General features: G+C 65.0%; 54 protein-coding genes, 4 tRNA genes and 1 pseudogene. 35 read left to right on the forward strand and 24 right to left on the reverse strand.

Annotated elements, in window-relative coordinates:
* Positions 1 to 242 precede the first annotated feature (242 nt).
* The 4 genes and pseudogenes from EET03_RS23495 to EET03_RS23510 form a co-directional block, all read left to right on the forward strand.
* A pseudogene (locus EET03_RS23495) lies at positions 243 to 1,061 on the forward strand (hypothetical protein); the annotation flags it as partial.
* Position 1,062: 1 nt separating this feature from the next.
* Positions 1,063 to 4,413 (forward strand): Swt1 family HEPN domain-containing protein, encoded by a 3,351-nt coding sequence (locus tag EET03_RS23500; protein ID WP_075542788.1) that lies wholly within the window; start codon positions 1,063 to 1,065, stop codon positions 4,411 to 4,413.
* A gap of 283 nt (positions 4,414 to 4,696) precedes the next feature.
* The gene (locus EET03_RS23505; RefSeq protein ID WP_244232504.1) at positions 4,697 to 5,278 is read left to right on the forward strand and encodes a nucleotidyltransferase domain-containing protein; all 582 of its coding nucleotides are present in this window, start codon (positions 4,697 to 4,699) and stop codon (positions 5,276 to 5,278) included.
* Positions 5,275 to 5,895: a metallophosphoesterase gene (locus EET03_RS23510; protein ID WP_075542790.1), complete on the forward strand. Its 621-nt coding sequence runs from the start codon at positions 5,275 to 5,277 to the stop codon at positions 5,893 to 5,895. Before EET03_RS23505 ends, EET03_RS23510 begins: the two co-directional genes overlap by 4 nt.
* 14 nt (positions 5,896 to 5,909) lie before the next feature.
* Here the strand turns inward: EET03_RS23510 and EET03_RS23515 are convergent, their stop codons facing one another.
* Both EET03_RS23515 and EET03_RS23520 read right to left on the reverse strand, forming a co-directional pair.
* Complete coding sequence (locus EET03_RS23515) at positions 5,910 to 7,340, reverse strand: tetratricopeptide repeat protein (protein ID WP_099193767.1); 1,431 nt, start codon at positions 7,338 to 7,340, stop codon at positions 5,910 to 5,912.
* A 98-nt stretch (positions 7,341 to 7,438) separates the two neighbouring features.
* The gene (locus EET03_RS23520) at positions 7,439 to 7,867 is read right to left on the reverse strand and encodes an NUDIX hydrolase (protein WP_075542792.1); all 429 of its coding nucleotides are present in this window, start codon (positions 7,865 to 7,867) and stop codon (positions 7,439 to 7,441) included.
* Positions 7,868 to 7,961: 94 nt separating this feature from the next.
* On the opposite strand from EET03_RS23520, the gene EET03_RS23525 reads away from it, so the two are divergent.
* From EET03_RS23525 to EET03_RS23550, 6 genes are all read left to right on the forward strand, one after another.
* Entirely contained in the window at positions 7,962 to 8,741 is a 780-nt protein-coding gene (locus EET03_RS23525; protein WP_075542793.1) for a GntR family transcriptional regulator, read from the forward strand.
* A 102-nt stretch (positions 8,742 to 8,843) separates the two neighbouring features.
* Positions 8,844 to 9,266, forward strand: a complete 423-nt coding sequence (locus EET03_RS23530) for a plasmid replication, integration and excision activator (protein WP_075542794.1) — start codon at positions 8,844 to 8,846, stop codon at positions 9,264 to 9,266.
* Positions 9,263 to 10,591, forward strand: coding sequence for an FtsK/SpoIIIE domain-containing protein (locus tag EET03_RS23535; RefSeq protein WP_075542795.1), 1,329 nt, complete (start codon positions 9,263 to 9,265; stop codon positions 10,589 to 10,591). Before EET03_RS23530 ends, EET03_RS23535 begins: the two co-directional genes overlap by 4 nt.
* The gene (locus EET03_RS23540; protein WP_082274653.1) at positions 10,584 to 10,940 is read left to right on the forward strand and encodes a hypothetical protein; all 357 of its coding nucleotides are present in this window, start codon (positions 10,584 to 10,586) and stop codon (positions 10,938 to 10,940) included. Before EET03_RS23535 ends, EET03_RS23540 begins: the two co-directional genes overlap by 8 nt.
* A 4-nt stretch (positions 10,941 to 10,944) precedes the next feature.
* Positions 10,945 to 11,181, forward strand: coding sequence for a helix-turn-helix transcriptional regulator (locus EET03_RS23545; protein WP_075542796.1), 237 nt, complete (start codon positions 10,945 to 10,947; stop codon positions 11,179 to 11,181).
* Positions 11,181 to 12,350: a site-specific integrase gene (locus EET03_RS23550; protein WP_075542797.1), complete on the forward strand. Its 1,170-nt coding sequence runs from the start codon at positions 11,181 to 11,183 to the stop codon at positions 12,348 to 12,350. The genes EET03_RS23545 and EET03_RS23550 overlap by 1 nt, the downstream gene beginning before the upstream one ends.
* A 23-nt stretch (positions 12,351 to 12,373) precedes the next feature.
* Here the strand turns inward: EET03_RS23550 and EET03_RS23555 are convergent.
* The 3 genes from EET03_RS23555 to EET03_RS23565 all read right to left on the reverse strand — a co-directional run bounded on the left by EET03_RS23555 (position 12,374) and on the right by EET03_RS23565 (position 12,665).
* Positions 12,374 to 12,450: transfer RNA gene (locus EET03_RS23555), tRNA-Phe, on the reverse strand.
* Between the two features lie 29 nt (positions 12,451 to 12,479).
* Positions 12,480 to 12,553: transfer RNA gene (locus EET03_RS23560), tRNA-Asp, on the reverse strand.
* A gap of 38 nt (positions 12,554 to 12,591) precedes the next feature.
* Positions 12,592 to 12,665: transfer RNA gene (locus EET03_RS23565), tRNA-Glu, on the reverse strand.
* Positions 12,666 to 12,788: 123 nt separating this feature from the next.
* Between EET03_RS23565 and EET03_RS23570 the strand changes: the two genes are divergently transcribed.
* Both EET03_RS23570 and EET03_RS23575 read left to right on the forward strand, forming a co-directional pair.
* A tRNA-Lys gene (locus EET03_RS23570) sits at positions 12,789 to 12,861 on the forward strand.
* A gap of 207 nt (positions 12,862 to 13,068) precedes the next feature.
* Positions 13,069 to 13,884, forward strand: coding sequence for a TIGR04255 family protein (locus EET03_RS23575; protein ID WP_075542798.1), 816 nt, complete (start codon positions 13,069 to 13,071; stop codon positions 13,882 to 13,884).
* 25 nt (positions 13,885 to 13,909) lie between these two features.
* On the opposite strand, the gene EET03_RS23580 is transcribed toward EET03_RS23575, so the two are convergent.
* Positions 13,910 to 14,815 (reverse strand): class I SAM-dependent methyltransferase, encoded by a 906-nt coding sequence (locus EET03_RS23580; protein WP_075542799.1) that lies wholly within the window; start codon positions 14,813 to 14,815, stop codon positions 13,910 to 13,912.
* Between the two features lie 89 nt (positions 14,816 to 14,904).
* Between EET03_RS23580 and EET03_RS23585 the strand changes: the two genes are divergently transcribed.
* The 3 genes from EET03_RS23585 (at position 14,905) to EET03_RS23595 (ending at position 16,124) form a co-directional block, all read left to right on the forward strand.
* On the forward strand, positions 14,905 to 15,405 hold the full coding sequence (locus EET03_RS23585) for a nucleoside deaminase (RefSeq protein WP_208649123.1): 501 nt from the start codon (positions 14,905 to 14,907) through the stop codon (positions 15,403 to 15,405).
* A gap of 67 nt (positions 15,406 to 15,472) precedes the next feature.
* Entirely contained in the window at positions 15,473 to 15,853 is a 381-nt protein-coding gene (locus EET03_RS23590; RefSeq protein ID WP_075542800.1) for an ArsR/SmtB family transcription factor, read from the forward strand.
* A 49-nt stretch (positions 15,854 to 15,902) separates the two neighbouring features.
* The gene (locus EET03_RS23595; RefSeq protein ID WP_075542829.1) at positions 15,903 to 16,124 is read left to right on the forward strand and encodes a zinc transporter Slc39a7; all 222 of its coding nucleotides are present in this window, start codon (positions 15,903 to 15,905) and stop codon (positions 16,122 to 16,124) included.
* 9 nt (positions 16,125 to 16,133) lie between these two features.
* Here the strand turns inward: EET03_RS23595 and EET03_RS23600 are convergent, their stop codons facing one another.
* Positions 16,134 to 17,183, reverse strand: coding sequence for an oxygenase MpaB family protein (locus EET03_RS23600; protein ID WP_075542801.1), 1,050 nt, complete (start codon positions 17,181 to 17,183; stop codon positions 16,134 to 16,136).
* 75 nt (positions 17,184 to 17,258) lie between these two features.
* Here EET03_RS23600 and EET03_RS23605 point away from each other — a divergent pair, with 75 nt between their 5' ends.
* The 5 genes from EET03_RS23605 to phoU all read left to right on the forward strand — a co-directional run bounded on the left by EET03_RS23605 (position 17,259) and on the right by phoU (position 23,192).
* Entirely contained in the window at positions 17,259 to 17,900 is a 642-nt protein-coding gene (locus EET03_RS23605; protein ID WP_075542802.1) for a TetR/AcrR family transcriptional regulator, read from the forward strand.
* 107 nt (positions 17,901 to 18,007) lie between these two features.
* On the forward strand, positions 18,008 to 19,024 hold the full coding sequence (locus EET03_RS23610) for an acyl-ACP desaturase (protein WP_075542803.1): 1,017 nt from the start codon (positions 18,008 to 18,010) through the stop codon (positions 19,022 to 19,024).
* Between the two features lie 7 nt (positions 19,025 to 19,031).
* Positions 19,032 to 20,165, forward strand: coding sequence for a tRNA dihydrouridine synthase DusB (gene dusB, locus EET03_RS23615; protein WP_075542804.1), 1,134 nt, complete (start codon positions 19,032 to 19,034; stop codon positions 20,163 to 20,165).
* Positions 20,166 to 20,316: 151 nt separating this feature from the next.
* Positions 20,317 to 22,479 carry an LCP family protein gene (locus EET03_RS23625; RefSeq protein WP_082274654.1) on the forward strand — a complete coding sequence of 721 codons (2,163 nt, stop codon included), beginning with the start codon at positions 20,317 to 20,319 and terminating at the stop codon, positions 22,477 to 22,479.
* Positions 22,480 to 22,523: 44 nt separating this feature from the next.
* Positions 22,524 to 23,192, forward strand: a complete 669-nt coding sequence (gene phoU / locus EET03_RS23630; RefSeq protein WP_023367957.1) for a phosphate signaling complex protein PhoU — start codon at positions 22,524 to 22,526, stop codon at positions 23,190 to 23,192.
* Positions 23,193 to 23,202: 10 nt separating this feature from the next.
* On the opposite strand, the gene pstB is transcribed toward phoU, so the two are convergent.
* The 6 genes from pstB to EET03_RS23660 all read right to left on the reverse strand — a co-directional run bounded on the left by pstB (position 23,203) and on the right by EET03_RS23660 (position 28,957).
* Positions 23,203 to 23,979 (reverse strand): phosphate ABC transporter ATP-binding protein PstB, encoded by a 777-nt coding sequence (gene pstB / locus EET03_RS23635; protein WP_063473278.1) that lies wholly within the window; start codon positions 23,977 to 23,979, stop codon positions 23,203 to 23,205.
* 13 nt (positions 23,980 to 23,992) lie between these two features.
* A complete protein-coding gene (pstA, locus tag EET03_RS23640; protein WP_075542805.1) occupies positions 23,993 to 24,907 on the reverse strand; it encodes a phosphate ABC transporter permease PstA in 915 nt (304 codons plus the stop codon).
* On the reverse strand, positions 24,904 to 25,929 hold the full coding sequence (gene pstC / locus EET03_RS23645; RefSeq protein WP_075542806.1) for a phosphate ABC transporter permease subunit PstC: 1,026 nt from the start codon (positions 25,927 to 25,929) through the stop codon (positions 24,904 to 24,906). Before pstC ends, pstA begins: the two co-directional genes overlap by 4 nt.
* Before the next feature lie 73 nt (positions 25,930 to 26,002).
* Positions 26,003 to 27,127: a phosphate ABC transporter substrate-binding protein PstS gene (gene pstS, locus EET03_RS23650; RefSeq protein ID WP_075542807.1), complete on the reverse strand. Its 1,125-nt coding sequence runs from the start codon at positions 27,125 to 27,127 to the stop codon at positions 26,003 to 26,005.
* Positions 27,128 to 27,245: 118 nt separating this feature from the next.
* The gene (gene mshD, locus EET03_RS23655; RefSeq protein ID WP_075542808.1) at positions 27,246 to 28,190 is read right to left on the reverse strand and encodes a mycothiol synthase; all 945 of its coding nucleotides are present in this window, start codon (positions 28,188 to 28,190) and stop codon (positions 27,246 to 27,248) included.
* The gene (locus EET03_RS23660; RefSeq protein WP_075542809.1) at positions 28,187 to 28,957 is read right to left on the reverse strand and encodes a winged helix-turn-helix transcriptional regulator; all 771 of its coding nucleotides are present in this window, start codon (positions 28,955 to 28,957) and stop codon (positions 28,187 to 28,189) included. The genes mshD and EET03_RS23660 overlap by 4 nt, the downstream gene beginning before the upstream one ends.
* A gap of 666 nt (positions 28,958 to 29,623) precedes the next feature.
* On the opposite strand from EET03_RS23660, the gene lmeA reads away from it, so the two are divergent.
* The 8 genes from lmeA to EET03_RS23695 all read left to right on the forward strand — a co-directional run bounded on the left by lmeA (position 29,624) and on the right by EET03_RS23695 (position 37,324).
* Positions 29,624 to 30,424: a mannan chain length control protein LmeA gene (gene lmeA / locus EET03_RS23665; protein WP_063473282.1), complete on the forward strand. Its 801-nt coding sequence runs from the start codon at positions 29,624 to 29,626 to the stop codon at positions 30,422 to 30,424.
* A 97-nt stretch (positions 30,425 to 30,521) separates the two neighbouring features.
* Entirely contained in the window at positions 30,522 to 30,620 is a 99-nt protein-coding gene (locus tag EET03_RS33125; RefSeq protein WP_425271556.1) for a putative leader peptide, read from the forward strand.
* Positions 30,621 to 30,718: 98 nt separating this feature from the next.
* Positions 30,719 to 31,186 (forward strand): DUF4395 domain-containing protein, encoded by a 468-nt coding sequence (locus EET03_RS23670; protein WP_063473283.1) that lies wholly within the window; start codon positions 30,719 to 30,721, stop codon positions 31,184 to 31,186.
* Between the two features lie 38 nt (positions 31,187 to 31,224).
* Positions 31,225 to 32,067 (forward strand): sulfurtransferase, encoded by an 843-nt coding sequence (locus EET03_RS23675; RefSeq protein WP_075542831.1) that lies wholly within the window; start codon positions 31,225 to 31,227, stop codon positions 32,065 to 32,067.
* 1 nt (position 32,068) lies between these two features.
* Entirely contained in the window at positions 32,069 to 32,371 is a 303-nt protein-coding gene (locus EET03_RS23680) for a DUF1416 domain-containing protein (RefSeq protein WP_023367979.1), read from the forward strand.
* Between the two features lie 131 nt (positions 32,372 to 32,502).
* Positions 32,503 to 33,180, forward strand: coding sequence for a heme-binding beta-barrel domain-containing protein (locus EET03_RS23685; RefSeq protein WP_075542811.1), 678 nt, complete (start codon positions 32,503 to 32,505; stop codon positions 33,178 to 33,180).
* Between the two features lie 120 nt (positions 33,181 to 33,300).
* Positions 33,301 to 35,703, forward strand: a complete 2,403-nt coding sequence (locus EET03_RS23690) for a hypothetical protein (protein ID WP_075542812.1) — start codon at positions 33,301 to 33,303, stop codon at positions 35,701 to 35,703.
* Positions 35,704 to 35,812: 109 nt separating this feature from the next.
* Positions 35,813 to 37,324 (forward strand): sensor domain-containing protein, encoded by a 1,512-nt coding sequence (locus tag EET03_RS23695; RefSeq protein WP_099193768.1) that lies wholly within the window; start codon positions 35,813 to 35,815, stop codon positions 37,322 to 37,324.
* A 242-nt stretch (positions 37,325 to 37,566) separates the two neighbouring features.
* Here EET03_RS23695 and EET03_RS23700 read toward each other — a convergent pair whose 3' ends face one another.
* Complete coding sequence (locus EET03_RS23700; protein ID WP_075542814.1) at positions 37,567 to 38,481, reverse strand: aminodeoxychorismate lyase; 915 nt, start codon at positions 38,479 to 38,481, stop codon at positions 37,567 to 37,569.
* Positions 38,482 to 38,705: 224 nt separating this feature from the next.
* Between EET03_RS23700 and ygfZ the strand changes: the two genes are divergently transcribed.
* Together ygfZ and EET03_RS23715 are read left to right on the forward strand one after the other, a co-directional pair.
* The gene (gene ygfZ / locus EET03_RS23710) at positions 38,706 to 39,797 is read left to right on the forward strand and encodes a CAF17-like 4Fe-4S cluster assembly/insertion protein YgfZ (RefSeq protein ID WP_075542815.1); all 1,092 of its coding nucleotides are present in this window, start codon (positions 38,706 to 38,708) and stop codon (positions 39,795 to 39,797) included.
* Between the two features lie 157 nt (positions 39,798 to 39,954).
* A complete protein-coding gene (locus tag EET03_RS23715; protein ID WP_075542816.1) occupies positions 39,955 to 40,137 on the forward strand; it encodes a DUF3073 domain-containing protein in 183 nt (60 codons plus the stop codon).
* A gap of 475 nt (positions 40,138 to 40,612) precedes the next feature.
* Here the strand turns inward: EET03_RS23715 and purM are convergent, their stop codons facing one another.
* The 3 genes from purM to EET03_RS23730 form a co-directional block, all read right to left on the reverse strand.
* Positions 40,613 to 41,716, reverse strand: a complete 1,104-nt coding sequence (purM, locus tag EET03_RS23720) for a phosphoribosylformylglycinamidine cyclo-ligase (RefSeq protein WP_075542817.1) — start codon at positions 41,714 to 41,716, stop codon at positions 40,613 to 40,615.
* Positions 41,717 to 41,812: 96 nt separating this feature from the next.
* Complete coding sequence (gene purF / locus EET03_RS23725) at positions 41,813 to 43,342, reverse strand: amidophosphoribosyltransferase (RefSeq protein WP_208649124.1); 1,530 nt, start codon at positions 43,340 to 43,342, stop codon at positions 41,813 to 41,815.
* A 142-nt stretch (positions 43,343 to 43,484) separates the two neighbouring features.
* On the reverse strand, positions 43,485 to 43,877 hold the full coding sequence (locus EET03_RS23730) for a sterol carrier family protein (RefSeq protein WP_075542819.1): 393 nt from the start codon (positions 43,875 to 43,877) through the stop codon (positions 43,485 to 43,487).
* Between the two features lie 19 nt (positions 43,878 to 43,896).
* Here EET03_RS23730 and EET03_RS23735 point away from each other — a divergent pair, with 19 nt between their 5' ends.
* From EET03_RS23735 to EET03_RS23745, 3 genes are all read left to right on the forward strand, one after another.
* Complete coding sequence (locus tag EET03_RS23735) at positions 43,897 to 45,099, forward strand: MCE family protein (RefSeq protein ID WP_075542820.1); 1,203 nt, start codon at positions 43,897 to 43,899, stop codon at positions 45,097 to 45,099.
* Positions 45,100 to 45,123: 24 nt separating this feature from the next.
* Positions 45,124 to 46,386 carry a haloacid dehalogenase-like hydrolase gene (locus EET03_RS23740; protein ID WP_244232506.1) on the forward strand — a complete coding sequence of 421 codons (1,263 nt, stop codon included), beginning with the start codon at positions 45,124 to 45,126 and terminating at the stop codon, positions 46,384 to 46,386.
* Between the two features lie 209 nt (positions 46,387 to 46,595).
* On the forward strand, positions 46,596 to 48,194 hold the full coding sequence (locus tag EET03_RS23745) for a stealth family protein (protein WP_075542821.1): 1,599 nt from the start codon (positions 46,596 to 46,598) through the stop codon (positions 48,192 to 48,194).
* On the opposite strand, the gene cpdA is transcribed toward EET03_RS23745, so the two are convergent.
* From cpdA to EET03_RS23770, 5 genes are all read right to left on the reverse strand, one after another.
* Entirely contained in the window at positions 48,139 to 49,095 is a 957-nt protein-coding gene (gene cpdA, locus EET03_RS23750) for a 3',5'-cyclic adenosine monophosphate phosphodiesterase CpdA (protein ID WP_075542822.1), read from the reverse strand. The two genes, EET03_RS23745 and cpdA, sit on opposite strands and share 56 nt — an antisense overlap.
* Positions 49,096 to 49,145: 50 nt before the next feature.
* Positions 49,146 to 49,805, reverse strand: a complete 660-nt coding sequence (locus tag EET03_RS23755) for an Rv0804 family intramembrane glutamic endopeptidase (protein WP_122508835.1) — start codon at positions 49,803 to 49,805, stop codon at positions 49,146 to 49,148.
* The gene (purL, locus tag EET03_RS23760; protein ID WP_099194266.1) at positions 49,793 to 52,069 is read right to left on the reverse strand and encodes a phosphoribosylformylglycinamidine synthase subunit PurL; all 2,277 of its coding nucleotides are present in this window, start codon (positions 52,067 to 52,069) and stop codon (positions 49,793 to 49,795) included. The genes EET03_RS23755 and purL overlap by 13 nt, the downstream gene beginning before the upstream one ends.
* A gap of 125 nt (positions 52,070 to 52,194) precedes the next feature.
* A complete protein-coding gene (locus tag EET03_RS23765) occupies positions 52,195 to 52,542 on the reverse strand; it encodes a VOC family protein (RefSeq protein WP_075542824.1) in 348 nt (115 codons plus the stop codon).
* Positions 52,543 to 52,553: 11 nt separating this feature from the next.
* The gene (locus EET03_RS23770) at positions 52,554 to 53,840 is read right to left on the reverse strand and encodes a M18 family aminopeptidase (protein ID WP_167470691.1); all 1,287 of its coding nucleotides are present in this window, start codon (positions 53,838 to 53,840) and stop codon (positions 52,554 to 52,556) included.
* Between the two features lie 10 nt (positions 53,841 to 53,850).
* Here EET03_RS23770 and EET03_RS23775 point away from each other — a divergent pair, with 10 nt between their 5' ends.
* Both EET03_RS23775 and EET03_RS23780 read left to right on the forward strand, forming a co-directional pair.
* Positions 53,851 to 54,912 (forward strand): Dyp-type peroxidase, encoded by a 1,062-nt coding sequence (locus tag EET03_RS23775; protein ID WP_208649126.1) that lies wholly within the window; start codon positions 53,851 to 53,853, stop codon positions 54,910 to 54,912.
* Positions 54,909 to 55,718, forward strand: a complete 810-nt coding sequence (locus tag EET03_RS23780) for a family 1 encapsulin nanocompartment shell protein (RefSeq protein WP_075542826.1) — start codon at positions 54,909 to 54,911, stop codon at positions 55,716 to 55,718. Before EET03_RS23775 ends, EET03_RS23780 begins: the two co-directional genes overlap by 4 nt.
* Before the next feature lie 4 nt (positions 55,719 to 55,722).
* Here EET03_RS23780 and EET03_RS23785 read toward each other — a convergent pair whose 3' ends face one another.
* Positions 55,723 to 56,619, reverse strand: a complete 897-nt coding sequence (locus EET03_RS23785) for an enoyl-CoA hydratase/isomerase family protein (protein ID WP_075542834.1) — start codon at positions 56,617 to 56,619, stop codon at positions 55,723 to 55,725.
* A 66-nt stretch (positions 56,620 to 56,685) separates the two neighbouring features.
* Positions 56,686 to 57,183: a nuclear transport factor 2 family protein gene (locus EET03_RS23790; RefSeq protein ID WP_075542827.1), complete on the reverse strand. Its 498-nt coding sequence runs from the start codon at positions 57,181 to 57,183 to the stop codon at positions 56,686 to 56,688.

The raw sequence follows: 57,183 nt of genomic DNA on the forward strand, positions 1-57,183 counted from the left end.
GAACACACGATGACGGGCGCTATCGGTCGCCGAGAGCACCGCCGAGGTCTTGCCGACATCGACGGCAACGACGATCGTGGACAACGTGACTGGGGCAAGATGCACAGACATAACAACACCTCCGGGGACGTGTCAGGAAACCCGCGTGCGCCAACACACGGACCTCAAAAAGGAATCACTTACAGATCCCTTCCTGACACCTCCGGAGGCGTTTGTGAAGGACCACCCCGATCTATATCAGCGGTACCAATGCACTAGCTTCTTCTATCGTTTTGTCTCTCCGCCCGCGGGATGCAGATGCAGGCACAACCGACAGGCGGGGTTTCATCGGTGTCCTTGAGTCGGAGTTACCTGACGCGCTTCGCAAGCTCGAACAGGGACAGATCGCACCCGTCGACCTTCCGCAGGCAGCAATTGGCCCGGGAATGGGCGTGTTCAGTCGATTCGCTGCTGTGCTTGAGCCAGACGGCACAACTATGACGGTGCGTTCGGCACTTGCCCGAATCAACGAAATCCTCGACCTGGTACTCAACGAGCAGGAGGGCGACTTCGACTCGACATCTCGCTTCGCGATCGCCTGGTACCGTCAACATGGCTACAGCACAGGAAAATTCGGCGATGCCGACAACCTCGCGCGTGCTCGCAACACAAGTGTCGACGCCATGGATCGTGACGGGATCCTGATGTCGCGCGCAGGGAACGTCGCGTTGATCAAGCCGGCAGACCTCGACGTGGAGTACGACGTCGTCGCCGATCGGCACACGAGCAGCTGGGAAGGCCTGCATCACCTGATCCAAATCCTTCAGCAGGATGGCATCGCGGCCGCCGGCGAGTTCCTGCGGTCGGCTCTGAGCCGTGAGGACCGTGCAATCGAGGCCGACCTCGTCAAGGAGCTTGCGCATCTGCTTTTCCGTATCGCCGAGGGCAATGGGTGGACCAAGGACGCGTTGAGTTTCAACAACCTGGTTACCAGCTGGCCTGAAATACTTGGCGCTGCGCGTTCTGAAACGAACACAACTACGTCCCAGACCTCATTCGATTTCGAGGAAGACGCCGACTGACATGGCACTCAGCAACCGTGAACGCATCGACAGAATGTTCGTCGCGATGGCACCAGCCCTTGATGACTTCATTGCATCGATTGTCGGCCAAGGGAATCCATCGCTGGGAGCGGAATGGACGAAACTCGTCCAGGGCAAGGACCTCAAGAACGGCGTCCCCTCGACCAAAACCTACGAGCCGTTGGACCCGCAGGTTCAATTCCGGATGCTCACCGAGGCCAACATCACGGGCGGCTATCGCAAGGGGTGGTACCCATTCGATGAGGCGCTGGGTAAAGCGGGCAAGTCGTATGCGATCGAGCTGCGGGAAGTGCGGAACACCTGGGCACACCACGGCAGCACGTTCTCCGACGACGATGCCTACCGTGCCCTGGACACCGGGGAGCGGTTGCTAAACCTCATCGGCGCCGCGAGTGTGGCCGACGAAATCCGCAGCATTCGGCTGAACCTGCGACGGGTCACCGCCGACAAGGACGACAAGAAAGTCCTCAAAGCCGCCGTCAACAACCCAGAATCCTCCGGCCTCAAGCCGTGGCGTGAAGTCCTGCCTCCCCACGACGACGTCGCAACCGGCAACTTCGCCGCATCCGAGTTCGCCGCCGACCTGTACAAGGTGGCGTTCGGCGGCGAGCAGGACGCCGACTACGCCGACCCCGTCGAGTTCTTCAAACGCACGTATTTGACCGAGGGTCTGATCGACTTGATCGGCCGCGCCGTGCGGCGGCTCTCCGGTGACGACAACGCGCCGCCGGTCATCAACCTGCAGACTAACTTCGGTGGCGGCAAGACTCACTCGATGCTGGCGCTGTGGCATATCGGATGTGGGCTTCCCGTCGGCAAATTTCCTCAGGAGACTCAGGACCTGCTGACCGCCAACGGCTATACCGGCACGAAGGTGAATCGGGTGGCGATCGTCGGAAACCACCTCAGCCCGTCCGGCGTGGTCAAGGACGACGGCACCCGGGTTAACACGATCTGGGGTGAGCTGGCATGGCAGTTAGGTGGCGCGGAGGCGTTCGCGTTGGTCGCGAAGGCGGATGCCGACCGCACCCATCCTGGCACGGCGCTGCACGATCTGTTGGCCACGTACGCGCCGGCGGTTATTCTGATCGACGAGTGGGTGGCCTACGCCCGCTCCCTGGTCGGTCGTGATGATTTGGCTGGCGGCACCTTTGACGATCAGTTCACCTTCGCGCAGTCGCTGACTGAGGCGGCGAAGGGCACGTCGGGTGTGCTGCTGGTGATCTCAATTCCCGCTTCGTCGACCGGCGTCGACGGCGACAAGATCGTCGCCGGCAACGCCGAGGAGGTCGGTGGTGCGAACGGCTTGGAAGCACTGAAGCGGCTGCAGAATGTTGTGCGCCGCGTGGCTGACCAGTGGCGTCCGGCATCATCGGCCGAGGCGTATCAGATTGTGCGGCAGCGTCTTTTCAAGCAGCCCGATGCGGCGGCGCTCGCGGCCATCGGCGCGACCGCGCGAGCGTACGTCGAGATGTACCGCAAGTACAGTGACGATTTCCCCCGCGACTCACGAGATCCCGGGTACGAGGAGAGGATCAAGCGGACCTATCCGATCCATCCCGAGCTGTTCGACCGGCTCTACGAGGAGTGGTCATCACTGGAACGCTTCCAGCGCACGCGTGGCGTGCTGCGCCTGATGAGCACGGTCATCCATGCCCTGTGGACGGGCGAAGACGCATCACCGCTGATCATGCCCGGTTCCATCCCGCTGGCTACCGCGAATGTGAATGCCGAACTGACGCAGTATTTGCAGGATTCGTGGAAGGCGATCATCGACGCCGATGTCGACGGCCCGAATTCCGAGCCCGCCCGCATCGACACCGCTAAACCTCTGTTCGGTCAGCGATCGCTGACGAAACGCCTAGCCCGCACTGTATTTTTCGGAGCGGCGCCGACCATCGGCTCTGCTCACAAAGGCCTGGAAACCCAGCGAGTTTTCTTGGGCACGGCCGTTCCAGGCGACGTGCCGGGGAATTTCCACTCGGCGCTAACCCAGCTCGCAGATCGGGCGACCTACTTTTACTCAGGTTCAGGCAAGTACTGGTATGACCTGCAGGCCAATATCACTCGCACGGCGAAAGACCAGGCCGAACGGCTGCACAAGGAAGACGTGTGGGCCGAGATCGTCCGACGTTTGCAGAGTCAGGCCAAGAGCCGCGGCGATTTCGCCGGCGTGCACGTGTGCCCGGAATCCAACGCCGACATCCCTGACGCCGACGAAGCACGCCTCGTCATTCTGCACCCGAAGGTGGCTCACAAGCGGGGAGCCGACTCGGCGGCAAAGGAATTCGCCAAGCAGGCCACCGAGCATCGGGGAACCGCCAACCGGACCAACCGCAACATGCTGGCCTACCTTGCCGCCGACGAGGCACGCCTCGACGAACTCGACTCCGCGGTGCGTGAGTACCTGGGCTGGACGCATGTCTTGGGCAACGAGGCGGATCTCGATCTTACGCAAAACCAGAAAAATCAGGCGACCCAACGTCAGACTCAGGCCGATGGAACTGTGAATTCCCGTCTGCTGCAGACGTTCACGTGGGCTCTGGTACCCACTCAGCCCGATCCGGCCGTCCCGTTCGTGATCCGCGAGACCAAGGTCGAGGGGCAGTCTCCGGCCCTCGCCGAGCGGGTTTCGCGTCGGCTCGGCAGCGACGGTGACCTGTCAATCCGGCAAGCTGCGGCGACCATCCGCCTCGCGATCAGCAAGGTGCCCCAGATCTGGAAGGACGGGCACGTCTCCCTCGGAGCGCTATGGCGACTGTACAGCCAGTACCCGTACATGCCGCGGCTGCGCGACCGGCGGGTGCTCGACGAGGGCATCGTCGATATGCCGCTGATCTGGCAGGCCGATGCGTTCGCCCTGGCGACAGGTTTCGACGAGGCGGCTGGGCGCTACATCGGACTCTGGACGCCCGACGATAAGGGTGCCGCGCCGGCGGCGACTGACTCGCTCCTACTCGTGCGACCCGATGTCGCCGCAAAGCAGCGCGAAACCGAGGTACCTTCCCCGCCTGCACCCAGCACGGGTGGCGCAAGTACGCCGGCTGTCGGCCCGGACGTGACCTCGAAGCTACCAGTCGACGTCGCGTTCCCTCCGCCGAAGACCCGCTTCTACGGAGTCAAGACGCTCAGCGCCGACAAGATCGCTCTGGACTTCAAGAACGTCGCCGAAGAGGTCATCGCCCATCTCCGAGACACTGGCACCCAACTCGTCGTGAAGATCGAAATCGAAGCAACCGACACGGGCGGTTTCGACGAAGGCAAGATCCGCACCGTGTCCGAGAACGCTCAGACGCTGAAGTTCGACCAATCAGGCTTCGAGGAAACATGAGCTTCACAGAACCCCACCAACTGCAAGGGACTTGCCCGCGCCTTCGCGGCCACAGCTTGAAGACGCAATGAGGAGGAACGTTCTGGACCGGGCATCCGTGCTCAGCGCGCTCGCGAACCTCGGCGTCCCCGAAGAAATTGCAGCAGATTTTCCTCCCCTTCCTGGGGATGTGTCGGCGCTGCTTATATACGGAAGTCGCGCTCGGGGTGATGCTGTCACTGATTCCGACCTCGACGTCCTCGCACTGGTTCAGCACTCGTTCCCGAGCACGTATTCAGGAGTCGTGAATGTCAGCTTTTACACGCGAGACCAGTTGAAAACGGGAATAGGAACCTTGTTTGGCGCCCACCTGCAGCGGGACGCCAAGGTTTTCTGGGACCCCGAAGGCGATCTGACCGAAATTCTGAACTCGCTCGGCAATGTCGATACGGAAAGACTTTTCAATCGCGTGAAGGCGATGTCTCCAGTATTCGGTTCTCCTGAATCGGACCTCCCCAAGTACCTCGCCGGCCTCCTACGCGAAGCGCGTTACCTTCTCAGAAGCAGCTTGTATGCCCAGGCCATCGCCGTCGATGAACCTTGCTTTTCAGTCAGGGAACTTGCCATTCGGCATTCCGATCCAGCGCTGGTCGACCTGCTTGCTTCCCGCCATTCCGGAAGTCCACTCCGCGAGGATTATGACGAATGCTTGAAGCGGCTCGAATCAATATTGGGGCGGCTGCCAGAAAACCCACATGGCTCCCTGGAGGCGCTGATAGTGAATGAGTGGGAAAATAGAGGAGACCTCCTTTCCATTGCTTTTATGGCTCTTGGCATCGTCGGCAGTGGTGGCGACTACGCCGAGCTGGAGAAAATCCTGCTATGACGCTTGTGGAGACTGCTTTCGTTGGCGACATTCATGGGAATTTAGCTGCATTGACCGGGCTGCTCGCGCTTCTTGATCGGATCGGCAATATCGATCGAATTGTTTTCTTGGGTGATTACATAAACAAAGGCCAAGACTCAGGGGCGGTGATTCAAACTTTGCTTGAGGCATCGAGGAAAGGGGGAGTAACGTCACTTTGCGGCAACCATGAGACTGAAATGTTGTCGGCCCTAGAGACAGGCGATCTCGCCAGTTTCTTGAAGATGGGAGGCGCCAGCACGATTCGCTCTTATGTCAGACGTCGAGTAAGCCCTGACGTGATCGGCGACTTCCGCGCGTCCGTTCCTGCTGAGCACATCGAGTTTCTCCGAAGCATGCCTAAGATATACGAGACCCACGAAGTAATTGCATCTCATCAGCCCGCATCCGCTGACGAGACACGTTTTCGGATTTCCGCGCACATTCCTATTGGAGACCTACCTGCGATTGGCGCGAATTTCGCCAATATTGATACCGGTTGCGGTCCGTCGACGGGGCGCCTGACAGCGCTCATCTGGCCGTCGCTCACCTACAATCAGGTTGATTCCCTCGGGCACCCAATTGAATCCGATTTCTAGGGCGTCACACGCACTCACTCCCGCAGCCTTTCGAGTAGCCAACGCGCCCGGTCTTGCCCGAACTTATTGCCCATGGCCTCGTTCAATGCCAAAGCCTGTTCGGCGTCCGCGATAGCTTGTGGCACGTCGCCCGATGCCCGAAGGCACTGAGCAGACACGAGCAGGGAGATCGCCTCCCCACGAGTGTTTCCAATCTGTCGATTGATTGAAATCGCCCGAGCCGTATTCTCGAGCGCATCAGCCGCCAACCCAAGCCGCAGGAGCACCTGGGCACGCAAGGTTTCCGCATTAGCCAGGAGAGCGCTGGGAGGGAACTTGCCCAACCCCGATAGGGCTTCTTCTGCGAACTTGCGGGCGGCACCCAGGTCATCCATCGCAACTTGCAGACGCGCGAGATTCACCAGAGACTGGCAGATGCCGACCTCATCCCCCACTTCCCTGCGCTTGTCGAGCGCGAGTTCGAAACTGCGGCGTGCACTGTCCATTTCACCGACCTGTTGATGAGCCAGTCCAAGTTCGTCAAGTATTCGGCACCTCACAACCGTAGCGAACGGGTCATCTTGCTTGAGGAGAGTGAGTGCCTGCTGCAGCCGACCGATGGCATCTCTATCGGAGCCCTTGCGGCGCAGTAACCCCGCCAGCGCGGCGAACGCCTCGGCCGCGGACGGCGTATGTAAGGTGCCCGGTTCTTTGCCGAAGTAGTCGATCGCTGACTGGATTACGCTTTGAGCTGTATCGAGGTCGCCGCTGTGTTCCAGAAATTTGGCATAGGCCAGCTGCTCGGGTGGGCCGCCGAGGACTGCCGCTTCCTTCAGATTCTTGCCGCCATTCTCCGGCAGCCCAAGCTCCACGAGCTTCTCTCCATCCCGACGAAGCGTCGCTGCACGGATAAGGTCCTTTCCGGAGGAAGGGAGCAAATTTATGTGGCGCGCAATCTTTGGTCCAGCTATCGACGCCCACGCCTCCAACCGCTGCGTTAGCTTTGTTTTTAGGTCCCGAATATCCGACACCGGCTCGTACATAATCGAGTGCTGATTGGACATTTGATCACGCAATTTGGTTATCTCCGAAGCTGGCGACGCGTCTTGCAAGAATGCCACCCAGACGTCGCGCATGGGTCGATCTTCTTGACCCAACTGCAGGAGGGCTGTGAAGAGCTCCTCCTCGGTGCCCGACGTGTAGCCCCAGGGGCTTCCCGGCTCACTACCCCACGATTTCTTGAAGAGAGCGACCAAATAGTGGCATTCGCCAATAAGTTCGTTGATCGCCTCTTGCGGCCGTCGCGCCGTTCCTCTGACGCTTTCCCAACCAACCATCTCGAAGCGGGTAGCGTCGCTCCCCTGCCTTGCGTTGTGTTCCCTGATGATTGTGTCGACGACCGTACGCTCGCCCGCCAAGTCGCCCGGCGTTGCAACGAATACACGAAGAGGATTACCGTCGGCCATGGCGGCACCTTACTCGACAGCAAGGGTTCTAACTTCGGCGGAACGACACGCCGCGGAGGGCGTCGTTTGCGGTGTACAGCTCCCGGCAGATTTGGCTGTTAGCCGGATACGAGATTGACACCATCATGTGCCCGAGAATGGACGCCCTCGTCGAGAGCGTCCGCAACGCGGACCGCGAATGCAGGGCTCATCGCCGACTGAACCTGTTCCGTAGTCATCCAGAGAACTTCGCAAGCTTCAGCCGTCGGGTGGGCGGCGCCACCGGCGGGACGGCATCGGTAAACCAGGGCGACGATTCCGTGCGTCAGGTTCTTGTAAACACCAGTAAGCCGCTCGACCGTGACCGCAAGGCCGGTCTCTTCCAGCACCTCGCGCTGAACACCGCTCTCGAATGATTCATCGAGCTCGAGGATGCCGCCGGGGGCCTCCCAATGGCCGTTGTCGTTACGCTTGATGACCAGCACGCGATCGTCGTCGCGGACTACGATGCCGGCGACGCTGACGGAGTGTTTCGGTGTGGTTGCCATGCGAGACTCCATCCTCTTGGCTGGATGCCAGTAGTGACATGGGCGTGTCGTTTCCCTAGACTAGTCGTCTAGACATGTAAAGGAAGGCTCGCAGGTGCTGCAACTTGACCAGATCGACCGGGCGGATGACAAGCCACCGTATCGGCAGATCGCCATCATGTTGCGCGAAGCTATCAGCTCGGGCCAGCTATCCGCCGGGGAACGGCTGCCGTCAGAAGCAGCGCTAATCGAGCACTTCGGGGTCGCCCGGATGACCGTCCGCCAAGCCGTACAAGAGCTGCGCTCAGAGGGGCTGGTGATCTCCGAGCACGGCCGCGGAGTGTTCGTTCGCCCGGCACCCCCGATTCGGCGGCTGGCATCCGATCGGTTCGCACGGAGACATCGCGCCAGAGGCAAAGCGGCCTTCACCGTGGAGGCGGAGAAGTCTGGTTACACGCCGCACGTCGACAACATCACTGTCACGCGCGAAAAGCCGAACCCCGTTGTTGCCGAGCACCTTCGTTTGACGCCGGACGACGACGTTGTCGTCCGATCGCGCCGTTACCTTGCCGATGGCAAGCCGATCGAGACCGCGATCTCGTACATCCCTGCCTCATTCGCCCAGGACACCAAGATCGAACAGCCCGACACCGGACCTGGCGGCATATATGCGCGCCTCGAGGAAGCCGGCCACACACTCGCCCGATTCACCGAGGAAGTCGGCGCACGGATGCCCACCCCCGAAGAGCGCCGCACCCTTCAACTCGCGGCGGGAGTACCCGTCCTGACGGTGGTCCGGACGGCCTACGACACCAACGACGTGGCCGTCGAGGTGTGCGACACGGTGAAGGTCGCATCCGCCTACCTGCTCGAATACGACTTCTCAGCGCGCTGATCCGTCACGAAGTGCCCAAAAGGGCGCTGAATGCTTGATTTCACTCCTCTAGACGACTAGGTTAGATAGTCATCTAGTTCAATCCATCGAAAGGGTTCAGCGATGTCCATCCCCAAATGGCTCCAGATCGGGCATGACCAGGTGTTCGCACTCGGCGCGTTTCTCGTGTCGGAGGTGACGCCGATGATCGACTTCGACAAGTCCTCAGGCGACAACCGCGTACAAGCGACCGACCGCGACACCGGTTCACCAATGTGGCAGGTCGAAGTGCTCGACGGCGACCCAGCCGCGCCGAAGCGCAGCCGCACGGTGACGGTCAAGTTCGCCGCACAAACGCAACCTGTTGCGCCCACCAATTCCAGCGGAACACCGTTCACACCTGTGGTTTTCGAAGGTTTGATGGCTCTGCCATACATCGAACGGTCGGGCGATTTCTCACGGATCGCGTGGTCGTTCCGAGCCTCGGGCATGACAGCACCGGGCAAGCCGTCCGCGGCATCGAGCACAGGGCGGGCATCGGCATGAATCCCGACCCATACGAACTCACCGACCCCGACACCCCACTACGGTTTGAGAACCTACTGCACCTGCTGCTTAGCGGCGTGATGTGGGTCGCGGTAGCCATAGGGATCACCGCTGTGGTTCTAATTGCCTGGCGGCTGCAGTCACCGGAGACCTACGAACTGCACGTCGCCGGCCCCGTCCGGCGCATGCGCTGGAGGCTGTGGGCATACATCTCATGGGACCGGCTGTCGAGACGCTGCGGCTTGTCCGCCTCCGAGCAAGTCACCCGCAAGGACCACGAAGGCCGGGCGGTCACGCAGACACGATGGACTCATCCAAAGCTATTGCAGGTCAATGCATCTGATCATTGCCTGAATCTGACAGTACAGACGCGGATGGGTATCACAGTCGAAGACCTGGAGCGTGCCGTCCCGGCCATCCGCGACGCCGCACGAGCACACGGCGCCCGGTCGGTCGTGGTCGCCCCCGGTACCGTGCGGATGGAACTGCTCATGCGCGAACATCTCTCGTCGGTCGGTCATGCCGCTCCACCCAAGGCAGTCGCCACCACCCGAGTCCCGCTAGGGCGTTGTGAAAACGGCGCTCCGTGGACGCTGCCCGTCGCAGGACGCCACACCTTGACCGTGGGCTGCTCGGGCGCAGGCAAAGGATCGGTGTTTTGGGGCATTGCTGGCGGCTTCGGTCCTGCGATCGCCGCCGGCCTGGTCCACCTGATCGGCATCGACCTCAAGTACGGCATCGAACTATCGGTCGGCGCCCGCTTGTTTACCAAGGTCGCAACGACCGAGGCCGAGGCAGTGAAAACCCTTGCTGCGCTGGAAACGTTGATGGACAAACGCGGAGCGCAAATGGCAGGAAGAACCCGTCAACATAGCCCCACTAAATCCGCACCCTTGATCGTGCTGCTGATCGACGAGCTGGCCGGAATGACCGCGTACATGAGTGACCCTGCACTGCGGAAAGAAGCCGCTGCCTCGTTGTCGCGGATCCTGACCAAAGGCCGCGCTCTCGGAATCGGTGTGGTCGCATTCCTGCAAGATCCCCGCAAGGAAGTCCTCCCAATGCGAGGCCTGTTCACTCAGGCCATCGCGCTCCGGCTTCGTTCCCGCGACGAGGTGACGATGGTTCTCGGCGACGGGATGGCCGATATCGCACCCGCACACCGGATCAGCCCTGACGCACCGGGTACCGGCTACGTCATTGCCGAGGATGGCCAAGTGACCAGAGTGCGCTCTGATTTCTGGACCGATGATCAAATCCGCTCCACTGCAAAGCAATACGGACGCGCAGCGGGTGCTACCGGGGAAAGACAGCGCAATGACTGACCACTGGCCGCTATTCGAACCACCCGACCAGGATCAATTGGCGCGGCATGCCGATGATCTGATCCACCGCGCCCAGCTTGTCCATACAGATGGATGGGACGAGTATCGGCATCTCTGGTCGCGCGGCGAAGTCATCGGCACCGCCCTGGTCCTAGGCGACAGCGCAGAACTTCAACGTTGCGGCGAGACAACGATCTCCGCGATGGATCGCTGGGCATTCGATCTCTGGGGAATTACCGGCGGGCAAGACGATACCGACGCGGGATTGCCGCGTACTCGCGCCTGGTTCGGCTCCATCCGTACCCGCATGGATGCTCCGTCCACACACCAGCCACCCACGACGAGGTGAAGCGATGGTCACTCACGGTATCCGGGAAGCGCTCGTCACTGCGGGCAACTTTCCAGAGCTGCTGACCGCCGATGAGGTGTCGGTGCTACTTGGGGTATCCGCCGCGACGCTCAACCGTTGGGCCGCGCTCCGCGAAACCACCGGCGAGCAGATCGGCCCGCCGTGCTACACCTTGTCGGAGCGGGTACGCCGCTGGGACTGCGCGGAAGTAAGGTCCTGGCTCAAGCAGGTGCGTCGGTAATGGCCGGCAACACCCCACGCGGCATCCGAAAGCGCGCCAATGCGGCCGGGCAGCCCCGCTACCAAGTCCGCTACCTGATCCGTGATCCGGACGCTCCGTCCGGCTGGGTCGAAACATCGGCTACGTTCCCGACCCTGCGCGAGGCAAAGGCGTTCAAATCGGAACGCGACAACGAGGCGGCGCTCGGTGCACGTCGGTTCGATCCACGCCTTGGACGCACACCGCTGAGCCGGATTTGGACGCAGTTCTCTGATTCCAAGAAGCCCGCGGTGTCGCCTAAGACTTGGAGCGGCTACTCCCAGCACTGGGAACTCCGTATCGGACCCCGGTTCGGTCATGTGCCCGTCGACGAAATCACCCGCGCTGACGTCCAGGTGTTCGTAGACGCATTGACGGTCGGCCCGTGGGCGAAAGTGTCCACGCTGCGACTGCTGCGTGCGATCCTTGACGTCGCCCACCAGGACGGCCGAATCCACCGCAACCCCGCCCTTGGCGTCGCGGCGGGTCGCATTCCTGAGCGGGAACGTCACCGTTACCTCACCGCGCAGGAGATCCAGACCCTCGCTACCGCCTGCGGTGACCAGGGCGACGTCGTGACCATCCTCGCCTATACCGGCCTGCGCTGGTCCGAACTCGTCGGCCTCCGCGCCAAAGACGTCGACCTTGCCGCCCGCCGCCTCTATGTCCGGCGAGCCGCACCCGAGGTTGAAGGCCGAATCGTCGTCGGGCCTCCGAAAACCCGCGCCGGCATCCGAATCGTCCCGCTGCCGCAAGTCGTCGTGGACATCTTCACTCGCCGCATCAGTGGCCGTACTCCTGACGAGCCTGCCGTCACCTCGCCCAACGGAAAACTGTTGCGATCCAACAACTGGCGCCGGCACACACACTGGAACAAAGTCTTAAAGAAAACGCACCTCGCCCCGTTGACGATTCACGACTTACGCCACACCTACGCCAGCCTGGCCCGGAAATCAGGTGCCGACCTTCGCTACGTGCAGAAGACCATGGGCCACTCGACGCCAACCGTCACCGCCAACATCTATAGCGACCTCTACGCCGACGAGCTGGACCAGGTCGCGACCAACCTCGATCAGCTACATGCGACTGAGATTCAGACACTCAAGACCGGACAAGAACCGGACGAGTCAAACCAACCATCGAGTGCATAACCCGTGTCTATGCAGGTAGAACATGGTGGCCAGGGGCGGGATCGAACCGCCGACCTTCCGCTTTTCAGGCGGACGCTCATACCGACTGAGCTACCTGGCCGGAAGGCAGCATGTGCCTGGCCGCATCGGCGACCCTGACGGGACTCGAACCCGCGACCTCCGCCGTGACAGGGCGGCGCGCTAACCAACTGCGCCACAGGGCCATGCTGTGCTACTGCTCCGCGATACTCGCATCGCAGGGTACCCCCTACGGGATTCGAACCCGCGTTACCGCCTTGAAAGGGCGGCGTCCTAGGCCGTCTAGACGAAGGGGGCAGAACCGAATCTCTCCGGGGCACTCGCAACGTGGTCATCATTGGGAGCCACGTCAGCTTAGGTCACCCCGGGCCTAATCCTCAAACGAGCTTCGCCCAGCCACGCAGTATCCTTGGACTCCGCGCCCCTATAGCTCAGTTGGTAGAGCTACGGACTTTTAATCCGCAGGTCCCAGGTTCGAGTCCTGGTGGGGGCACCGAGTACCACGAATTCGCCCGCCGCCGATGCCGGGCGTCGCCCCGCCGATCGCCCCTTATCACCGTTCAGATCGCCCGCGCAAGCCGCCCAACCGCGGCCGCTGATCGCGCCGATCGACCGGCTCCTGGCAACGACGCGGTGCCGGCCAGGCCGCGCACGGTCGGCCGGCGTTTGAAGCCCGGGACCGCTTGGTTATGCTCCCGCTATGCTTCCCGAGATGAGTCAGGATGGAATCCAACCCAACGCGCCCGTCGCCCTGGTGACGATGGAAATCCGGCACCCGGCAACGGATTCCCTCACCGAATCAACCAGCCGGGAACTCAAACACCTCCTCATCAACGACTTGCCGATCGAGCGCCAGGCGCAGGACGTGAGCTGGGGAGTGACGGCACCCGGCGCCGCCCCGACCCCCGTCGCGGACCGCTTCGTCCGCTACGGCAACCGGGACAACACCGTTTCGGCCTCACTGAAGAACCAGGCCATCGTCGTCGAAACCAGCGCTTACCGTGACTTCGAGACCTTTTGCGACCTCGTGTTACGGGTCGCCGACGCCCGCGCGCAGGTTTCGTCGATCGTCGGAGTAGAGCGCATCGGTCTGCGATACGTTCTCGAGATCCGGGTCCCGGTTGGGGTCGACGGCCGGGTCAACTGGGGCAACTGGATCGACGAGCAACTGCTCGGGCCCTACCGCATCGCTCCGGGCGGCCTGTCGCTGACCGAGTGGCAGGGTGCCGCGGTCTACCGGGAACCCCAACCGGGCAAGTCACTGATCTTGCGGTACGGGCCCGGTGTGGGCCAGGCGCTGGATCCGAGCTACCACCTGCGCCGCATCACGCCGCCGCAGACCGGTCCGTTCTTCCTCATGGACATCGACAGCTTCTGGACTCCGGTGGGGGGCTCCATTCCGGAATACAACCGGGACGCGCTCGTGTCCACCTTGACCGACTTGTACGGTCCCGCCCGCGAGGTGTTCCAGGACCTGATCACCGCCCGCCTCAAAGACGAGCTGCTTCGCCAATAAACCAGTCCGGCGAGGGCCGACTGCTTCAGCACCCGAGCACCGCACTGGTGTAGGTCACGTCGGCGAACGCGATAGCGAGTTCGTCGTCGGGATATTCGAAGCCATTGGCTTGGTGGAGTTCCTTGACGGTGTGCGACGACGTCTGCCAGCCCTGGCGAGATAGATGCTCGATGACAGGGCTGCGTTGGCCGTGATACACCAGGTCGTTGAAGTCGATGTCGAACCCGAGTTCGCTCATCCGGTCGTGATGGGAGCGCCACCGCTCGTCGGCGAAAATCGCGGTGTCGGGCACGAACTCGAACGCCAGCCGGCTGCCCGGGGCGCTCAACCCGGTGATGTTGTCGAACAGGGCGTCCTGCGCGTCCTCGGGCAGGTAGACCAGCAACCCTTCGGCGCTCCAGGCCGAGGGGACCTGCCTGTCGAATCCCGCCGCCTGCAGCGCGGCGGCCCAGTTGTCGCGCAAATCGACCGCGACGGTGCGACGCCGCGCGGTGGGCTCGGCGCCAAGACTGTTCAGCGTTGACGTCTTGAACGCGATCACCTCTGGCATGTCGACTTCGTAGACGACGGTGCCCTTGGGCCACGGCAGCCGGTAGGCGCGGGCATCCAGGCCGGACGCCAGGATGACCACCTGGCCGATGCCGCTCCCCGCGGCCTCGAGGAAGAACCGGTCGTAGAACCTGGTCCGGCAGGCCATCCCGCGGGCCACCCGCTCGGGGTCGAACTCGGAATCCTCCTCGACCGGAATCTGCCCGTCCACCATCCGGGTATAGACGTCCATGCCGACCGCTCGCACCAACGGCGCGGCGAACGGGTCGTCAATCAACGCAAACTCGCGGCTAGCGGCCAGCGCGCGCTGAGCGGCCACCATGGTTGCCGTTGCCCCGACGCTCGTCGCAAGGTCCCAGCGATCACGATCGGTACGCACCATGGCCGTCCCTTCGTCGAACCAGAAAAAAGATAGATAATCTAGTTACTATCACAGGCTCGATGGTGCCTGCCGGGCTACTCTGACCAACCGTGATCGACTTCGCCCAACGCACCATCGACCTCGCTCGCCAGAACGTCACCGAGGGCGGTCGCCCCTTTGCGACGGTCATCGTCAAGGACGGCGAGATCCTTGCCGAAAGCGCCAACAAGGTCGCGCAGACCAACGATCCCACCGCCCACGCCGAGATCCTTGCCATCCGCGAGGCCTGCACCAAGCTGGGTACCGAGCACCTGGTGGGTACCACTATCTACGTGTTGGCGCACCCGTGCCCCATGTGCCTCGGATCGTTGTACTACTGCTCGCCCGACGAAGTGGTATTTCTGACGACGCGCGACGCCTACGAGCCGCATTACGTCGACGATCGCAAATACTTCGAACTTGCCACCTTCTATGAGGAATTCGCCAAAGACTGGCGGGACCGGCGGCTGCCGATGCGGTACGAGCCGAGCCCCGCCGCCGTCGACGTCTACCGGTTCTGGCAGGAGCGCAACGGCGGACGACGCACGGCCACCGCCGTACCGCCCGGCTAGACGCGGTTAGACGGGCACCGACCTGGACACCTGTTGACAGCACATCAACCTTCACTACTATCTGCTTATGCACGCAACTAACAAACCAACGAGGTTGCCCGACGACCAGGCCGGCCTCGTGGTCGAGGTGTTCCGGATGCTCGCCGACGCCACCCGCGTGCAGATTCTGTGGTCCCTGGCAACTAGCGAGATGTCGGTCAACGAGCTGGCCGAACACGTACGCAAGCCGGCGCCGTCGGTGTCCCAGCATCTGGCCAAGCTGCGGATGGCGCGCTTGGTGCGCACCCGCCGCGACGGTACGACGATCTTCTACAGCCTGGAAAACGACCACGTGCGCCAACTCGTCATCGACGCCGTCTTCAACGCCGAGCACGCCGGCCCCGGCGTGCCCCGCCACCACCGCGGCGACGGACTGCAGGCAGTCGCCGCGACACCAGATGCTGGATAACCGAATCGTTCAGCACCACAACATATTTCACATTGAGGAGGTAACGATTATGGTAGCCACCCACACCCATGACGCGCCGCACGCGCACGACCACCAGCACGGCGACTTGACCCACAGCCACGCGCACACCAGCCATGAGCACGAGCACGTCACCCACGAGCACCCGCACTCACACGACGACGGGACCCAGCACACCCACGAGCACGTCCATCAGCGCGGCCTCGAAGGCCTCGAAGGCGTTGAAGAGGTGCACAGCCATGCACACAGCTGAGTCGAGGGTTCAGACCCTCGGGCAGTAGTGCGCCGGGTTGTCGCGCTCATCCAGGGGCGGCAGGTTGCGCGCCGGAGTCTGCACCAGCGGGGTGTCGGCCGGGATCCGTCCGCTGACCCGGTCCCAGCCGGCCCGCGCCCGCGGGTGCTTCCGGTACCGGCGCGGCACGGCGGCGAAGACCAGACGGACAAGGTCGCCGAAGCGCCGGTGTAGCCATTCATCCCGGCGCGACCACTGGTAGCCCATCAGTTCGCGCACCGGTGGGTCGTAGAGGCCGACCGTGAGCCAGACGAAGAACGGCGCCAACAGGCTGCGCTGCAGCGCCCACAACCTGTCCGGAATCCATTGGGCGAAGGGAGGTTTGGGCAACTCGGTCAAATCCAGCACGGCCCGCGCCGCAAAGTTGTTCTCCAGCACGTTGCGACACATGTGGTCCCAGTAGACCTGAAATTCCTCCCAGGACGCCGGCACGGGCCGCATGCTCATGCCGTACATCCGATACCACTGGACGTGTTCGTCGAAAAGCTGACGCTTCTGCGCCTCGGTCAGGCCGCCGCAGAACCGCTCGGCGACGTGCAGGGTTCCGACGAAAAAGGTGGCATGCGCCCAATAGAAGACGTCCGGGTTCAACGCGTGGTAGCGACGCCCCGCCGCGTCGACGCCCTTGATGTCCACGTGGTAGTCGCGGACCTCGGCGCCGGTGACCGGAGCCCGGTCGCCGTCGAAAACCACGCCGCCGATCGGGTACAACGACCGCAACAGCCGCGGCCAGCGCTCCCGAAAGAACGTCGAGTGCTCCTCGACCGCCGCCCCCAGCTGGGGATGCATGTTCTGCATGGACCCGGCCCAGGGACCCTGCAGCATGCCGCGCCAGTCGCCGAAGTATCGCCAGGTCAGCGAATCCGGGCCGAGCGGCACCGGCGGCGCGTCGTAACCCAGCGGCGAAACCGGGCAACCGCCGGCTACCGAGTCGTTCGGCGCAGCAGCGGCAGCGGCGCCCGTCGAGGGTTGCACCTTAGCGCTGGGCAGCGGGCACGAAGCAGACGTATCTTGAGTCACTGGTGCTTTCCCGGTGGTTAGGGCGACGTCAGCAATTCTGACTACACGCGTTGTCACTTGAAGTTTAGGAGCGATGTGCAGGCCGGTCAAAAACGAGGCCGCTGGACCGGCGTCCCGCTGGAAGATCGCCACGCCGTACGTCGGGAAAATCTGATCGCCGCCGGCGTGCAGCTGCTCGGCGAGAAGGACGGGCCGGCGCTGACCGTACGTGCGGTCTGCCGCAAGGCGGCTCTGACCGAGCGCTACTTCTATGAAAGCTTCACCGACCGGGACCACTTCGTGCGCGCGGTGTATGACGACGTCTGTACCCGGGCCATGGCCACGCTCATGTCGGCCCATACCGCCCGGGAAGCCGTGGAACGATTCGTCGCCCTGATGGTCGATGATCCGGTGCGCGGGCGGGTGCTGCTGTTGGCGCCGACGGTGGAACCCGTACTGACCCGCTCCGGCGCGGAGTGGATGCCCAATTTCATCGAGCTGCTGCAGCGCAAGCTCTCCCGCATTGCCGATCCGGTTGTGCAGAAACTGGTCGCCACCAGCTTGATCGGGGCGCTGACCGGCCTGTTCACCGCATACCTGAATGGTCAACTGGGGGCCACCCGCCAGCAATTCATCGACTACTGCGTCGACATGCTGCTCAGCGCGGCGGCCAGCCATGTTCCGCACCGCCCGGCGCCCCAAGCCGGGCACCCGCCGGCGGCCAGGCCGCACGATTGATGCCGGACGCAGAATCGCAACCCAGCACGCCGCACGCAAACTTGTTGATACCGTCGGGCACAGATATATTGAGTGCAACCCAAAGACACAGATAACTGGAGGGCGCCATGTCAGCCCAGCTGACGGACCTACAGCTGCTACATGAACTTGAACCGTTTGTTGAGAAGTACCTCAACCGGCATATCAGCATGCACAAGAACTGGAATCCGCACGACTACATCCCGTGGTCCGACGGGAAGAACTACTACGCGCTCGGCGGCCAGGAATGGGACCCCGAGCAAAGCAAGCTTTCCGACGTCGCCCAGGTAGCGATGGTGCAGAACCTGGTCACCGAGGACAACCTGCCGTCCTATCACCGCGAGATCGCGATGAACATGGGCATGGACGGCGCCTGGGGCCAGTGGGTCAACCGCTGGACCGCCGAAGAGAACCGGCACGGCATCGCGTTGCGCGACTACTTGGTGGTGACTCGATCAGTCGACCCGGTCGAGCTGGAGAAGCTTCGCCTGGAAGTCGTGAACCGCGGTTTCAGTCCTGGCCAGAACCACCAGGGTGAGTATTTCGCCGAGAGCGTCACCGACTCGGTCATCTACGTGAGCTTCCAGGAGCTGGCGACCCGGGTTTCGCACCGCAATACCGGTAAGGCCTGCAACGACATGGTGGCCGACCAGCTGATGGCCAAGATCTCGGCCGACGAGAACCTGCACATGATCTTCTACCGGGACGTCAGCGAGGCCGCTTTTGACCTGGCGCCCAACCAGGCAATGAAGTCACTGCATCTGATATTGCGGCACTTCAAGATGCCTGGGTTCCTGGTGCCCGAATTCCGCCGTAAGGCGGTCATCATCGCCGTCGGCGGTGTGTATGACATTCGCATCCACCTCGAAGAGGTCGTCAAGCCGGTGCTGAAGAAGTGGCGCATCTTCGAGCGTGAGGATTTCACCGGCGAAGCCGCACGCATGCGCGACGACCTCGCCTTGCTGATGGAGGAACTCGAGGCGGAGTGCGACAAGTTCGAGGCGTCCAAGCAGCGCTACCTCGCGCGCCAGGCCCGCATGGATGAGCGCATCACCGCCAGGAAGGTGCTCACCACCAAGGGCACGCTGAAGATGACCGGGCGGTAGTCGGCCGTTGCGTATCGGCTCAATCGAGGTTGCCAGCCCGGTTGTGCTGGCGCCGATGGCCGGTGTGACGAATGTCGCGTTCCGCACCCTGTGCCGTGAACTAGAGCAATCCAAGGTCGGCACGGTCAGCGGACTCTACGTCTGCGAAATGGTGACCGCCCGCGCGCTGGTCGAGCGGCATCCGGTCACCATGCACATGACGACGTTCGCCCCGGACGAATCGCCCCGCTCGCTGCAGCTCTACACCGTCGACCCGGACACCACCTACGCGGCCGCGCGGATGATCGCCGACGAAGGCCTGGCCGACCACATCGACATGAACTTCGGTTGCCCGGTGCCCAAGGTGACCAAGCGCGGCGGTGGGGCGGCCCTGCCGTTCAAGCGACGGCTGTTCGGCCGAATCGTCGCCGCCGCCGTGCGCGCCACCGAAGACACCGGGATACCGGTGACGGTCAAGTTCCGCATCGGCATCGACGACGCCCACCACACCCATCTGGACGCCGGCCGCATCGCGGAAGCCGAGGGCGCCGCCGCGGTCGCCCTGCACGCCCGGACGGCCGCGCAGCGTTACTCCGGCACCGCCGACTGGGACCAGATCGCCCGGCTCAAGCAGCAGGTCACGACCATTCCGGTGCTGGGCAACGGCGACATCTACGACGCCAGCGACGCGCTGGCCATGATGGCCAGCACCGGCTGTGACGGCGTCGTCATCGGCCGCGGTTGCCTGGGCCGACCTTGGCTGTTCGCCGAGTTGTCGGCCGCCTTTACCGGCCGCCCGGCTCCCACCCCGCCGACGCTCGGTGAGGTCGCCGACGTCATCCGCCGCCACGGTGCCCTACTGGCGGCACACTTCGGTGAGGACAAGGGCATGCGCGATATCCGCAAGCACATCGCCTGGTACCTGCATGGGTTCCCGGCCGGATCGGACGTCCGGCGAGCGTTAGCGCTAGTCAAAACGTTGAGCGAACTCGACGACCTGCTGAACCGGTTGGACGGCAGCGTCGAGTTCCCGAGTGCCGGCAACGGCCCGCGGGGCCGGCAGGGTTCACCCGCCCGGGTGGCCCTTCCCGACGGCTGGCTGGACGACGCCGACGACTGCCGGGTGCCCGACGGAGCCGACGTCATGCATTCTGGTGGTTGAACCGAAACTCTTCCGAGATCGCGCCTGCGACCACAAGTCAGTACGATGTGGGCTTTATGCATGGCGCGGCGCCGATCGGCTCGGCGCTGCGCCGACGTGTGCGCACGGACAACCTGATGTCCGGATCATATTTTTCGGAGGCCGATAGGACATGAGTGACGGCGACAAAGACGCCACTCCTGACCTTCGGCGCGTGTCCGGCTCCCGCAACGACGCCCAACGGGTCACCCTGAACCCGCCGGCGACACCAGGCGCCGCGCCGTGGGAGCGGTTGTTCGCGCCGCCGCCCGAGGACAGCTTGCTCCGCTGGTCGGGGGTGTCATCTGGCGCTGCGGCCGGACATCACGGTCCGGGCCACGCAGAGCCCGCACAGGTCGGCTGTCACGTCAACGGCGGAGTCAGCGTCGCCGACCTGATCGCCAAACTCGGCGCACCTGCGCCCGCCCGTCCCACTCATCGCCACAGCGCGCCGGACCCCGATCCCATCGCGGAACCACCGCAACCATCCCAGATGGACGTGGAGATCCCCGACGACGACGCGGACCAACTGGACACCCAGGTCATCGCCACTCCGGCCTACTCATCAGAACTCCTCTCCGAGCTGCCCGACCTCGGGTCGGCCGGCTTCGCACCGGAAACCGCCGCAACCGAGCCGCCCGAGGGCGAGTCGGCCGCGTCGTCGCGGGCGCCTGTCGTTAGGCGCTTAAAGACCCCGAAGAGCCGGGAGAACCGGACGAAGAAACCGCGTTCGCGCCGGCGGCCGATCCTGTTGGCCGGGCGGTCACTGGCGGCCATGTTCGCCGTGCTGGCGCTGGTCCTGACCGGCGGGGCCTGGCAGTGGAGCGCATCGAAAAACGAGCGGCTGAACACGGTAAGCGCGCTCGACCTGAACTCCGGCGACATCGTCGACCCCAACGGGCAGTACGGCGACGAAAACTTCCTGATCGTCGGCATGGACTCGCGCGCCGGCGCGAATTCCGAGATCGGTGCTGGTGACACCGAGGACGCCGGCGGTGCCCGGTCGGACACCGTGATGCTGGTCAACATCCCGGCGAACCGGAAGCGGGTGGTAGCGGTGTCGTTCCCCCGCGACCTGGCGATCACCCCCATCCAGTGCGAGGCATGGAACCCCGACACCGGCAAGTACGGCCCCATCTACGACGAGAAGAAGGGGATCTGGGGTCCCCGGATGGTCTACACCGAGACGAAGCTGAACTCGGCGTTTTCTTTTGGCGGCCCGAAGTGCCTGGTGAAGGTCATCCAGAAGCTGTCCGGCCTGAGCATCAACCGCTTCATCGCCATCGACTTCGTCGGTTTCGCGCGAATGGTCGAAGCCCTCGGCGGCGTCGAAGTGTGCAGCACCACTGCGCTGCGCGACTATGAATTGGGCACGGTGCTCGAACACGCCGGACGTCAGGTCATCGACGGGCCGACCGCGTTGAATTATGTGCGAGCCCGCCAAGTCACCACCGAGAGCAACGGCGACTACGGTCGCATCAAACGTCAGCAATTGTTCTTGTCGTCACTGCTGCGTTCGCTGATCTCCGAGGACACGTTGATGAACCTCAACAAGCTCAACAACGTCGTCAACATGTTCATCGGCAACAGCTACGTCGACAACGTCAAGACCAAAGACCTGGTACAGCTGGGCCAATCGTTGCAGCATATGGCGGCTGGCCACGTCACGTTCGTCACCGTGCCGACCGGCGTGACGGACCAGAACGGCGACGAGCCGCCCCGGACGGCCGACATGAAAGCGCTGTTCGCCGCGATCATCAACGACGATCCGCTGCCGCTGGAGAACGACCACAACGCCCAGACGCTGGGGAACTCGCCGACGACGGCGCCGACCACCACGAAGAAGGCGCCCCCGCCGAACAGCGCCGGCGAAGTCCAGCGCGAACAGGTGATCACCACGTCGCCGCAGGAAATCACGGTGCAGGTGTCCAACGGAACCAGCACCGCCGGCCTGGCGACCACCGCCGCCAACCAGCTCAAGCGAAACGGCTTCAACGTGATGACGCCGGACGACTACCCGAGTTCGTTGAAGGCCACCACGGTGTTCTTTTCCCCGGGCAATGAGCAGGCCGCCGCAACCGTGGCCGCGGCGTTCGGCAATTCGAAAGTCGAGCGGGTCACCGGGATCGGACAGGTGGTTCAGGTAGTCCTCGGCCCGGATTTCAGTTCGGTGACCACCCCGCCGCCCAGCGGCTCGTCGGTCAGCATGCAGATCAGCCGCAATTCCAGCACCCCGCCGACCAAGCTACCCGAGGATCTGACGGTCACCAACGCCGCCGACACCACTTGCGAGTAAGCGCTTCACGGCGTATCCACCGCCGAGAACGTAGGCTTTATCACATGCGAACCGCTTACCACGAGCAACTCTCGGAATTATCCGAGCGGCTCGGTGAGATGTGCGGGCTGGCAGGCATCGCCATGGAGCGGGCAACCCAAGCCTTGCTGCAAGCCGATCTGGTGTTGGCCGAACAGGTGATCTCCGACCACGAAAAGATCGCAACGCTGAGCGCCCGGGCCGAGGAAAGCGCGTTCGTCCTGCTGGCCCTGCAGGCCCCGGTCGCCGGTGACCTGCGAGCAATCGTGAGCGCGATCCAGATGGTGGCCGATATCGACCGGATGGGCGCACTTGCCCTGCACGTCGCCAAGATCGCCCGCCGGCGGCATCCGCAGCATGCGTTACCCGAAGAGGTCAAAGGGTATTTTGCCGAAATGGGCAGAGTGGCAGTCGAATTGGGCAACAGCGCGCAGGAGGTCGTGTTGTCCCGCGACCCGGAGAAAGCGGCCCGGATCCGCGAGGAAGACGACGCGATGGACGATCTGCACCGGCATTTGTTCAGCGTGCTGATGGACCGGGAATGGAAGCACGGCGTGGCAGCAGCGGTCGACGTGACGCTGCTGGGCCGCTTCTACGAACGCTTCGCCGACCACGCCGTCGAAGTGGCGCGACGCGTGATCTTCCAGGCGACCGGGAGGTTTCCCGAAGACGAAACGACGCCACACTCGCGCTAATTCGACCGCGCTAGCCGAATCGACCGGAGATGTAGTCCTCGGTGGATTTCTGGCTCGGGTTGGAGAAGATCTTCTCGGTGTCGTCGATTTCTATCAGGCGCCCCGGCTTGCCCACGGACTCCAGATTGAAGAACGCCGTCTGATCGCTCACCCGGGCGGCCTGCTGCATGTTATGCGTGACGATGACGATGGTGTAGTCCTGCTTCAATTCACTGATCAGGTCTTCGATCGCCATCGTGGAGATGGGATCCAGCGCCGAGCACGGCTCATCCATCAGCAACACGTCGGGCTGGACCGCGATGGCCCGCGCGATACACAACCGCTGTTGCTGCCCGCCGGATAATCCGCCGCCGGGCTTGTCGAGCCTGTCTTTGACCTCGTCCCATAGGTTGGCGCCGCGCAGCGAATATTCGGCGGTTTCGTCGAGCACCTTGCGGTTGCGCAGGCCCTGCAACTTCAGGCCGGCGACCACGTTGTCGCGAATCGACATCGCGGGGAACGGGTTGGGCCGCTGGAAAACCATCCCGATCGCCCGCCGCACCCCGACCGGGTCGATGCCGGGCCCGTAGATGTTTTCGTCGTCGAGCAGCACGGTGCCTTCGACGCGCCCGCCGGGGACCACTTCATGCATCCGGTTCAGCGTGCGCAACACCGTGGTCTTGCCGCACCCCGAGGGGCCGATGAATGCCGTCACGCTGCGAGGCAGAATCGACAAGGACACATCGGCGACGGCCTGAAACGATCCGTAGTAGATGTTGACGTCCTTGAGGTCCAACCGTTTGGCCACCGAGTGCTCCTGCCTAAGACTTCTTGGGGACGAGGATGGCGGCGACCACCCTGGCGCCGATATTTATCATCGCGATCAGCAACATCAGTGTCAGCGCGGCGCCCCACAGCCGCTCTGTGGGGACCGGGCTGATGCCGGCGCCTGTCGTCGCCTGGTCATACATCATGCCCGGCAGCGACCCCATGAACCCGCTGAATATGTCGAAGTTCATTGCCTGTGCATAACCGACCAGGATCAGCAGCGGCGCCGTCTCACCCATCACCCTGGCCAAGGCCAGCAGGATACCGGTCACGATGCCCGATAACCCGGTCGGGATCACGATCCAGGCGATGGTCTTCCACTTGGGCGCTCCCAGCGCGTAGCTGGCCTCCCGCAGATCTACCGGAACGATGCGCAGCATCTCTTCGGTCGCCCGAACGATCACCGGGAGCATCAACAACACCAGCGCCAGCGACACCGCGAACTGGGAGCGGGGGAAGCCCAGGACCGCGACCCACAGCGCATACATGAACAGGGCCGCCACGATCGACGGCACGCCGGTCAGGATGTCCACCATAAAGGTGACCACCCTGCGCAGCGCGCTGGCGCCGCCGTATTCGACCAGATAGATGGCCACCAGGACGCCGATCGGGATGGATATCACCGCACACACCAGACCCTGCAAGACAGTGCCGACGATCGCGTGGTAAGCGCCACCGCCGGCTTTCAACGACGTCATCCCCGCCTGTGAATGCGTCCACCAGGTGCTCGACATGACCGTCCGCAGGCCGTTGACCAGCACCGAGCACAGGACCCCGGCCAGGGGCGTCAGCGCGATCGCCATCGACAACGTCACCAGCACGGCGGCCACGGTGTTGGTGACTCGACGGCGCCGGCCAAGCGGGGGCAGTGCGCGCGCTTTGACGGGCCGGTCCAGCATCGAGGTCATCGGGTGGCCTGTCCCGCTCCGGCCAGGGCCGTGCGTGCCGCGGCGTTGACCACGAAGGTGAGCAGGTAGAGCATCAGTCCCGCGGCCAGGTAGGCACCGGCTTGGTAGGGGTTGTGGAGGTCCGATGCGGCGGCGGCGATCTTGGTGGCGAAAGTCGAACCACCATCGAACAGCGACCAGCCGAAGGCTTGCTGGGTGCCGTGCAAGATGATCAACAACGCGACCGTTTCCCCCAGCGCCCGTCCCAGACCCAGCATCGCGCCGCTGATGTATCCGGACCGTCCGAACGGCAACACGGTTGTCGTGACGACCTCCCAGCGGGTGCCGCCGAGCGCTAGCGCAGCCTCTATCTGGCCGTGCGGGGTCTGGGCGAACACTTCGCGCGTGACCGCGGTGATGATCGGCAGGATCATCACCGCCAGGACGATGCCACCGGTGAAGACGTTGCCCCCGCCCCCAATTGATGTATTGCCGCGGGCGAACAGGAAACAGTGACCCAGGGTGTGGTTGAGCCAGGTCGCGACCGGCCGCAGGCGTGGCGCCAGCACGTGCAAGCCCCACACGCCGTAGATGATCGACGGCACCGCGGCCAGCAGATCGACCAGGTGGGCCAGCGGCGCGGCGAACCGTCGCGGCGCATACTGCGTCAGGAAGATGGCCACCCCCAGCGCGACGGGCATGGCCAGCGCCAGAGCGAACAGCGATACGAACGTGGTCACTCGCAACAGATCGAGGATTCCGAAGTGCATCGCCGACGGGTCGGCGGTCTTCCAGGTTCCGCTGTAGGTCAAGAAGTTTTCTTTGTTGCGCGCCAGTGCCGGTATCGCACGCCACAGCAGAAATGCGCCGATCGCGGCGATCAGAACGGTGATCAAGACGCCGGAACCCTGCGATAGCCGGCGAAACAGCCGGTCCCCCAGACTCGGTTTGCCGTTGCCCCACGGGTTGATGGAGGTGGCCGGCGACTCCGGAAAAGGCGCAGCGACGATTGCACCCGCCTCGGCTGGGTTTGGCACTGTCACTGCGATCCCGTCGATCCGGTCACTGCGGTGCTTGTCGGCTCATCTTTCATCAGCGTCGTTCGTGGTCAAGCAGTCACTGCAGGGCGTTTATGGCGGTGACCAGGCGTTCTTTCACTTTATCTGGCACCGGAACGTAGCCGGCCGACGGAAGGCCGGTCTGACCGTTGTTGACGGCAGTGGTGAGAAACGCCTTGACCGCGGCACCGATGTCGGGCGGGTATCCCTTCGAGCACACAATTTCGTAGGTCGCCAGTACCAACGGGTAGGCACCCGGGTCCTGGATGGCGAAGATCGAATTCAGCTCCAGAACGAGGTCGTTTCCGTTGGCCGCAAACGTGACGGAGCCGATAGCCTTGCGAGCCGTTTCCTCGGTGAGCGGTACGACGCCGTTGCCGGTGTCAATCTGGGCGAACGGTGTACCGGCGCGGTCAGCGAAACCTTTCTCGACATAGCCGATCGAACCTGGCGTGACCTGTACGGCTTGGATTACACCGGCCGACCTTTCGACGCCTTCCCCGACACCGCCGTGAAACTCGCCGCCGACACCTCGGCTCCAGCTTTGTGGCGCGGCGGCGGTCAGATACTTCTGAAAGTTGTCCGTGGTGCCCGACGAATCCTTCCGGTACACCGGGATGATTTTGGTATTTGGAAGCGCCACACCAGGATTGAGGGCCGTAAGGATCGGGTCGTTCCACGTCCGGATGGAGCCGCTGAAGATCTTGGCCATCGCATCGGCGTCGAGGACCAGGGTCTTTACCTCAGCGAGGTTGTACACCAACGCAATTGGCCCGAATACCAGCGGCAGGTCCCAGGCCGGGTTTCCTTTGCAGCGGTTGGCCGCGGGACCGATCTGTTCGGCGACCAGTGGCGAGTCCGATCCCGCGAAGTCGACGTGACCGGCGATGAACTGCTCGCGACCGGCGCCTGACCCGGTCGGGTTGTAGGACACTTTCTTGCCCGGACACGCCTGGCCCCATACCTGGTTGAACAACGCCATGGCATTCTGCTGGGCGGTCGACCCCTCGGCCGTCAGTGCGTCTCGGCCGCTGCAGTCGGCCTTTGGCAGCGGCGCTTCGGAGCCATTCGCCGACGAACCACCGAGGTTTTGATCGCTACCGCATGCGGTGAGGGTCCCACCGCAAGCGGTGATCATCGCCACCGCCGCCGCTAATGCCCTGCCCACCGTGTCGAGCCTCATCGATCTCGCTCCCTGAATGCATTTTCGACGATTGCGGCGCTGCACGGCCGTCTTCAGGACGAATTGCCAAGTCAACCATTAACTATGCGTGGTGCCGGAACTTGCCGGTTGGCGATCGTCAGCCGAGTGCCGGATCTGAACCCGCCTGCGCGTAGGCCGTGTCGACGCTATGGATGACAAATCCGAGGCTGTGATAGGTCCGCATGGCGGCGACGTTGTCCGACTCCACATACAGCATCACGGTGGGTTCTTCGGCAGGGCTCACGCCGGCCAGCCGCCGCGCCAACGAGCTGAGACCGATCAACGTCAGCGTCTTGCCGAGCCCACGCCCTTGCGCTGCCGGATCGACGCCGAGAACGTAGACCTCGCCAAGGCCAGGCTGGTCGTGGTGAATCTTGGTCCAGTGGAAACCCAGCAGCTTGGCCTCGTGGCCTGGGGAAGCGTCGAACGCCAGGAAGAGGCCCGCCGGATCAAACCAAGGTTCGCCGCGCCGCTCGGCCAGCTGTAGTTGGGTCCAGCCACCCTGCTCCGGGTGGCATGAGAACGCCGCGTTGTTGACCCGAAGCAGTTCGGCGTCATCGGTCGGGCCGGCGTAGCTGCGGATCCGCAGCCCGTCGGGGATTGTCGGCTCGGGGATATCGCGCAACGAGCGGCGCATCTGCACCAGTTCGCGCACCGGGGCCAGACCCAGCGCGGCGGCCGTGGCCCGGGCGGCTTGCAGGGTGCCGTGCGCCCAGAATTGGTTTTTCCCATGGGTTTTTGTCAGCGCGGCGCGCACCAGGGCGGTGCCGACACCGCGACGCCGGGATTGCGGGTGCACGACCAACTCGGCCATCGCGGAATCGGCATCGCGCGCCGGGCTGAGGTTGAGATAGCCGACGATCGCGTTGCCCGCTCGAGAATCGGTGGCAACCAAATGGTGCGTGCGCCGCTGTCCCAATTCTCGCAACACCTGCTCGCCCAACGGGGCCACGCCGTCGAATTCCGTTGCCGCCGAAATTATTTCACGTACTTCCTGCTGCTGATCGGCTGTCAGCGCCGAGCGCCACTCCCCCGGCGTCACTGACTGCGCAGCGGGTCGACCAGCGGGTCCTGGAAATCTGCGGAGTCGGGCCCCGATCCTTCGTCGTCGTCGTCGGGCTCAGCGACTGCGGTACGGCCCCGCGCAGGCCGCACCGCCTTGTAACCGACGTTGCGGACGGTGCCGATCAGGGCTTCGTGCTCGGGGCCAAGTTTGGCGCGCAATCGCCGGACGTGCACATCGACCGTGCGGGTGCCGCCGAAGAAGTCGTATCCCCATACCTCGTGGAGTAGCTGCGCACGCGTGAAGACCCGTCCGGCATGCTGGGCGAGGTATTTCAGTAGTTCGAATTCCTTGTAGGTGAGGTCGAGCGGTCGGCCGCGCAGTCGCGCGGTGTAGGTGCCTTCGTCGATCACCAGCTCCCCCAGGCTGACCTTGCCGACGCCTTCCTGGTCGGACAGACTGCCGCGCCGGCCAACCACCAGGCGCAGTCGGGCGTCGATCTCGGCCGGCCCGGTACTGGGAAGCAGGATCTCGTCCAGCCCCCAGTCAGCGCTGACTGCCACCAGCCCGCCCTCGGTTACCACGGCCAATACCGGCGCGGACCGGCCCGCAGTGCTCAGCAGACGGCACAGACCGCGGGCGGCCGAGAGGTCGTTGCGCGCGTCGACAAGCACCGCATCCGCGTTACCGGCCTCCAGAAGCGACGAAGCCTCTGGCGGGGCCGTCCGCACATTATGCGGAAGCAGCGACAGCGACGGCAGGACTGGGTCGGGATACAGCTCCAAGGTCAGTAGTAGTAATTCCAACGATCCCCTCCAGCGTCGGGGGAAGGCATCTCCCTGATTCAGCGCAACCGGTGAACTTTAGCGGCCAGATCGTCTAACGATAACCTGCCACCTGGTCTTTGGCCCGGCGACGAGGCAGGCTTTGCCTGCTGAGGAGCCGGGCGCATCCGACCCAGCCCGGCGACGAGGCAGGCTTTGCCTGCCGAGGAGCCGGGCCCATCCGACCCAGCCCGGCGACGAGGCAGGCTTTGCCTGCTGAGGAGCCGGGCGCATCCGACCCAGCCCGAGGGCGCGGCCTGCGAAACTGGCCCCGGGCGCGGCGTCATGTCACATTCGCCCCTTCTGTCCCAGCCGGGGAGGGATACCCGTTGTGCCCAGCTCTCAGCGACAGCGGTGGCGCAGCCGAGCGCGCGTCGGCGGTTGTCGCTCCAAGCCGGGCACATTGGGTACCGGCGGATCCAGAGGCACATGTGACCGCTGTGTCGGCGGCACCTGGAAACCCGGGCACTGCACCCGGGTTCAACCGCGGATTCGGGCCTGCCGCCAGCGGGTCAAAATTCAGATGCCGTCCACACGCTGCGACTAAAATGGGCAACTCCAGACACGGTCGGCCAAGAAACGCCGTGGACGGCGACGCCCGGGAGCTCGGCCAGACGATCGGATAGCGCGGGGGCGATAGGCCACAATATGCGGATGCGCAAGGTGCTGATCGGTGTCGCCGCCGTGGCCGTCGTCGTCCTCGGCGCTGTCGGCGTCGACTTCGGCGCCAGCATTTACGCCGAATATCGGCTGTCGACCAGCGTGCGCAGGGCAGCAAACCTGAGCTCTGATCCCTTCGTCGCCATCCTCGGCTTTCCGTTCATCCCGCAAGCGATGCGAGATCGCTACGGCGAGCTGGAGATCAAGGCGTACGCCATCGAGCACTCGACGGTGGGCACAGCCACGCTCGAAGCCACCATGCACTCCATCGATCTGTCTCACGCGTCCTGGCTGATACAGCCCGACGCGAGGTTGTCGGTGCACGAGCTGGAAAGCCGCATCATCATCGACTCCATGCACCTGGGCCGCTACCTGGGAATGGCCGATCTGATGGTGCAGGCGCCTCCCCAGGAGAGCAACGATGCCACCGGCGGCACCACCGAATCGGGGATATCGGGCAGTCATGGGCTCGTTTTCAGCGGAACACCGAAGTCGGCCAACTTCGATCGTCGGGTCAGCGTCGCGGTGGATCTGTCCATCGATCCCCACAGCCAGGAGACCTTGGTGATCACCCCGACAGGGGTGGTGACCGGCCCGGACACCGCGGACCAGCCCGTTCCGGACGATAAAAGGGAGGCGGTACTGCACGCCTTCAGTAGCAGGCTGCCCAACCAGAAGCTGCCGTTTGGGGTGGCGCCGAACACTGTGGGCGCACGCGGATCGGACGTCATCATCGAAGGCATCACCTACGACGTGACCGTTGCGCTCACCGGATTCAGGCAGTCATGACCACCGGATCGACGCCCCACGGCAGCTCAATGCCGGCAGCCCCGGCCCCGACGACACTGTTGGCTTGATCACTACGTCATTGGGTAAGCTGACCGACGTGTCAGCCCGCCTCGAGCTCAAGCTCACCAAGCGACGCGCAGTTGATCTGTGCCGCATCACGGGCTGTTGTTGTTGTTGCTGTTGCTGTAGCTGCTGAGTAGCCGCGTCGTCCACGCAGCGCTCGGAGCAGCCTCGGAGACCCACCGCGGCGTATCTCCCACCTTTCCGTGCAATCGGCGTATCCAGGAGTAATTCGTGTCGAGTAATACCACCCCCGCCCAAGTGGGTGTGGACGTCCGCGGGCCGCGATTCGCCGCGTGGCTGACGACGGGGGTCCTGGGGCTCGTCCTGATCATTTCCACTTTCAGTCCGGCAGCTGCCGCAGTCGCCTTGAGCATCCAGGCGGTCGTGTTCGCTGTCGGTGCCGCATTCGGGTCTCTCCGGCATCCCTATGGGCTGCTGTTCTCGACGTTTGTGTCGCCCCGCCTGGGACCGGTGCGAGAACGAGAACCCGCGCCACCGCTGAAGTTTGCCCAACTGGTCGGATTTGTGTTCGCTATCTGCGGCATCATCGGCTTCGCTGTCGGCCCTGTCGTGGTGGGCGTCGTTGCGACTTCGTTCGCGCTGGCGGCCGCCTTCCTGAACGCGGCCTTCGGCATCTGCCTGGGCTGCCAGCTTTACCCGCTGCTAGCCCGCCTGCGGCGCGGCGCCATTCCCGCCTAACTGCTGTTTATCTGATGCAAATCGAAAGGATCCCCACCATGGCACGCTCCGACGTCCTGGTCTCTGCCGACTGGGCTGAGAGCAATCTCAGCAATCCGGAAGCGGCCAACATCGTCTTCGTCGAAGTCGACGAGGACACCAGCGCATACGACGACGGCCACATCCCCGGCGCCATCAAGCTGGACTGGCGCACCGATCTGCAGGACCCCGTCAAGCGCGACTTCGTCGACGCCCAGCAATTCTCGAAATTGCTCAGCGACCGCGGCATCTCCAACGACGACACCGTGATCCTCTACGGCGGCAACAACAACTGGTTCGCCGCCTACGCCTACTGGTATTTCAAGCTGTACGGCCACGAGCAGGTCAAGCTCCTCGACGGCGGCCGCAAGAAGTGGGAACTCGACGGCCGCCCGCTGTCCACCGACGCCGTCACTAGGCCCGCGACCTCCTACAGCGCGGCCCCGCCGGACAACGCCATCCGCGCATTCCGCGACGAGGTGATCGCGGCCATCGGCGTCAAGAACCTGGTCGACGTGCGATCCCCTGACGAATTTTCCGGGAAGATCCTGGCGCCGGCGCATTTGCCGCAGGAACAAAGCCAGCGGCCCGGCCATATTCCCGGGGCGATCAACGTGCCGTGGAGCAAGGCCGCCAACGAGGACGGCACCTTCAAGTCCGACGAGCAGCTGGCCCAGTTGTACGCCGATGCCGGCCTGGACGGCGCGAAAGAAACGATCGCGTACTGCCGAATCGGGGAGCGGTCCTCGCATACCTGGTTTGTCTTGCACGAATTGCTCGGGCACAAGAACGTCCAGAACTACGACGGCAGTTGGACCGAATACGGCTCCCTGGTGGGTGCCCCGATCGAGTTGGGAAACTGATATGTGCACTGCGCCGAAGCAAGGACTGACGCTGCCTGCCAGTGTCGACCTGGAGAAGGAAACAGTGATCACCGGTCGTGTCGTGGACCGCGACGGCCAAGCGGTGGGCGGTGCCTTCGTCCGACTGCTGGACTCGTCCGATGAGTTCACGGCTGAGGTGGTCGCGTCGGCCACCGGTGACTTCCGGTTCTTCGCCGCGCCGGGGTCCTGGACGGTGCGCGCGCTGTCGAAAGTCGGCAATGGTGACGCGGTGGTCAGACCGTCTGGCGCGGGCATTCACGAGGTCGACGTCAAGATCGCCTGACGGCCGGCCAGGCTGATCCCGGATAGACTCATCCACGTGGTGCTGTTCTTCGAGATCATGCTGATCCTGGCGACAGTGGTCATCTCCTGGTTCGCGCTGTATGCGCTGTATCGGCTGATCACCGACGAGTCGTGACCTCAGACGACGGCCATGACGGGCCGGGTGCGGTTGCGGGCTCCGGCGACCGTGGCGTCGCTGGAATTTTTCAAGCCGCCGAACGCGCCAAGCTGACCGCGGTCCGCAACATTCCCGCCTTCGATGATTTGCCGCTACCCGCTGACACCGCGAACCTGCGCCAAGGCGCCAGCTTGCACGACGCACTGCTGGCACTGCTGCCGCTGGTCGGTGTGTGGCGCGGCGAAGGCGAGGGCCGCGCGCATGACGGGGACTACCGCTTCGGCCAGCAGATCGTCGTCTCCCACGACGGCGGAGACTATTTGAATTGGGAAGCCCGGTCCTGGCGCCTCACCGACACCGGCGAGTACCACCAACCTGGCCTGCGTGAGACAGGTTTCTGGCGATTCGTCAGCGATCCCGACGACCCGAGCGAGTCGCAGGCGATCGAGCTGCTCCTGGCGCACTCCGCCGGTTACGTCGAGTTGTTCTACGGCCGCCCGCGTACCCAGTCGTCCTGGGAGTTGGTCACCGACGCGTTGGCCCGGAGCCGCTCCGGCGTGCTGGTAGGCGGGGCCAAGCGGCTCTACGGCATCGTCGAAGGCGGCGACCTTGCCTATGTCGAGGAGCGGGTGGACGCCGACGGCGGGTTGGTACCGCATCTGTCGGCGCGCTTGTCCAGATTCGTCGGCTGACGGCGCTTGACCCGCTGAAGGTAACCGGCCCATTTGTTGCCTTCGGCCGCTGGTTCTGCGTGTACTGTTCGACGTCCGAGCAGCCAATACGCGAATGACCCGAATGAAAGGAGCCGGCGGATGGCGCGCAGCAGGACACCCTCGCCGGTGGCTCGCTGGGTGGTGTCGGTCATCGGGGTGCTGTTGATCGGGTATCTCGCCGCGGTAGCCCTGCAACCAGCGATTCTCGATGTGCTGCCGTCATGGCTGAGCTGGTTCGGCCGCCCGGGATCGATGGCGACCATCGCGGTCGTGGTGTCGGTTTTGATCGCGGTCTCGGTGCTGAACTTCCGGGGAAACAGCAGCCACCGGCTGGTGGGTGTTTCGTTCACCGTGATTGCATTGCTCATCACGATGAGCGCCGTGTTGGGCCTCAGTTCGTACTGGGGCTGTCATGACGCCAACCATCCGGCTGTCTTCACCCCGCTGATGTGGACCGCCCAACTGGTCAAAGGCAGCACCGGGGACACCTCGCTCAGCGGGCGCACCTGCCCCAATCCCACGCCCGTCGGCCTGGAACTGGCCCGCATAGCGGCGCTGTCGGCGATCTTCACCGGCTTGGGCGGCGTCGTGGTCGGCGTCTTCCGCTCCCAGGTAGACCGGCTGCGGGCCAATCTCGCCGACTCGGTCACCGCGATCGTGGGTGTCGACGACGACACCGAATCGATGGTCAGCGCAATCGCGCGGACGCTGGACCGGCGCAGCACCCTGGTGGTGATCACCAACGCCGGCGACGAGCGGGTGCAGCGGGTCCGCAGGCTGGGCGCCCGGGTGGTGCTGGTCGACCTCAACGCCCCGTCCACCCTGGTGTCGCTGCGACTGTGGCGCCATCTGGGGCGGCTCTATCTGATGTCGCCCGATCCGGCGACCAACCTGATGTGGCTGGACCTGATCGGTCGTCGGCTCGCCGAGATCGGCGACAAGCAGCGGTTGCCGCTCATCGTTCGCATCGACGACCCGTGGCTGGCCGAGGCGTGGCGGGCCCAGCAGTTCGGCGGCTCCGACACCAGATGGGCCGCCGACGTGGTCGGCCGATACGAGGTCACCGCCGGCCGACTACTCGACGGCATCATCGCGACGCCCAACATACAACGCGTATTTATCTGCGGCACTTCACAATTGACGCTGGCACTGTGCGCCGACCTGACCCGGCGAGCCCTCGAACGCGACTTCTACACTCCGCCCGGGGTGCCACCCCTGCCGGCGCTCACGCTGGTGGAACGAGACGCTGAGGACTACCTCAAAGACCACCAGTTCTACCGCCAGCAGGCCGGCTTCTTGTCCGACGGCCCGACGATCGACGCGGTGCCCGAGGCGCCGACGGTCCCGACTCTGCTGCGTCTGATCGGTGACGCCGACCCGGCAACGTGCGCAGTGATTCTGGTCGACACACATTCCGCGGCCACCGGAACCAGGCTGGGCGCCCGCCTGCCCGCGATGCCCGTCTACGCCTGGGACCCCAACGCCCGGGGCACCGACGATTCCTCGCAGATCGTCGGCCTGCTGCAGACCTACAGCCTGGCGCTGGACACCCGCCAGGGTCAGGTACAGGACGCCTGGGAACGCGCGGCGAGGCTGATCCACGAGCGCTATGTCGCCACCATCGACCCGAACGCGCCGAGATCCCCGGCGGTGATGCCGTGGGCCCAACTCGACGAGTTCTATCGCGGGTCCAACCGGCGCCAGGTGCGCAACGCGCTATGGATGGTCGAACGGCTCGCCGGACATACCTGGAACACCTGGGGCAGCCCGCCGGCCCCGCTGTCCGGCCGGGACATGGCCGATCTGCCGCCGCTGGAACAGCTCGCCCTGATGGGCTTCGACCGCCACTCGGCGCTGAGCATGGCCAAGGCAGAACACGAGGACTGGTGTCGCTACTACCGTCGCAATGGTTGGAAGTACGGAACCCCCCGCGACGATTCCCGCCGAATCCACGACAAGCTGGTCGACTGGTCGGAGGTGGAAAGCAACCCCGACCTGCTCAACGCCGCGGTGCGCAGCCTGGCGGCCACCCTGTGGAGCCTGCGCCAGCTGGGCTACCGGTCACGCCCGCTGTGGCGATCTTTCACTCGTGTCGGGACGGTCACCGCTGAGCAGCGGAGCAGCCCGTGGACCTGGAAGTCGGATTCGGGACAGACCATGCGCGCGGCCGCGGGAGACTGGGCCGTCCACGCCGACGGTAAGACCTGGTCGGTGCGCGACGACATCTTCCGGGCCACCTACGAGGACGTCGGCGACGGACAATGGCGCAGGAAGGGGCAGGTGCAGGGTCGGCCCGCGCACCCGGGCGAGACGATCAACACCCTGGAAGGGCCGACGACCGCCGCGGACGGAGACTGGGTGGTACGCGGCAGTGACGGCGAGCAATGGCCAGTTCCCGGGGACGAGTTCGCCCGCCGCTACGTCGAACTTAGTCCGCCGGCGGATGAGGAAGCCCACAAGGGACCGGATAGTAGTACCCATCGGCGCCAACCGGCGTCATGATGCAGCGCACGTTTGCCAAAGCCAGATTGCTGTGCTCAATGCCATGCGCTACCGTCGCTTGACGGATTCGCCGTGTTAGCTCCCCGCGCCCCCTCAATCGGAGACTGCTATGGCCATATTTATCAGCTACTCGAGCCAAGACCGGTCGTCGCTGGAAGCCCTGACGACGGCGCTTCGGCGTGCCCAGCAACAAGTTTGGTTCGATCAAGAGCTGGGCGGCGGTGACGCTTGGTGGAACAAGATCCTGGAGCAGATTCGCGCATCTGACGTGTTCATCGTCGCGCTGTCGAATCACTGGCTGCAGTCCAAGCCCAGCCAGGCCGAATTGCGCTACGCGCAAGCTCTGCAACGGCCGATCCTTCCGGTACAGGTCGGGCCGGTCGACAGTGTGCGGGTAAATCCCGTCTCGACGTTGCAGATCATCAACTACCAGAACCCGACCGTTGATGCCGGCATTCAATTGGTGACGGCAATTCACGCGCTGCGCGAAAAGGCCCCGCCGCTGCCGTCGCCGCTGCCCGAGGAACCACCCGTACCTTTCGGTTACCTGATGCGGCTCGGCGACACCCTGGCCGAAAAGGAGCTCAGCCCCCAGCAGCAGCTCCAGCTGCTGGTCGAGCTGCGATCCGGGCTCGACGAGGACGGCGACGATCCGAGCGCTCGCAGCGACATCGCCCAGCTGCTGCGCATGCTGCGGATGCGACACGACGTCACATACCGCACCCGCACCGAAATCGACAATGTGCTCGCTGAAATCGGCGCCGTGGAAGCGGGTCCGGCCGGCGCATCGTCAACACCGCAAGCCAAACCGCAACCGGCTCCGGTGCCGGCAGCCGAGGCGGCGCCCGCACCCAGCACCCAGTCTCGGCCGTCACCGGCGCAAGTCGCGCCAAGCGGGGCCAATGGCCAGTCGAACAAGCGGCTGCTCGTCATCGGCGGTGCCGTCTTGGCTGTCGTCGTCGCGGTCGCGTTGATCGCGGTGTTCGCCACTCAGGGCGGCAACCGGAAACCGGCGGCCAAGCCGGGTGGCTCCACGGCTCCGGCGGCTCCGGCGGCCTCATCCCGCATCGAACCGATGCTGCTCGGCGCCGCAGAAGTCGGACAAATTCTCGGAGACCAGAACATGATGGTCTCTGCGCATGGCGACCAGCTGCGCAGCCCGCAGGGGACGCTCTCGGATCCGGCGTGCCTGGGGGCCTACGAACCATTCCAGGAATCGGTGTATCGGCCCCATGCCCCTACCGAGGTGCGCAGCCAGGTCCTGCGCACCCAAGGCGAGAACCCGGCGCACCGAGTGATCGAAGCCGCAGCTACCTTCCCGTCGGCCGAGAAAGCTCGGGCATTCGTACAGGCGTCCGCAGACAAATGGGCGACCTGCGCTAACCAGACCGTCAAGTTCACCAGTTCGACCAAAACCAGCGAATGGACCTTCGGGGATGTGACCGGGGCTTCTCCCAAGATCGCCCAGGTACGCACTGAGACCGACGGCAGCGGGAAGGCCTGCCAACATGTGCTGAGGGCGGTATCGGATGTGGTCATCGAGGTAGAGGCCTGCGGTACGGACATCGCTGACGGAGCCGGCCAGATCGCGGAACAGATGAGCACCAAAGCGGCGAAGTAACACCGGCTACATATGGAGCGGCCCCCGAGCGCATTTCCGGTTGGACAGACCGGAAGCTCGAGGGCCGGGTGGCTACGTGGGATTCGCCAGCGCGCGTTGAACGCCGGCTCTTCCGAGCCATTGCAGCTAGCGCGCAGCCACCTCACATGTCCATGAAGCTATCAATTTCGCGGACCACCTCCTCTCCTGTGTACGGCTGACCGTACCCTCACTTCGAGCTGCCGACAACAGAATTGGCGTCTTCAGCGGTCGCTGACGATGGCCGCATCGACCAATTCGGCGAATGCGGCGGCGATCGGGGCGGGGGGTAGTCGCCGGCCGTTGAGGGTGTGCACGCGAGCCGCCAGGGTCATGCTCGATACCAGCCAAACCCCTTGAGCGGCAACCAGATCGGATACTCGCAAGGCCCGGTAGTCGCAGTCGTAGCCGTTGGCCCGGGCCACGTGGAAGAGGGCTTGTTGGGTGGTGCCGCGCAGGATCGGATACCACGGCGGCGGCGTGAGCAGGCACGGGTTACCGCTGGCCATGCCGTCATCGTCGGTAGCGATGATCACCGTGGAGCGGGGTCCTTCGAGGATGTAGCCGTCGGTGCTGACGAAGATGACGTCGCCGGCGCCTTGCCGGGCGGCGTGACGCAGGGCGGCCATGTTGACCGCGTAGGACAACGTCTTGGCGCCGGCCATGAGCCAGGGCATCGTGTCGGCGCCGGCGGCCGGCAGTCCGCGGTCCAGGGTGATCGCCGCGAGGCCGGAACGCCGGACCGCGCCAACCCGGTCGGGGACGGGGTTGACCATCACGTAGGCCGTGGCCGCGGCGGGCTCACCTGCCGCGAGCGGGGGACCGCTCTCCCGGCCGCGGCTGTAGATCAGCCGCATCGCACCCTCGTCGCTGGTGCCGGCAACCCACCGCTGCGTCGCCAGGTTGATGGCGTGCCGCCAGCCGGCGAGGTCCGGTTCGGGCAGATCCATCAGTCGGGCCGAATGGGTCAGCCGTTGCAGATGGGGCTCTACCAGACATGCCGCACCGTCGCGCACCAGCAACGTCTCGAAGACGCCGTCGCCCCGGACCGCGGCGAGGTCATCGGCCCGCAACAACGGCGTCTCCGGCTCGAGGATTTCACCGTCGAGCGTGACGACAACGCCCGTCTGCCCAGCCATGCCCCAGGAGCCTAATGGCCCCGTGGTGGCCGCAAGCGCGGCAGTGCCGCGCGCAGCGGGTCGCCACCGGACCGTACCGCCGGCCGCAAGCGCGGCAGTGCCGCGCGCAGCGGGTCGCCACCGGACCGTACCGCCGGCCGCAAGCGCGGCAGTGCCGCGCGCAGCGGGTTCAAGCCCGCTCGGTTCGGAGAGTTCGCTGCATCGAGTTTCCGTAGAGTCGACGTGTGACCGCAGTTCCAGCCCCAGATCCAGGACCCGATGCCGGCGCGATCTGGCATTACGGTGATCCGTTGGGCGAACAGCGCGCGGCCCAAACCGAGGCCGTGTTCGTCGACCGCTCCCACCGGGCCGTCATCACCTTGACCGGCAAGGACCGGCAGACCTGGTTGCACAGCATTTCCACGCAGCACGTCAGTGATCTGCCCGAGGGTGCCAGCACTGAGAATCTCAGCCTGGACGGGCAGGGCCGGGTGGAAGACCACTGGATCCAAACCGAGTTGGCTGACACCACCTACCTCGACACCGAACCGTGGCGCGGCGAACCGCTGTTGAGTTATCTGCGAAAGATGGTGTTTTGGGCCGCCGTCACCCCTGAGGCCGCCGATCTGGCGGTGCTGTCGCTGCTGGGCCCGCGGTTGGCCGATCCAGCGGTGCTGGACGTGTTGGGCCTGGATGCATTGCCGTCCGAAATGGCTGCGGTCCCGCTCGCCGGCGGCGGATTCGTGCGCCGGATGCCGGCTCCCGCCGGGCATATCGAATTAGACCTGCTTGTGCCGCGTGCTGACTGCGCTGACTGGCAGCACCGCTTGACGCAAGTGGGCGTCCGACCGGCCGGGGTGTGGACCTACGAAGCGCACCGCGTGGCGGCCAGACGCCCACGGCTGGGCGTCGACACCGACGAACGCACGATTCCCCATGAAGTGGGCTGGATCGGCGGGCCCGGGCTCGGGGCCGTACACCTGGACAAGGGCTGCTACCGCGGACAAGAAACCGTCGCGCGGGTGCATAACCTCGGCAAACCGCCGCGGATGCTGGTGCTGTTGCATCTGGACGGCTCTGGGGACCGGCCGTCCACCGGTGATGCGGTGATGGCGGGCGGTCGCGCTGTCGGACGCGTCGGAACGGTGGTCGAGCATGTCGACCTCGGCCCCGTCGCCTTGGCTCTGGTCAAGCGGGGCCTGCCTGTCGACACCGAGCTCACGACCGGCCCCGATGCCGATATCGCAGCGGTGATCGACGCCGAGTCCTTGCCGCCTGCCGACGAAGTCGGCGCCGGGCGGCTGGCCGTCGAGCGATTACGACGCGGTGTTCGGTGAAACCTGTGACGTCCGCCATGCTGCCGGCACTTGGGTGCCAGGGCGTGCCCACGCCTACGCACGGGCACGGTAAGCTGTCGGCAGGACAATAACGACACTAAGAGATCGGAGCCGCCTACTCGTAGGCCGCTCCGTTATTTCGCGAGGGGGTCCCCCCATGGGCCGCGGCCGGGCTAAGGCAAAGCAGACCAAGGTTGCTCGAGAACTCAAATACAGCTCCCCGCAGACCGACTTCCAGCGGCTTCAGCGCGAGCTGTCCGGAGCAAGTGCCGATGCATCAGACCAGCTAGACAACGACGTCGACGACTCGTGGGCCGATGAGGACAGCTGGCGCCGCTAGAAGCGCACCCAGGGGCCCCGGTTTTCACCCCGTTCTGCGGCCGTGCGGGCCGTCGGGCTGATTTCACAAATACGCGTATGAATACCCGGCGATAGAGCCGCGTTTTACGGTGAGCCATCGGTGGGTGCGATCCACCTCAACTGGAGGTGCGAGTGCGCCTATGAACGGCCGACCGGGGGTGCGTGTGGTGTTGCCTTCGGTCCCTCCGGCAAGGACGTTGTCCGTTTGGTGCCCCTATATCTATTGACGCGGATCGGCTGTGGCCGGCGATGCGGGCGCACCCGGACACAGCGGCGATCCGGGCGCAGCCGGGCTCAACGGGGCTTCGGGCTAGCCCGGTCGCCCGCGCCGAGCGCAGTCGGCGGATCTTTTTCCTATGGCGGTGGGCAGCCCGGCGCAATCGCAGAAGGGACTTTCGTGCTGTCCGCGGCCGAGCGCGAGGCGGGGATCAGCGCAAACAGAATGAAGCCGGTGTCTAAAACCTCGGATGCCGGCCGACTAATGTGGCACGTGGACCGTCTTTCCCGCCTTTGCGCACGGTTCCCAAAACCCAGCAGTTCAGGTGCCGTGCGGTCAGTATGGCCAACGCCCGGTCGGTGTCTTCGGGCGCGACGATGGCGACCATGCCGATGCCCATGTTGAACGTCTTTTCCATCTCTTGCCGCACTACCCGGCCACGCTGGGCGATCATGGCGAACACCGGTGCGGGTGTCCATGTGCCTCGGTCTACTTCGGCGATCAGACCGTGTGGAATGACCCGTTCCAGGTTGCCGGCCAGCCCGCCGCCGGTGACGTGGCAAAACGTGCGGACGTGCGTTTCGGCGGCGAGCGCCAGACAGTCCTTGGCGTAAATCAGGGTGGGCTCCAGCAATTCCTCGCCCAGAGTCCGACCGAACTCCTCCACGTAACCGGCGAGGTTCATCCGGTCTATCTCCAACAGGACCGCGCGGGCCAGCGAGTATCCGTTGGAATGCAGACCCGACGACCCCATCGCGATGATCGCGTCGCCAGGTTTCACCCGCTCGGGACCCAGCACATCGTCGGCCTCCACCACGCCGACGCCGGTGGCCGAGATGTCGTAGTGATCGGGTTCCATCAAGCCGGGATGTTCAGCGGTCTCGCCACCCAGCAGAGCGCAGCCAGCGCGCACGCAGCCCTCCGCGATGCCGCTGACGATCGCGCTCACCCGTTCCGGCACCGTGCGACCGACCGCGATGTAGTCCTGCAGGAACAGCGGCTCGGCACCGCACACCACCAGGTCATCGACCACCATCGCGACCAGGTCTAGGCCAACGGTGTCGTGTTTGTCCATTGCCTGAGCAACCGCCAGCTTGGTGCCGACACCGTCGGTGGAGGCGGCCAGCACCGGTTCGCGGTAGCCGCCGCGCAGCGCGAACAATCCGGCGAAACCGCCTAGTCCGCCGCGCACCTCAGGTCTGGTGGCCTTCGTTGCCAGCGGCTTGAACATCTCGACGGCGCGGTCACCTGCGTCAATGTCCACCCCCGCCGAGGCGTAGGTGATGCCCTGGTTAGTCAGGCCTGTTAGGGAGCTTTCTGGACTTTGTGGCGGTTCCGTCATCGCGATAAAGGCTACCGGGCGACACGCACCACCGGTATCGGCGACCGGCGCTCTCAGGCCGACCGCCTATCGGAATCGGTTACGGGGGCTGCTTGGTCAGCGACCGACCGGAACTTCATCGGCAGCAAGGTCACCCAGGCCGGCTCCGCGTGCCGCGTTGACGAGCATCTGCTCGATGACGTTCTTGCCCAGTGCGGTCTCGCTGGGCAGTTCGATGGGGTAGACGCCATCGAAACAGGCGGTGCACAGCCGCGAGGCGGGTTGCTCGGTCGCGGCGACCAGTCCGCGCAGCGAAATGTATCCGAGCGTGTCGGCGTTGATGGCATGCCGGACCGCTTCGAGCATCTCGGCCTCGGCCTCCACGGCGTTGGCGATCAGCTCAGCCGGCGAGGGAAAGTCGATCCCGTAGAAGCACGGCCACTTCACCGGCGGCGAGGCGATGCGCACGTGGACTTCCACCGCGCCGGCCTCCCGCAGCATGCGCACCAGCGCGCGCTGGGTGTTGCCTCGCACAATCGAGTCGTCGACGACGATCAGCCGCTTGCCGCGGATCACCTCTTTGAGCGGGTTCAGCTTCAGCCGGATGCCGAGCTGGCGGATGGTCTGTGACGGCTGGATGAAGGTACGCCCGACGTAGGCGTTCTTCATCAGCCCCTGCCCGTAGGGGATGCCGGACTCCTGGGCGTATCCCACGGCGGCGGGAGTTCCCGATTCCGGCACCCCGATGACCAGATCCGCGTCAACCGGGCATTCGCGGGCCAGCCGACGACCGATCTCCAGCCGGGAGCCGTGCACCGACCGGCCGGCGATCGTGCTGTCCGGCCGAGCCAGATAGACGAATTCGAAGATGCAGCCCTTGGGCGTGGGGTTGGCGAAGCGGGCGGACCGCACGCCGTCGGCGTCGATCGCCAGCAATTCGCCCGGTTCGATGTCGCGGACGAAGGACGCGCCGACGATGTCGAGCGCAGCGGTTTCCGAGGCCACCACCCAGCCGCGATCCAGCCGCCCGAGCGACAGCGGCCGCACACCGTGCGGGTCACGGCAGGCATACAGCGTGTTCTCGTCCATGAACGTCAGACAGAACGCGCCGCGCACGGTCGGCAGCAGTTCCAGCGCCGCCTGTTCCAGGGTGGAATCGGCCGAGCCGTGGGCCAGCAGCGCGCCCAGGATGTCGGAGTCGGTTGTCGCCGGAGCGGGGCAGCAGCGGCCACCGATCAATCCCGCTTCGCGGGCGCGGGCGGCGAGGGCGGCGGTATTGACCAGGTTCCCGTTGTGTCCCAGGGCGACCCCGGTGCCGGCTGCGGTATTACGGAACACCGGTTGGGCGTTTTCCCAGGTCGTGTCGCCTGTGGTGGAGTATCGGCAGTGCCCGATGGCGACGTGGCCCTGCATGGCCGCCAAGGTCTGCTCGTCGAATACCTGGCTGACCAGGCCGAGGTCCTTGAAGACCAGCACTTGCGAGCCATCGGCTACCGCGATCCCCGCGGCCTCCTGGCCGCGATGCTGCAACGCGTACAGGCCGTAGTAAGTGAGTTTGGCGACATCTTCCCCCGGGGCCCAGACCCCGAATACACCACACTCTTCACGGGGCGAGTTCAGGTCTTGCTCGGGCTGCTGGACGGTCACGGTTAGGCGACTCCCTGGGGCGCGAATGGTGACGTATAGGGAGTCTACGGGTAATCCGGGCATGTCGCCGAATCGACGTGGCGTGTCCGGGGATCGCAAGCCTTGCCGGTACGCCGGCGCAGCGGAATGATGCCGCCGATATTCAGCCCGACAGATTCACCAGCGGCAGCCACGACGCGATCGCGCGCGCCCGCGGACCTGACAGGATCAGCCCTCCGTTGGTCGCCGCGTCCTCGATCGTCAATAGTGCGGTGACCAGCAGCAGCCAGGTGCGCGGAGCTGTTTCCACGACATTGGGCGGTGTGCCGCGGGTGTGCTTGGGCCCGGAAACACATTGCACCGCCGCGAACGGCGGGATCCGGACCTCAACGCTGGCGCCGGGAGCCAGTTCGGACAGGGTGCGCGCGGTGAGCCGAACCGCCGTCGCCAGCGCATCCCGGTCGGGTGCCGGACGCGTCTCGTCGCGCAGCCAGTCCGCAACAGCCAACACAGCCTGCCGAGTCTTAGCCGGATCGGCTTTACCGCGGGTGGCCATGCTCTAGGGTCTCAGAATCATGGATCCGCGAACGCGGCCACCGTACAAGATCATCGGTCTGCTGGGGCTGATGGTGTTGGCGCTCGTCGGCGCCGGGCTCTACGCGCAGTTTCGCGGGGCTTTCATCCCGAAGACCACGTTGACGATGCTGGCTCCGCGCGCGGGTCTGGTGACCGACCCGGGCGCCAAGGTCACGTACAACGGTGTGCAGATCGGGCGGGTGGCCAGCATTTCGGAGGTCACGCGGGACGGCGTTCCGGCGGCCAAGCTGGTGCTGGATGTCGATCCGAAGTACATCGACTCGATTCCGGCCAATGTGGGCGGCGAGATCAAGGCGACGACGGTCTTCGGCAACAAGTACGTGTCGCTGACGTCACCGAAAAACGCTGATCCCCAACACATCACCCCGTCCATGGTGATCAACGCGACGGCGGTGACGACGGAATTCAACACGCTGTTCCAGACGCTGACGGCCATTGCCGAAAAGGTCGATCCGGTCAAACTCAACCTGACGCTGGGCGCGGCCGCTCAGGCCCTGAGCGGCCTCGGGGACAGGTTCGGCGCCGCACTGGTCAACGGCAGCGCCATCCTCGACGACGTGAACCCGCGGCTGCCGATGGTCCGGGCCGACATCGCGGGCCTGGCGGCCCTGGGCGACGTCTACGCCGACGCGGCGCCGGACTTGTGGACTGCGCTGGACCAGGCAGTCACCACCGCGCGAGCCATGAACCACGGGCGGGCCGGCCTTGATGCGGCATTGCTGGCGGCGGTTGGGTTGGGCGACAACGGTTCTGACGTGTTCGGTCGTGGCGGGCCCTACCTGGCCCGGGGGGCCGCCGATCTGGTTGTTCCTAGCCAACTGCTCGACGAGTACAGCCCCGAAATCTTCTGTACCATCCGCAACTACGACGAAGTCGGGCCCAAAATCCGGGCTGCCCTCGGCTTCACCGGCTACTCGCTGGGGGCCGCTTCCGGCAGCATTACCGGCGCACCGAGCCCCTACATCTATCCGGAGAACCTGCCGCGGGTCAACGCCCGGGGAGGACCCGGTGGAAAACCGGGGTGCTGGCAACCGATCACTCACGACTTGTGGCCGGCCCCGTTTCTGGTGATGGACGTGGGCGCCAGCGTGGCGCCCTATAACCATGTCGAACTCGGCCAGCCGATGTTCACCGAATATGTCTGGGGACGTCAGTTCGGCGAGTACACGATCAATCCTTGACGGAGGCCAGGGGCGGGAAAATCGATGGGGCTCTGGCCGTTGCGGCTGCTTGCCGCTGCGCTAACACCGGTGCTGGCGCTCACCGGTTGTAGCTACGCCGGCCGACATTCGGACGCGGCCGCGCACAACTGCCGCACCTTGGCCGCCGACCCGGGTTGGTATGGCGACAACCGCGAGCGCATCGACGCGATGATCACCCGGCTGGGCAGCTGCGGCAAGGCCGAATCGGCCACCGCCAGCGCTCCCCTGGCGCTGTTCGACTGGGACAACACCATGGTCCGAAACGACGTCGGCAACGCCACGTTCTATTGGATGATCAACAACTCCAAAATCCGTCAACCCGCCGGCGGCAACTGGTCCACCACCAGCGCATACCTCACCACTGAAGCGGCAGCGGCGTTGGCCGCCGCTTGCGGTGGCCTCGCGGATCCCGGACAACCGCTGCCCACCGGCTCCAATACCAGCTGCGCTGATGAGCTGGTGACCGTTTATACCAGGCACGAAACCCGTTCGGGGGCATCGGCGTTCACCGGTTACAACCGCCGCCGCATACAACCCGGCGACGCCTGGGCGGCCCAGCTGCTCGCCGGCTGGACCGACGCCGAGATCACCGAATTCGCTACCGCGGCCAGGAAGCAGAACCTCGACGCCACCCAGGGATCCGGGCAGACCGTGGGCAGTACCCGACAGACCGGTTGGGTGCGCTACTACACACAGATGCGAGACCTCGTCGGCACGCTGCAAGCCAACGGGTTCGGCGTGCGGATTATCTCCGCGTCGGCTGAGCCGGTGGTCCGGGTGTGGGCGACCGACATCGGCATCCCGGCTGACCACGTGATGGGCGTGCGCACAGACCATGACGGTGACGTCCTGACGCCCCGCCTTGGGTGGTGCGGCGGCGAACCGTCGATGCCCTTCAACGAGGGCAAGCGGTGCCGGGTCAACGAGCAACTGTTCGGCGTCCAGGGCGCAGCTGCCTTCCAGCAGTCTCCGGAGCAGCGTCGGCAGGTGTTCGCCGCAGGCGACTCCGACGGAGACGTGTCGTTCATCACGGACGCGACCGCGCTGCGCCTGGTCCTGAATCGCAACCAGATCGAGTTGATGTGCTGGGCGTACGCCAATGCCGACGGCAATTGGATGGTCAACCCGGTCTTTGTCAATCCGCTGCCGATGAGCCCGCCCTACCCGTGCGCAACCCAGGGATTCGACGAGCCCGACGGCGGCCGGGCGCCGCTGCGCCAAGCCGACGGCACCGTGTTGCCCGACCAGCAGGACCGGGTCCACTGAAAACTGAACCCGGTGATACCCAGCCGCCACAAGCAGATTGCCAGCGGGTAGCCAGGCGGTGCTAAATTGGCTGTCGCACAAGCGTTGTAGACTTGGCTCACATCGCATTCATCCGCTTCGATAGCGGGGAGCGCTCTCACTCTGCATCGGCGCACAAAGTGTGAGATCCTCTCCGTGCCGTAATCACCTCTACCTAAGGCGGTGTTCCGATGCCCAGAATCCCTTCAAGCGATGGCGGCCGGGCCGCCGAGCGTAGCCTGGCTCCGATCATCGTCACCCGGCGAGGCAAAATCGCCCGCCTGGAATCCAGCCTTACCCCGCACGAGGCACAGCTCGAAGATCTGGTTTTTTTGCGAAAGGCGTTGAACCGGGCCAATATTCCGTTTCTGTTGGTTCGCGACCACAAGAACGGGCCGATCCTGGCCATCGACATCCGACTGCGTCCCGCGGTCGAGCATGCCCTTGCTGCGGCGTGCAGCACCGAGCCGATGTACGCCAAGACAATCGACCAGAAGGGCATTCCTGCGGTGTTGCTGGCCAATGGCCGGCTTTCCGCAATGGGTGATCCGCGAATCCTCAGGCTGTATCGGCAACGGATTGCGCCGGGCGGATTTCGGTATGGTCCGGCATTCGGAGTTGAGCTTCAATTCTGGGTTTTCGACGAGACGGTGATCCGTTGTCCGGTGGAGAACTCACTCACCCGCAAAGTGTTGCCCCGCAATGAGCTGGTCCCGGCGACGGTCAAGTTGTACGGGTACAAATGGCCGACGCTGGAGGGAATGTTCACGCCCCACGCCAGCGACGTGACATTCGACGTTGACCTGGTGTTCTCCTGGGTCGACGGCAGTGACCCGGTTTTCCGGGCGCGGCGCGCCGCGCAAATGTCGCAGTATGTGGTGGGCGAAGGCGACGACGCCGAAGCGCGGATCAGGCAAATTGATGAGTTGAAATACGCGCTGCGGTCGGTCAACATGTTTGCCCCGTGGATCCGTCGCATCTTCATTGCGACCGATTCAGCCCCGCCGCGGTGGTTAGCCGACCATCCGAAAATCACCATCGTTCGAGCCGAGGACCACTTCTCGGATCGTGCCGCATTGCCTACCTACAATTCGCATGCGGTGGAGAGCCAGCTGCACCACATCCCGGGGCTGAGCGAGCATTTCCTGTATTCCAACGACGACATGTTCTTCGGGCGGCCGGTCAAGGCCAGCATGTTCTTCTCCCCCGGCGGCGTCACGAAGTTCATCGAGGCCAAGACCCGGATAGGGCTGGGCGCCAACGATCCGGACCGCAGTGGTCATGAGAACGCGGCCCGAGTCAACCGGCGGCTGCTGTTCGAGCGGTTCGGGCACCTGATCACGCGCCATCTCGAGCACACCGCGGTCCCGCTGCGCAAAAGCGTGCTCATCGAGATGGAGCAGGAGTTCCCGGAGGAATTCGCGCACACCCGGGCCAGCGCGTTCCGGTCGGCCACCGACATCTCGGTAACCAACTCGCTGTACCACTACTACGCGCTGATGACCGGCCGTGCCGTCCAACAGGAAAATGCCAAGGTCCGCTACGTCGACACCACCACCCACGCGGGCCTGGACCTGCTGGAGGAATTGCGGAAACACCGCCAGTACCACTTCTTCTGCCTGAACGACGGGAGCTTCCCCGAAGTCGACCCGGTCGAGCGGGCACAACGGGTGGTCAGTTTCTTGGAGCGGTACTTTCCGATCCCCGCGCCGTGGGAGAAGGTCGCCGCGGACGTCAGCGGGCCGGCCCCGGACGCGCCGCTGGCGTCAGCACCATTGGAGGCTGGCTGAACAGCGAATCGCGCCGTGACGGCTCGATGAACATCCCGCTTTCGGCGATCTGACGTTTCGCCTGGGCGGGAGAGACAAAGGTGCCCACGGTTTTTCCGCTACCGAGCGGGATCACCGAATGCACCACGGTGTCTTGGTAGACGTGCACCAGGTTGCATCCCTGCGCGCCGTCCCTGCCGCGGGTTGCGCCTGCGGCAACGGTGAGGTCCTGGGTGTAGCAGGTGGCCGATGCCACCGACACCGGGATCCCGACGAAGGTGGCGTTCGTCGAGTAGTGCAGGTGCCCAGCCAGAATGGACCGCACGTCGCTGCCGTCGAGTACCCGGCCCAGGGCGGCCTGATCCCGGAGTTCCACCGTGACCGCGAGGTCCAAGACACTGGGGATCGGCGGATGATGCAGCGCCAGGATGGTGCCGTGCGGTGCCGGAGTCGCCAATTGCGTGGCCAGCCAGCTCAATTGGGAGCGTCGCAGTTCGCCGTGATGGTATCCGGGTACCGAGGTATCCAGGGTGATGATCCGCAGGCCGTCGATCATATGCACCCGGTCCAGCGGCGCCATCGACGGCGCCTCGTCGAGCAGGAAGCTGCGCAGCGCTGCCCGGTCGTCGTGGTTGCCCATCACCCAGATGAGTTCGGCGCCAAGCTCGGCCGCGAACGGTTCCACCTCGGCTCGCAGCTTGCGATACGCCTGTGCCTCGCCGGTGTCGGCCAGGTCGCCGGTGAAGACGATGGCATCCGGACACAACCCGGAGTGGGTCAGCTGGTCGAGCAGCTCACCCAGCCGGCCGTCGGCATCCACAGCGCCGTATAGGGGACCATCCCCGCCGACGAGATGCGTGTCGCTGATATGTAGGAGAACGTATTCCGGCCGCGGATGCTCCGCGGCCCTAAGTCTGTGCACCTGAGGTGCCAACCCTCTCGGTCTGGTGATCGCTGGAAAAGCACAGCCCGTCAAGTATAACGGCGTGCCAGTGTGCCCGCAGCGCTCGCCCGCCGGCGCCGCTGGACGGTCAGCGCCGCAACCGCGCCGGCCTCATTGATCGCCAGATGCGTCAGGATCGGCGCCGCCAGGCTGCCGCAACGCTCGGCCAGCCATCCGAACACCCACCCCGCAAGGCCGGTGACCAGTACCGTGGGCACCAGCGGCGCACCCGTCGCGCGCGCGTCGGCAATGTGGGAAAGGCCGAAGGCGCCGGCCTGCAGCAGCCGCCCACCCGCCGGGCCGAATGCCTGAGTCCCGGTGGTGGCCAGCGCCGCCCGAAATGCGGCCTCCTCGGCCCACACCGTGCCGATGGGTATGTGCAGTACCAGCCATCCCGGCGCCGACGCCGGCAACGGCCGCGCCGACATCGACAATCGCACCGCGGGCACCGGTGTCGTCGCCGCGATCGCCGTCGTCGCCGCTGCCGCGGCCGTCGAGCCCAGCCGCAATCCCGCCCACAGCCGCGGCGGACGAAGACCCAGTGGCGCCCGGGTCAGCCACACCAGCAACCACCCCAGCCCCGCCTGCAGCGGTACCCGCCACGCGGTGGGCAGCCGTGGGGCGACAAAGCTCCAGCCGACCAGGCCGGCGGCCAAAGACACTGCGCGAAAACGACTTACCCGAAGAATCGCGGGAGCACCGCCTCGGACGTCTGGCGCAGTTCGGTCAGCGACACCGTGAACAATCCGTGGAACTCGACGACATCCGAGGCCTGATCGACGACGCCGATTCGAATCGCGGGCAGGCCGCGCGCCTCGCACATCGCCCGGAACCGGCTCTCTTCGGTGCGCGGCACCGCGACCAATGCCCGGCCTGCCGACTCGGAGAACAGCATCATGAAAGGATCGGTTCCTTCGGGAAGCACGATCCGGCAACCGGTTTCACCTGCCAGCGCTGCTTCGACGACGGCCTGGGCGAGCCCCCCTTCGGACAGGTCGTGCGCCGCGGACACCAGGTCGTCGCGCGAGGCCGAGCGCAGCACCTCGGCCAGCAGTCGCTCGCGGGCCAGGTCGACTCTGGGCGGCAGGCCGCCCAGGTGGTCGGCGGTCACCTGAACCCAGACCGATCCGTCGAACTCGTCGCGGGTGTCGCCCAGCAGCATCAGCGTTTCACCGGGCTCACGGCCGAGCGCGGTGGGAAGGCGTCGACTTACATCGTCCAAGACGCCGAGCACCCCGACCACCGGCGTGGGCATGATCGCCGTGGACCCGGTTTGGTTGTAGAAGCTGACATTGCCGCCGGTCACCGGAATGCCCAGGGCCGCACAGCCATCGGCGAGTCCACGGACCGCCTGGGCGAACTGCCACATCACGCCGGGATCTTCCGGCGAGCCGAAGTTGAGGCAGTCGGTCACCGCGACCGGGGTGGCGCCGGTGACGGCGACGTTGCGGTACGCCTCGGCCAGCGCGAGTTGGGCGCCGGCGTAGGGGTCCAGCATGGTGTAGCGCCCCGACGCGTCGGTCGAGACCGCGATGCCGCGGCCGGTCGACTCGTCGATGCGCAGCACGCCGCCGTCGGCGTGCTCGGCCAGCACGGTGTTGCCGCGCACGTATCGGTCGTACTGCTCGGTGATGAACGCCCGGCTGCACAGGTGCGGACTGCCCAGCAGCGCAAGCAAAGTCGCGCGCAACTCGGCCCCGGCGACCGGGCGCGGCAGCTTGGCCGAGGTGTCGGCGTTGAGGGCGTCCTGCGATTCGGGACGGGCGACCGGTCGGTGGTATACCGGCCCCTCGTGGGCCACCGTGCGGGGCGGCACGTCGACGACGGTCTCGCCGTGCCAGCTGATCCGCAACCGGTCACCGTCGGTGACTTCGCCGATCACGGTGGCCAGCACCTCCCACTTGCGGCACACCGCCATGAAGGCGTCCACGTTCTCCGGGGCGACCACCGCGCACATGCGTTCCTGCGACTCGCTGCAGAGCACCTCGGCGGAGGTCATGTCCTTGGCGCGCAGCGGGACGGCATCGAGCCGGATCGTCATACCACCGTCCCCGGCAGAAGCCAATTCCGAAGTGGCACAAGCCAACCCGGCTCCACCAAGATCCTGGATGCCGATCACCAGCCCGCCCGCGTACAGCTCGAGGCAGCATTCGATGAGCACCTTCTCGGTGAACGGGTCGCCCACTTGCACCGAGGGCAGCTTCTTGCGGGCGGCGCCGTCGGTGCCATCAGAACTGAAGGTGTCCGACGCCAGCACCGACACCCCGCCGATGCCGTCGAGCCCGGTGCGCGCGCCGAACAGGATGATCTTGTTGCCGGCCCCGGAGGCGAATGCGAGATGCAGGTCCTCCTGGCGTAATACGCCGACACACAACGCGTTCACCAACGGATTTCCGGCATAGCACGGGTCGAAGACGGTCTCGCCACCGATGTTCGGCAGGCCCAGCGAGTTGCCGTAGCCGCCGATACCGCGGACCACGCCGTCGACGACGCGGCGGGTATCGGGGGCATCGGCCGCGCCGAACCGCAACTGGTCCATCACCGCGACCGGACGGGCGCCCATGGCCATGATGTCGCGCACGATGCCGCCGACCCCGGTGGCCGCGCCCTGGTAGGGCTCGACGTAGGACGGGTGGTTGTGCGATTCCACTTTGAAGGTGACGGCCCAGCCGTCGCCGATGTCGACCACGCCGGCGTTCTCACCGATGCCGGCCAGCATCCCGGCGCGCATCTCGTCAGTGGTCGTCTCGCCGAAGTAGCGCAGGTGCACCTTGGAGGACTTGTACGAGCAGTGTTCGCTCCACATCACCGAGTACATGGCCAGCTCGGTGTCGGTGGGCCGACGGCCGAGGATCTCGCGGATCCGCTGGTACTCGTCGTCTTTGAGGCCCAGCTCGTGGAAGGGTTGCGGTTGGTCGGGGGTGGTTGCGGCATGTTCGACGGTGTCAATCACGTGGGTCTGCGCGCTCGTCACGCCAGACAGTCTAGGTCGGGCGATCCTTCTCGCCGAGCGTGACGTCAGCGCGCGAATTTCGCGACGGTTTCACAGCCACGTCACGCTCGCCCGAGACGCTCGAGTTACCGTCCCGCCACGCAGAACAGGTTGCCCTCCGGGTCGGCCAGTACCACCCAGCGGAAGTTCTCGCCGAACTGGTGCCGCTCCACCTCGGTGGCACCGCCGGCCGTCAACCGCGCCACTTCGGCGTCCACATCCTCGGCGGTGAAATCCAGATGTACCCGGTTCTTCCCCGGTGTGGGATCGGGCACCTTCTGAAACCCCAGCCGCGGCACTTGGTCGCGGGCCACCACGATGAATTCGCCCGCCAGCAACTCGCGTGTGGTACCGCCGAAGTGCTCGGCCCACCAGCCGGCCAGCCGCACCGGGTCGTCGCAGTCGAAAGTGACCATCTCCACGCTGAGCGCCATAGCCCAAGACCCTATGCCCCGGGCGACAGAAACGCTTGCAACGCGGCAGAATACGCGGCAACGTCGTGCGCGCCCATCAGCTCCCGTGCCGAATGCATCGCAAGCTGGGCAGCACCCACGTCGACGGTGGGGATGCCGGTCCGGGCCGACGCCAGCGGCCCGATGGTCGACCCGCACGGCAGGTCGGCCCGATGCTCATACCGCTGCAGCGGCACACCGGCCTGCCGGCAGGCCATCGCGAACGCCGCGGCGGTACGCCCGTCGGTGGCGTATCGCAGATTCGGGTGCACCTTGAGCACCGGCCCGGCGTTGACTTCGATGAGGTGGCCCGGCTCGTGCCGATCGGGGTAATTGGGGTGGGTGGCATGGGCCATGTCGGCCGACGCCAGCAGCGACGCCGGCAGCAGCCGCAGGAAGTCCTCCCGGTTGCCGTTGGCGGCCAACACGATCCGTTCCAGCACGGTACCCAGCAGGTTTGACTGCGCGCCGCGGTCCGAGGACGAACCGACCTCCTCATGGTCGAACATCACCAAAACCGGCAGCACATCGCGCGGCCGGGCGGAAAGCAGCGCTTCCAGCCCGGCATAGCAACTGGCCTGGTTGTCCAGCCGCGGCGCGCTCAGCAGGCCGCTGTCGGCGCCGATCACCGCTGCCGGGGTCAGGTCATGCGTCATCAGGTCGACGGCCAGCACGTCGGACGCGGTCACTGCGGCGCGGTCAGCGACATAGTCGACAAAAGCACCGGGTGTCGCACCAACCCCCCAGACCGCGTTGACGTGCCGTTGGGGATCCAGCGTCAGCGACTTGCGGTCCTCGGCCAGATGGATGGCCAGCTGCGGCACCCGAAGAATCGGCTCGTCGATGCGAACCAGCCGGTGACGCACCGCGGAGCCGTCTCGCACCGACAGCCGCCCGCTGACGCCCAGGTCGCGGTCCAACCAGGAATTGAGCCACGCTCCTCCGTACGGCTCCAGCGCCACCACCCGCCAGCCGGCGACCAGCCGGTCCGGGTGCTGTTTGACCCGCAAATTAGGACTGTCGGTGTGCGCGCCGACGATCCGAAACGGTGCGGGGGCGGCGGTGGCGTGATCGCTGTTCCAGGCGACCAGCGAGCCGGCCCGGACGGTGAAGTAACGGCCCGGCTGCTGCGGCCAACGGTCGGTTTCGCTGAGTTCGGTGTATCCGGCGTCCAGCAACCGCCGGGCCGCGGTGGCGCACACGTGAAACGGCGACGGCGAGGCGTCGATGAACTCGCAGAGGCCTCGCGCACTGGCTGTGGGTGTGGGCCCGCCGGACATGCTCACCATCATGGCTGTCGGGGACCAGGTGGTCCACGCTAGGGTCGGCAGAGTGCCATCGGTTCAGCCACAACCTATCCTCGCGCCGCTGACGCCGGCCGCGATTTTTCTCGTGGCCACCATCGACGACGGCGGTGAGCCGGCCGTGCATGACGCGCTGGCCGACATCTCGGGATTGGTGCGCGCGATAGGGTTTCGCGACCCGAGCAAGAATCTGTCGGTGGTGACCTCGATCGGCTCGCACGCCTGGGACCGGTTGTTTTCCGGTCCGCGGCCGGCGAAGCTGCATCCGTTCGTCGCGCTGCACGGGCCGCGGCACACCGCGCCGGCCACCCCGGGGGACCTGTTGTTTCACATTCGCGCCGAGAGTATGGACGTGTGCTTCGAATTGGCCGGGCGCATTCTCAATGCGATGGCCGGCGCGGTCACCGTTGTCGACGAGGTGCACGGATTCCGCTTCTTCGACAACCGCGATCTGCTGGGTTTCGTCGACGGCACCGAAAACCCAAGCGGCCCAATCGCTGTCAGCGCGACCGCGGTCGGCGACGAGGATCCGGAGTTCGCCGGCGGCTGCTATGTGCACGTGCAGAAGTATGTGCACGACATGCGGTCCTGGGACTCGCTGTCGGTCACCGAGCAGGAGCGGGTGATCGGGCGCACCAAGCTGGAAGACATCGAACTTGGCGATGACCTGAAGCCGGCCAACTCGCATATCGCGCTCAACGTCGTCACTGCCGACGACGGCACCGAGTTGAAGATCGTGCGACACAACATGCCGTTCGGCGAGGTCGGCAAGGGCGAGTACGGCACGTACTTCATCGGCTATTCACGCGCGCCCGAAGTCACCGAACAGATGCTGCACAACATGTTTCTCGGCGATCCCGCCGGAAACACCGACCGCATTCTGGATTTTTCCACGGCAGTCACCGGCGGGCTGTTCTTCTCCCCCACCGTCGACTTCCTCGACGATCCGCCGCGGCTGCCCCAATCACCGGCGCCCGCTGCGGCGGCCGTGCCGGCCCCCGACGACGGTTCACTCCCGATCGGCAGCCTGAAAGGAACCTCCCGATGAACAACCTGTACCGCGAACTGGCTCCGGTCACCGAATCAGCTTGGGCCGAAATCGAATTGGAGGCCACCCGGACCTTCAAGCGGCATATCGCCGGGCGCCGGGTGGTCGACGTCAGCGGTCCCGGCGGACCGGTCGCCGCGGCGGTCAGCACCGGTCGGCTGCTCGACGTGACCGCGCCCACCGACGGCGTCATCGCCCACCTGCGTGCCAGCAAACCCCTGGTTCGGCTGCGTGTCCCGTTCACCTTGTCGCGCAACGAGATCGACGACGTCGAGCGTGGTTCCCGGGACTCGGACTGGGACCCGGTGAAGGCGGCCGCCAAGAAGCTGGCCTTCGTCGAGGACCGCACCATCTTCGAGGGCTACGCGGCCGCGTCGATCGAGGGCATCCGCAGCGCCAGCGCGAACCGCCCGCTGACCTTGCCCGAGGACCCGCGCGAAATCCCGGACGTCATCTCGCAGGCGCTGACCGAGCTGCGCCTGGCCGGCGTCGACGGGCCGTATTCGGTGCTGCTCGCAGCCGACGTCTACACCAAGGTCAGCGAGACCACCGAGCACGGCTACCCCATCCGCGAACACTTGAACCGGCTGGTCGACGGCGACATCATCTGGGCGCCGGCCATCGACGGCGCTTTCGTGCTGACCACCCGCGGGGGTGACTTCAACCTGCAGCTGGGCACCGACGTCGCGATCGGGTACACCAGTCACGACGCCGACACCGTGCAGCTCTATCTTCAGGAAACCCTGACCTTCTTGTGCTACACCGCCGAGGCTTCGGTCGCACTCAGCCCGCCCTCGTTGCGCTGAAACCTCAGATCTCCTGGCTGTCACCGAATCTCGGCGGTCGCCGCTGGCTGAAGGCGGCCACCCCTTCTCGGACATCGGCTCCTTCGTAGGCTTCGACACCGAATCGGATCAGGGCATCGGTATCGGCTGCGGTCAGCGCCCGGCCGTGCATGTTGGCAACCACCTTCGTCGCGCGCATGGTCACCGCCGATTGCCGGCAGATCTGACCGACCAGTTTGGCTGTTGCGTCCGGCAATTCGTCTGCAGCGACGACCTTCTGCACCAATCCCCACCGCGCGGCCTGCTCGACGTCGACCAGCTCTCCGCTGAACAACAGGTACTTCAGTGCCGCCGGACCGATGAGGCCCGCAACGGTATCGGACTCGGTGAGGCCGAGCGTGACGCCGAGCTTGCCGATCGGGATGCCAAAGCGCGCGTCGTCGGCCGCGATACGGACATCGCACGCGGCGATCAGTTCGCAGCCGCCACCGACGGCAAGACCACGCACCGCCGCGATCACCGGAACCGGTAGTGCGGTCACGGCTCGGAGGCAGGCTGCGACGCTCTCGTTGTAGTTCGCGGCGTCCACGGCGGTCATCCGGGTGCGCGAAAACTCGCTGATGTCGGCGCCTGCGGCGAACGCCGCATCGCCCGCGCCGCGAACGACAACCGCCCGCAGGTCTGATTCCCGCGCCAGGTCGTCGAACAGCAGCTTCAGCCGGCGCCAAGCCGCCAGGTTCAATGCGTTGTGCGCCAGCGGATTGCACAAGGTGGTAACCACGACGTTCCGGTGAATCTGCGCGGCGACGCGATCGATGACCTCCGTGGCCGGCGGCTCGCTGCGAATGATGCGGCTTATCACGCCTTCGAGATCGCCGCCGGACGTGGTGCCGGACTTGCTGTTTTCCTCGGTGGGGGCCATGCGCATCCTCTCGCTGCCGTTGCGCACCCGCCGCCCGCGCCGGCTAAGCGACTGACGACACCGTGCTCACGCTTGCCGAGCCGGCGTCGCTCGGGAGTCGGTTTCGGTCTGGTCGGCGGTCACCACCCATCGACTGATCCTCCACACACCCTGCTGCTTGACCACGGTGAAGTCGTAACAGCCGGTGAGATCGGCAACGGGCGAACCACCTTGCCGGATTGAGAATACTTGGACATAGCAGTACCCGGTAGCTTCATCAGCGCTTTGGCCGGTGAACCACAACGAGTTCAAGGCATGACGCCGTTTGTTTCCCGATGCCCTGAAACCCGATTTCCGTACTGAGAGCAACCGCATCACGGTATCGATGTCCGCCGTAAGCTCCCGGTTGTCGTGCAGTAAGACAAGCTCCGGCGAATCGGTGAACAAGGAGCGAAAATCGTCAAGCCTGTCTTGGTCGTAGGTGTAGGCGTAAGCGCCGAACAAGTTCATGATTGCCAGTCGGTCTGCCGCGTCGAAGTTCACGCCCCCGACATCTGCGACCGGCGCGGATTGTGGTGTCAACAT

Origin of the sequence: Mycobacterium innocens, from assembly GCF_900566055.1 — a bacterium.
Lineage (GTDB): Bacteria > Actinomycetota > Actinomycetes > Mycobacteriales > Mycobacteriaceae > Mycobacterium > Mycobacterium innocens.

Bases quoted from the DNA above. Each gene is read 5' to 3' on its own strand.
- EET03_RS23595 (WP_075542829.1), top strand. From the start codon at position 15,903: ATGGTAGCCACCCACACCCATGACGCGCCGCACGCGCACGACCACCAG.
- EET03_RS23700 (WP_075542814.1), bottom strand. From the start codon at position 38,481: ATGGCTGGGCAGACGGGCGTTGTCGTCACGCTCGACGGTGAAATCCTC.
- EET03_RS23770 (WP_167470691.1), bottom strand. From the start codon at position 53,840: ATGTCCGGCGGGCCCACACCCACAGCCAGTGCGCGAGGCCTCTGCGAG.
- EET03_RS23575 (WP_075542798.1), top strand. From the start codon at position 13,069: ATGCTTCCCGAGATGAGTCAGGATGGAATCCAACCCAACGCGCCCGTC.
- EET03_RS23520 (WP_075542792.1), bottom strand. From the start codon at position 7,867: ATGGCAACCACACCGAAACACTCCGTCAGCGTCGCCGGCATCGTAGTC.
- EET03_RS23675 (WP_075542831.1), top strand. From the start codon at position 31,225: ATGGCACGCTCCGACGTCCTGGTCTCTGCCGACTGGGCTGAGAGCAAT.
- phoU (WP_023367957.1), top strand. From the start codon at position 22,524: ATGCGAACCGCTTACCACGAGCAACTCTCGGAATTATCCGAGCGGCTC.
- pstA (WP_075542805.1), bottom strand. From the start codon at position 24,907: ATGACCTCGATGCTGGACCGGCCCGTCAAAGCGCGCGCACTGCCCCCG.
- purM (WP_075542817.1), bottom strand. From the start codon at position 41,716: ATGACGGAACCGCCACAAAGTCCAGAAAGCTCCCTAACAGGCCTGACT.
- EET03_RS23745 (WP_075542821.1), top strand. From the start codon at position 46,596: ATGCCCAGAATCCCTTCAAGCGATGGCGGCCGGGCCGCCGAGCGTAGC.
- EET03_RS23530 (WP_075542794.1), top strand. From the start codon at position 8,844: ATGTCCATCCCCAAATGGCTCCAGATCGGGCATGACCAGGTGTTCGCA.
- EET03_RS23780 (WP_075542826.1), top strand. From the start codon at position 54,909: ATGAACAACCTGTACCGCGAACTGGCTCCGGTCACCGAATCAGCTTGG.
- EET03_RS23550 (WP_075542797.1), top strand. From the start codon at position 11,181: ATGGCCGGCAACACCCCACGCGGCATCCGAAAGCGCGCCAATGCGGCC.
- EET03_RS23545 (WP_075542796.1), top strand. From the start codon at position 10,945: ATGGTCACTCACGGTATCCGGGAAGCGCTCGTCACTGCGGGCAACTTT.
- EET03_RS23730 (WP_075542819.1), bottom strand. From the start codon at position 43,877: ATGGCCACCCGCGGTAAAGCCGATCCGGCTAAGACTCGGCAGGCTGTG.
- EET03_RS23785 (WP_075542834.1), bottom strand. From the start codon at position 56,619: ATGGCCCCCACCGAGGAAAACAGCAAGTCCGGCACCACGTCCGGCGGC.
- EET03_RS23500 (WP_075542788.1), top strand. From the start codon at position 1,063: ATGGCACTCAGCAACCGTGAACGCATCGACAGAATGTTCGTCGCGATG.
- EET03_RS23625 (WP_082274654.1), top strand. From the start codon at position 20,317: ATGAGTGACGGCGACAAAGACGCCACTCCTGACCTTCGGCGCGTGTCC.
- EET03_RS23715 (WP_075542816.1), top strand. From the start codon at position 39,955: ATGGGCCGCGGCCGGGCTAAGGCAAAGCAGACCAAGGTTGCTCGAGAA.
- EET03_RS23695 (WP_099193768.1), top strand. From the start codon at position 35,813: ATGGCCATATTTATCAGCTACTCGAGCCAAGACCGGTCGTCGCTGGAA.
- pstS (WP_075542807.1), bottom strand. From the start codon at position 27,127: ATGAGGCTCGACACGGTGGGCAGGGCATTAGCGGCGGCGGTGGCGATG.
- EET03_RS23580 (WP_075542799.1), bottom strand. From the start codon at position 14,815: ATGGTGCGTACCGATCGTGATCGCTGGGACCTTGCGACGAGCGTCGGG.
- lmeA (WP_063473282.1), top strand. From the start codon at position 29,624: ATGCGGATGCGCAAGGTGCTGATCGGTGTCGCCGCCGTGGCCGTCGTC.
- EET03_RS23690 (WP_075542812.1), top strand. From the start codon at position 33,301: ATGGCGCGCAGCAGGACACCCTCGCCGGTGGCTCGCTGGGTGGTGTCG.
- EET03_RS23735 (WP_075542820.1), top strand. From the start codon at position 43,897: ATGGATCCGCGAACGCGGCCACCGTACAAGATCATCGGTCTGCTGGGG.
- EET03_RS23535 (WP_075542795.1), top strand. From the start codon at position 9,263: ATGAATCCCGACCCATACGAACTCACCGACCCCGACACCCCACTACGG.
- EET03_RS23540 (WP_082274653.1), top strand. From the start codon at position 10,584: ATGACTGACCACTGGCCGCTATTCGAACCACCCGACCAGGATCAATTG.
- EET03_RS23510 (WP_075542790.1), top strand. From the start codon at position 5,275: ATGACGCTTGTGGAGACTGCTTTCGTTGGCGACATTCATGGGAATTTA.
- EET03_RS23590 (WP_075542800.1), top strand. From the start codon at position 15,473: ATGCACGCAACTAACAAACCAACGAGGTTGCCCGACGACCAGGCCGGC.
- EET03_RS23515 (WP_099193767.1), bottom strand. From the start codon at position 7,340: ATGGCCGACGGTAATCCTCTTCGTGTATTCGTTGCAACGCCGGGCGAC.
- EET03_RS23765 (WP_075542824.1), bottom strand. From the start codon at position 52,542: ATGGCGCTCAGCGTGGAGATGGTCACTTTCGACTGCGACGACCCGGTG.
- EET03_RS23680 (WP_023367979.1), top strand. From the start codon at position 32,069: ATGTGCACTGCGCCGAAGCAAGGACTGACGCTGCCTGCCAGTGTCGAC.
- EET03_RS23610 (WP_075542803.1), top strand. From the start codon at position 18,008: ATGTCAGCCCAGCTGACGGACCTACAGCTGCTACATGAACTTGAACCG.
- EET03_RS23740 (WP_244232506.1), top strand. From the start codon at position 45,124: ATGGGGCTCTGGCCGTTGCGGCTGCTTGCCGCTGCGCTAACACCGGTG.
- EET03_RS23790 (WP_075542827.1), bottom strand. From the start codon at position 57,183: ATGTTGACACCACAATCCGCGCCGGTCGCAGATGTCGGGGGCGTGAAC.
- EET03_RS23775 (WP_208649126.1), top strand. From the start codon at position 53,851: ATGGCTGTCGGGGACCAGGTGGTCCACGCTAGGGTCGGCAGAGTGCCA.